We start from the raw sequence: 42,504 nt of genomic DNA on the forward strand, positions 1-42,504 counted from the left end.
TTACGGCTTACGGCTCCACGCGTAGCGTGGCCTTACATCCTGAACACTCCGTATCGGGTGTCTTCGGTTTCGGCGTTCATGGCGGCGGCGAGCGAGAGGCCGAGGACGTCGCGGGTCTGCGCCGGATCGATGACGCCGTCGTCCCAGATGCGGGCGCTGGCGTAGTAGGGGTGACCCTGGTGCTCGTACTGCTCGCGGGTCGGCTGCTTGAAGGCGGCTTCTTCCGCGTCGCTCCATTCGCGGCCTTCGCGCTCGAGCTGCTCGCGCTTGACCTGGGCGAGCACGCCGGCGGCCTGTTCGCCGCCCATCACCGAGATGCGCGCGTTGGGCCACATGAACAGCAGGTTGGGGTCATAGGCGCGGCCGCACATGCCGTAGTTGCCGGCGCCGAAGCTGCCGCCGATGAGCACGGTGAACTTGGGTACCCGGGCGCAGGCTACGGCGGTGACCAGCTTGGCGCCGTGCTTGGCGATGCCTTCGTGTTCGTATTTCGAGCCGACCATGAAGCCGGTGATGTTCTGCAGAAAGACCAGCGGGATGCCGCGCTGGGTGCACAGCTCGATGAAGTGGGCGCCCTTGACCGCGCTCTCAGAGAAGAGCACGCCGTTGTTGGCGAGAATGCCCACCGGATGGCCATGAATATGGGCGAAGCCGGTGACCAGGGTGTCGCCGTAGGTGCGCTTGAATTCATCGAAGGCCGAGTCATCGACGATGCGTCTGATCACTTCGCGCACCTCGAACGGCTTGCGCAGGTCGGTGCCGACGATGCCGTACAGTTCCTGCGGGTCGAGCCGTGGTGCCTTGGGCGCCTGCATGGCCAGCTGGCCGCGTTTCTGCCAGTTGAGGTGTGCCACGCAGCGCCGCGCCAGTTGCAGGGCATGGGCGTCGTTCTCGGCGTAATGATCGGCCACGCCACTCACCTTGGCGTGAACATCGGCGCCGCCCAGGTCCTCGGCACTGATCGACTCACCGGTGGCCGCCTTCACTAGCGGCGGCCCACCGAGAAAGATGGTGCCCTGTTCGCGCACGATGATCGATTCGTCGGCCATGGCCGGCACATAGGCGCCGCCGGCGGTGCACGAGCCCATGACCACGGCGATCTGCGGGATGCCCTCGGCGGAGAGGGTGGCCTGGTTGTAGAAGATGCGCCCGAAGTGGTCGCGGTCCGGGAAGACCTCGTCCTGGCAGGGCAGGTAGGCGCCCCCGGAATCCACCAGGTAGAGGCACGGCAGGCGATGCTTGCGGGCGATCTCCTGGGCGCGCAGGTGTTTCTTCACGGTCAGCGGGAAGTAGGTGCCGCCCTTGACCGTGGCATCGTTGGCAACGATCACACACTCCACCCCGGACACCCGGCCGATGCCGGTCACCACCCCGGCGCTGGGCACCGGATCGTCGTAGACCTCGTGCGCCGCCAGCGCGGAAAGCTCCAGAAAGGGTGATCCCTCGTCCAGCAGATGGTCGATACGGTCACGCACGAACAGCTTGCCCCGCGACTCATGACGCGCCCGCGCCTTCTCGCCGCCGCCCTGATGAACCGCCGCCGTCAACGACCGCAAGCGGTTCACCTCCGCCCGCATCGCCGCGTCGTTCGCCTGAAACCCCTCGCTGCGAGGGTTGATTTGGGTCTGCAAGATGGACATGTTTTGTTTCCTGAACTGGCTTGCGTGGTTTGGTACGCGAGCTTCCGGCGTCGGCAAAGTTGAAAGAGGGAAGGCGGCACTTCGTGCCTTGAAGAGGGAAGAAAACCCTTGAAGTCACACTCTCCTGTATTAGCTTTCCTTCTTCCTTCTTCCTTCTTCCTTCTTCCTTCTTCCTTCTGCGTTTACGCCGATTCGTTAAACACTTCCCGCCCGATCAGCATGCGGCGGATTTCGCTGGTGCCGGCGCCGATTTCGTAGAGTTTGGCGTCGCGGAGCAGGCGGCCGGTGGGGTATTCGTTGATGTAGCCGTTGCCGCCGAGCAGTTGGATGGCGTCGAGGGCGACCTGGGTGGCCTTTTCGGCGCAGTAGAGGATCACGCCGGCGGCGTCCTTGCGCGAGGTTCGACCGCGGTCGCAGGCGCCGGCGACGGCATAGAGGTAGGCCCGGCAGGCGTTCAGGGTGGTCAGCATGTCGGCGACCTTGCCCTGTACCAGCTGGAACTCGCCGATGGGCTGGCCGAACTGCTCGCGCTCGTGGAGGTAGGGCACCACCACGTCCATGGCGGCCTGCATGATGCCGATGGGGCCGGCGGCCAGCACGGTGCGCTCGAAGTCCAGGCCGCTCATCAGCACCCGCGCTCCCTTGTTGACCTCGCCGAGCACATTCTCCTCGGGCACCTGGCAGTCCGTGAAGACCAGCTCGCAGGTGTTGGAGCCGCGCATGCCGAGCTTGTCGAGCTTCTGGGCGGTGGAGAAGCCCGGCATGTCCTTCTCGATGATGAAGGCGGTAATCCCCTTCGATCCGGCGTCCGGATCGGTCTTGGTATAGACCACCAGCACATCGGCGTCGGGGCCGTTGGTGATCCACATCTTGTTGCCGTTGAGCACATAGTGCTCGCCGCGCTTTTCGGCCTTGAGCTTCATGGAGACCACATCGGAGCCGGCACCCGGCTCGGACATGGCCAGGGCGCCGACCTGGTCGCCGCGGATCAGGCCGGGCAGGAATCTGGCCTTCTGCTCGGCGTTGGCGTTGAGCTTGATCTGGTTGACGCAGAGGTTGGAGTGGGCGCCGTAGGAGAGCGCCACCGAGGCGCTGGCCCGCGAAATCTCTTCCATGGCGATGCAGTGGGCCAGATAGCCCATGCCGCTGCCGCCGTCTTCCTCGGCCACGGTAATGCCCAGCAACCCCATGTCGCCGAACTTTTTCCAGAGATCGGCCGGGAAGGCGTTTTGCGCATCGATCTCGGCGGCTCGGGGCGCGATTTCGTCACGCGCAAAGGCGTTGACGTGGTCGCGCAGCATGTTCAGCTCATCGGGGAGCCCGAAATCGAGAGGCTGATAGGGCGAATACATGGCGAACTCCACGGATCGTGTGTGGCGCCTGGGGCGCGACAAGGGTTCATCGGGGTAATACGCAAAGCCTAAGAAAGCTTTACGTTAACGTAAAGGTAATGCGCTCAGAGTTAGACCAAGGTAGATGGGGGGCAAGAGAGAAGAGGGAAGAGGTAAGAGAGAAGAGCTGGAAGCTGGAAGCTGGAAGCCGGAAGCTGGAAGTGGCGTGGTGCAGGAAGCGAGTCGCGAGCGACGAGAAACGAGCGGTTGGAAGCAAGCCGCGGGCGGGTAGCGAAAAGCTGAAGGCAGAGCGAAGATAAAAAGAGGAAAGAGGGATGAGAGAGTAGAGAGGCGAAAGGCGAAAGGCGAAAGGCGAAAGGCGAGGGGGACTGGGAGACAAGAGCCGCGGTGATGGGCGTTTGGGGCTGGGCAGGCCGTGGGGAACGGCCTGCCCGGAACGGTTCAGAGTCTTACCAGCATCTTGCCGCGGTTGGCGCCTTCGAAGAGTTTCAGGAAGGCGTCGGGGGTCTGTTCGAGGCCGTCGATGACGGTTTCGTCGTGCTCGAGGTCGCCGCGGGCTACCTGAGGGCCGATTTCCTCGAGGAAGGTCGGGTAGTGCGACCAGTGGTCGAAGACGATGAAGCCTTCCATGCGCGCCCGGCGGATCAGCACCATGGCCAGGTTGCTGGGGCCGGGGGCCGGTGCGGTGTCGTTGTAGCCGGCAATCAGGCCGCACACGGCGATACGCGCCCCGACGCGCAGGGTGTTCAGTGCCGCTTCGAGGCAGACGCCGCCGACGTTTTCGTAATAGACGTCGAAGCCCTCGGGGCAGGCGTCCAACAGGGCGGCGGTCAATTCGCCGGCGTCGCGGTCCTTGTAGCTGACTGCCTTGACGCCCAGGGATTCGAGCCAGTCGAGCTTGGCCTGGGAGCCGGCGATGCCGACCACGGTGCCACCCCTGGCCTTGGCCAGTTGCACCGCCAGCGAGCCCACGGCACCGGCCGCACCGCTGACCAGGACGTTGTCGCCCGACTGCATCTCGGCGATGCGGTTAAGCCCGGCCCAGGCGGTCATGCCCGGCATGCCCAGTACGCCCAGATAGGTCTGCTCGGGCACGTCATGACCGGGCAGGGGCTCGAGATGGCTGGCCGGCAGCTGAGCGATATCGCGCCAGCCCTGCATGTGGCGGACCTTGGTGCCTACCGGGAAGTCTGGTGCACGGGATTCGATGACGTCACCGATGGCCGCGCCCTCGAGCGGCGCGCCCAGCTCGAAGGGTTCGATATAGGTGGTGACACCGGTCATCCGGCCGCGCATATAGGGGTCGACGGACAACCAGGTGTTGCGCACCCGGACTTCGCCGTCGGCGAGCTCGTCGAGCTCGGCTTCGCGCAGCGCGAACAGCTCACGAGCCGGCGTGCCCTGGGGGTGATCGGTGAGGGTGAAAAAGCGGGACTGCATGCAAGTTCTCCTGTAAGAACCGGACTATCGGCTGGAGCAAAACGACCGGCCGCCCCTGGAGGCGGCCGGTGCCATGAAGCGACCTGTAAGGCTCGGCCGATCAGTCCTTGAGCGATGCCATGTCGATGACGAAGCGGTAGCGTACGTCACCCTTCTCCATGCGCTCGTAGGCGGTGTTGATGTCCTGGATGTTGATGGTCTCGATATCGCAGGTGATATTGTGCTCGGCGCAGAAGTCGAGCAGTTCCTGGGTCTCGGGAATGCCGCCGATCAGCGAGCCGGCCAGCACGCGCCGCTTGAAGACCAGGTTGGCGCCCTGAATCGCCGGCTCGATGGGCTCGACCAGGCCGACCATGATATGGATGCCGTCGTACTTGAGCGTGGCCAGGTAGGGGTTCAAGTCGTGCTGCACTGGCACGGTGTCGAGCATGAAGTCGTAGGTCTCGGCCACGGCTTCCATCTGGGTATCATCGCCGGAGACCACGACGTGATCCGCGCCCTGGCGACGGGCTTCCTCGACCTTGGCCTCGGTGCGCGTGAAGACGGTGACCTCGGCGCCCAGCGCCTTGGCCAGCTTGACGCCCATGTGGCCCAGGCCGCCCATGCCGATGACGCCGACCTTGTGGCCGGGCTTGACGCCATAGTGGACCAGCGGCGAATAGGTGGTGATGCCGGCGCACAGGATCGGCGCGGCGGCGGCCGGGTCGAGGCCCTCGGGCATGCGCAGCACGAAGTGCTCGCTGACCACCACGCTGTCGGAATAGCCGCCCTGGGTCATGGTGCCGTCCTGGCGATCCGGGCTGCCATAGGTCATGGTCATGCCTTCCAGGCAGTACTGCTCGACGCCATCGGCACAGGCCTGGCAGTGACGGCAGGAGTCGACCATGCAGCCCACGCCGACCATGTCGCCGACCTTGAACTGACTGACATCGTCACCCACGGAAGTGACCCGGCCGACGATCTCGTGGCCCGGCACCAGCGGGTACTGGCTGAAGCCCCAGTCGTTGCGGGCGAAGTGCAGATCGGAATGGCAGACGCCGCAGTAGAGGATCTCGATGGCAACGTCGTCCGGGCGGGGTTGGCGACGTTCGAAGTTGAAGGGGGTCAGGGGCTGGTCGCTTGCCTGAGCGGCATAGGCACGAGTGGCACTCATGTGGCTCTCCTGTTGGTTCCATCGGGTTGATGTACCCCCGCATTATGGGGCCGGTCAGCACCGGACAGGACCGAGGTTTCTCCGGAATTTTTGTCAATTCCTCCAGTCAGCGGCGACGCGGCGCTATTCAAGGGGCTAAAATTGTCCCATTCATTTGCCTGATGCCGTCAAGGAGCCGCATGACCGAGTCCGCCGCGCGACCCTGTCCACTGATCGAGCTGATCGCCCCGCTGGTCGAGCGTGATGGCTATATGCCGACATCCCTGCCATCCGTCACGCTGATGGCGTCGCGACGTCCGGTACCGCGCACGCCACTGATCTATGATCCCAGCCTGATCATTGTTGCCCAGGGGCACAAAGTCGGTCATCTGGGCGATCGGGAGATCCATTACGGCCCCGGTCAGTATCTGGTGCAGACCCTGCCGCTGCCCTTCGAGTGCGAGACGCACGCGTCCGAAGAGGCACCATTGCTCGGCGTCTCGGTGCGCTTCGACCCGGCACTGCTCGGCGAGCTGGTGACGGCCATGGGCGAGCCCGAGGTGGAGCAGTCGCCGACTCCCATGGATTCGGTGTCGATGACAGCCGGCATGCAAGCGGCTGTCGAACGCCTGCTGCGCACCCTGCATGACCCGGCCGAGACGACGGCCATGGGCGAGGCCCGGGTCCGCGATGTGGTGTTCGAAGCGCTCAAGGGCGAGCAGGGCGCCGCGATGCGTGCCCTGGTGCAGCATGATGGCCACTATTCGCGCATCGTTCAGGTACTGACCTGGCTGCACGAGCATTATGCGGCGGATGTCGCCATCGAGACGCTGGCACAACAGGCCAGCATGAGCCCTTCGACCTTTCACCAGCACTTCAAGCAGGTGACCCAGGCCTCGCCGTTGCAGTATCTGAAACGGTTGCGGCTGATCAAGGCCCAGCAGCTGCTGGTGCAGGAGGCCTGCAACGTCAATCAGGCCGCCGAGGCCGTTGGCTACCGCAGCGTCTCGCAGTTCAGTCGCGACTATAAACGCTGTTTCGGTGACTCTCCCCTCAAGCACCGTCAGCAGGAACGAGCATTGCAGGCTTCCTGAGACACTCGACCGGCCTGACCTTCAGGCGGCTTCCAGTGCCCGCGCGGGACCGAAGTGCTCGAAATGACGATGGCTTTCCGGCACGCCCAGCGCCGCCAGGTGCTGGTTGACGGCCACCATGAAGCCCTGGGGGCCGACAAAATAGCAGCGTGGGTTGCCGCTTGGCAGGTGCTCGGCCAACAGTGCGCGGGTCACGCGACCGGAAGGCGCCTTCGCCGGATACTCGTCGGCCTGCTCGTAGAGGGTCACGACCTCGAGTTGCTGCGGGTAGTCGCGGCGGCAGGCCTGCAATTCGTCGCCAAAGGCATGCTGGGCCTGATCCCGGGCGGCATGCAGGTAGGTGACACGGCGCCCCTGCTGCAGGGCCTGGCGAAGCAGCGACAGCATCGGTGTCTGGCCGACGCCACCGCTCAGCAGCATGATCGGGTCCTGGCCTTCCTCCGGCAGTGTCAGGTCACCGGCCGGTGGCAGCAGTTCGATGACATCGCCGACGTCCAGGTTGTCATGGAAGTGGCGACTGACCTGTCCCCGCGCTTCGCGCTTGATGGAAATCCGGTAGCTGCGCCCATTGGGCGATGCCGACAGGCTGTAGTGGCGATAGACGGGAGTGCCGTCGATCATCAGGCGCACGCCGATGAACTGACCCGGCTGAAAATCGGCGACGGGCTGGCCATCTTCCGGTTCGAGCACGAAGGAGCGGATGACCGCGCTCTCCTGACGAGTGCGGGCGATACGAAAGCGCCGCTCGCCTCGCCAGCCGCCGGGTGCCGCGGCGAAGGCGCGATATCGCTGGCCCTCGAGCTCGATCAGCAGGTCTGCCAGTTCCTGGTAGAGGGCGCCCCAGGCATCCGCGACCTCGGGCGTCACGGCGTCACCCAGCACATCGCCGATGGCCGCCATCAGGCACTCGCCGACGATCGGGTACTGGTCCGGTTGGATGTTGAGCGACACATGCTTGTTGACCACGCTTTCCAGCACGTGCCGCGCCCGGGCCGGGTCCTGGCGCAGCTGCACATAGGCCAGCACCGAACCGGCGAGTGCCCGCGGCTGGCCCCCATCGGCCTGATGAGCCTGATTGAAGAGCGGCTTGACCTCCGGGTAACGCTCGAACATCAGCGGATAAAAGTGCGCGGTGATGGCATTCAGATGCTCCGCGACGACCGGGGCGGTATCGGCGATGATGATTTCCTGGGCCTGGGTGAGCATGGTGTCTCCTGTCGGTGATCGAGTGACGCAGGACCTGCCGTGCAACGGCGGGCTTCATGCTGACAGGAGCAAGGGCCGTGCCATGGGTGTGTCATTGCGACATCCTGTCGCAGGGCCTTCGTAAAATACTGAATTATCTGGAGTCATGGAGCAGGAGAAAGGATTTGTCGATCAGGTTGAAGCCAGGCCAGCCGGGCAGGCAGGTACCATGATCAAAAGGACAATCGTCAAAATGACACCATGGTGTCATGATGACAGTGTTCCCCGTGGATATCCCCGCGACCGACACAAGGCGATAGCATGACGGCATTTCTTCAGGCATTGCGTGCCTTGCTGGCACAGCTTGCCGAGCATGAGGCCTCCGAAGCCCATTGGCGGCAGCTGCTGGAGGCCATGGTGGGCGACTTTCCGGCCGATGCCAGCACCCTGATGGTGGCGGATGGCGAGGCGCTGTGTCCGGTGGCCATGCTGGGGCTGAGTGATGAAGTGCGGGGACGACGCTTTGCCCTGCAGGAGCATCCCCGGCTGGCGGCGATTGCCAATCATCCCGGTGTGTGCCGGTTTGCCGAGCACAGTTCCCTGCCGGATCCCTTCGATGGTCTGCTGGATGATGATCTCAGCGATGTGCATGACTGCCTGGGGGTGGCCCTGCGCGACGAGCAGCGGCTGATCGGTGTGCTGACGCTGGATGCCCTCGAGCCGGGCAGCCTGGATGTGCTGGATGATGAGCAGCTGCTGAGCATTGCGCGTCTGCTGGGGACCTGCCTGCGTCTCGCCGAACGCTTGAGGGCGACGCGAACCCGGCTCAACGAGGCCCTGGCCCGGCCTCCTTCGGCCGAGATCGACCGGCGGTGGAAGAGTGCGGCCATGCAACGGCTCGATGAGGCCATCGAGATGGTGGCCCCCACCGACATGAGTGTTCTGCTGCACGGGGAAACCGGCGTCGGCAAGGAGCTGGTGGTCCAGGGTCTGCATCGTCGCTCGCGGCGTCATGAGGGGCCGCTGGTGCAGGTCAATTGCGCCACCCTGTCGGAAGGGCTGATCGAGAGCGAGCTGTTTGGCCACCGTCGCGGGGCCTTTTCGGGGGCGACCGAGCATCGGCGTGGTCATTTCGTGATGGCCGATGGTGGCACCCTGATGCTGGATGAAATCGGCGAACTGCCGCTGGCGCTGCAGCCCAAGCTGTTGCGCGCGCTGCAGGAGGGCGACATCCAGCCGCTGGGCGCCGAGTCGCCGCGCAAGGTCGATGTGCGGGTGATCGCCGTGACCAACCGCGATCTGGCCGCGGAGGTGGCGGCAGGCCGCTTTCGCGCCGACCTCTACCATCGGCTGAGCGTTTTTCCGTTGCGGGTTCCGCCGTTGCGCGAGCGGCTCGAGGATATGCCACTCCTGGCGGGCCATTTCCTGGAGACGAACCGCATTCGTCTCGGGCTCGGCAACCTGCGCCTGGAGGATGAGGCCCAGAACGCGCTGCTGGCCTGGCACTGGCCGGGTAATGTGCGTGAACTGGAGCACACCCTGGCCAGGGCGGCTCTGCGGGCGCTGGGCGAGGCATCCAGCGGGGCAGCGGGGGACGCGCGTCGTTCGACGCTGCTGATATCGCCGGCCCATCTCGACCTGCCGCATCGGTCATCGAGTAGTGGGGCGTCGGTGGACGAAGACCGGCCTCAGGCAACGCCCGGGGAAGAGGCCACCTTGCGGGAAGCGACCGCGGCCTTCCAGCGGCGTCTGATTCAGCAGCGCCTGGCCGAGCATGAGCACAACTGGGCGGCGACGGCCCGGGCGCTCGGCATGGACCCGGGGAATCTGCATCGCCTGGCTGGACGATTGGGGCTCAAGTCGTCGTGACGGTCTTCATTCGCCGGCCAGGCGACCCGGGCGCAGGCGTTCGACACTCCAGCCAACCAGGCTGAGCATGCCGAGGAGCCCGGCGAGTCCCAGCGAGAGCCAGCCGAGTGGCACGAGTAGTTGGGGCTCGTTCAAAGTGCTCTGACCGACGATGACGTGCTGGGCCACAAAATGGAGCCCACCGCAGAGCAGGGCGGTAGTGATGAAGATGCCGGCGAGATAGGCCGACGCTTTGCTGAAAAGCATCCTGCTTGTTACCTGTAACGTGCGCATTCATGGGAGGAGATGGCATCCCTTGCCATCAGGCCGCTCATGATACGCCATGCGGCGGCTGTGGTGCAGCGAAACAGTGTTTTTTTATTGTCAAGAATCGTGACCGTCAGCGTGACTGGCCGAGCAGCAGCTGCCCCTCGATGGGAATGAAACGTGACGCCGAACGTATCAGCGCCTCGGCGGTGAGGCTGGGGACGCCATAGACCTCCACCGCGACACCATGCTCCTGGCGCAGGGTGTCGGCGAGCAGGGCAAAGTCGCCATCGCCGGATGCCAGCACCACGACATCCACGGCGCCGGCGTGGCGGACGGCATCCAGGGTGATGCCGACATCCCAGTCGCCCTTGGCCGAGCCATCCGCGCGCTGGATGAAGGGCTTGAGGCGGACCTCGAAGCCGATGGCACGCAGGATATTCTGGAACTGGCGCTGCTTGGCATCGCCGCGGTCGATGGCATAGGCAATGGCGCGTGACACCTCGCGCCCGGCGGTGGCGCGGGCCCACAAGGCGTTGTAGTCGACATTGCGCTGATAGGCGTGACGGCTGGTGTAGTAGAGGTTCTGGACATCGAGCAGGATCAGGACGCGCGGCATGCGGCACTCTCGTTGAATACCGGGCGGACGGGTGTCCGCCCGGTCGACACAGGACGCTACCGAGCCGGGTGCCGGATCGGCCGGGGCTCAGCTGGCGTCGTCGTCGCTCGACTCGAGGATATGATAAAAGCTCCAGTCCTTCACCATGGGATCCTCGGGATTGACGATGATCGACGAGTCCGCGAGGACGTAGCTCTTGCCGGTGATGGTGTTGTCGACGACCTGATGCTCGCCGGCCTGGTGGGTGCCGGTGAACTCGCCGATGAAGCCGGTTTCGCGCAGCGAGACGGTCTCCAGCTTGTCGCCGGTTTGAATCCGGCCTTCATGATTCATCAGCGCCAGGCGCGCCGAGGTGCCGGTGCCGGTGGTGCTGCGACAGATCACGCCGGGATGCACGTAGGTCGCCGAGCGTGAGCGATAGAAGTCATCGGCGATCTGGTGCACCGGCCCCATGAAGTGCAGGAAGGGCAGGGGGCCGACATCGCCCAGGGTGTAGTGCGAAAAGCCGCGTTCGGCCTGAATGGCCTCGACGATGCGGTGGGCGCAATCGGCCAGCTGACGCTCTTCTTCCTTGACCAGCTTGAAGCCCAGCTCGGTGGCATCGACCAGGGCATAGAAGCCGCCGCTGTAGGCGACGCTGTAGGTGACATCGCCGATGTCCGGCACATGGATGCTGGCCCGATAGGTGTCGATGTAGCTGGGCAGGCCCTCGCAGGTGATGGCTTCCACCACGTCATCCTTGACCAGGGCATCGATCTGCACCAGGCCGGCCGGCGCCTCGAGAATGAAGCGTTGCCAACCTTCCCGCTTTTCCACCAGCCCGGCTTCCAGTACGGCGGTGGCGGTGCAGATGGTGTTCGAGCCGGAATAGATGGGATAGCCCATGACCTCCATGATGATGTAACCGGCCACGGCCTGGGGGGAGGTGGCCGGCACGATCAGGTCCACGGACATCTCGGGGATGCCATAGGGTTCCTCGAGCAGCAGTCGGCGCAGGCCGTCGGCATCGTCGCGCAGGTACTCCATCCGGGCGCGCACGGTATCGCCCGGGAGGTCGGCGATGCCGTCGAGGACGATGCGGCTCACGTCGCCGCCGGCGTGGGTGTCCAGCAGTCGCAGGCTCTTGGCCTGAGCATGGGGGCGGTAGCTCATGAGGTCTCCTCGAGCGCGTGGGGGGCACCATGCGATGCCCATTCGCTGTCCGGCACGATGACGATCTTGCCCAGGTAATGGCTGCCGCGATTGACGAAGTAGCGCTCCGCGGCGTGCAGTTCGGAGAGCTTGAAGGCGGCATGCAGCACCGGCTTGAGCTGGCCGCCGCGGATCCAGGCGATGAGTTGCTCGGCTTCCTCACGCGTACCGTGGGAGACGCCGAATATCTGCACCTGATAGAGGTAGATGCGCGTCCACATGATCTCGCTGATGTTGCCGCCGCTGGCGCCGGCGATGGACAGGCGCGGATAGCTGTCGCGGGCCTGCATGTCGAAGATCATGGTATCGATGAAGCGGTCGGTCATCTCGCCGCCCACCAGGTCCATGACGGCGTCGATGGGCGCGCCACCGGTCACGGCCTTGACCTGCTCGGTAAAGCCGCTCATATCGGAGCGGTCGAGCACGGCCTCGGCACCGAGGTCGAGCAGGGGGCCTGCCTTGTCCTGCTGGCTGAGGGCATAGGGCACGGCACCGATGGTGCGGCACAGCTGGATCAGGGCGGTGCCCACGCCGCCGCTGGCACCGGTGACCAGGACACGCTCGCCGGCCTTGATGCCTGCCGAGGTCATCATGTGATAGGCCGTCTGATAGGAGCACATGCCCATGGCGGCCAGCTCGCCGTCACTCAGTTCCGGATTGGCGACATGATGGAACTGGTCGGCCGGCACGGCGACGTACTCCGCGTAACCGCCATCCGCGCCATGGCCGTAGTAGTCGGGGGTCAGGTTGATGTTGCGGCGCTGGTCGGCATAGAGGTTGAAGTCGAGCAGGCCGCGTTCGCCCAGGCGTGCTGCGTCCACGCCGTCGCCCACGGCCACGACCCGGCCGACGATATCGGCGCCCTGGATGCGCGGAAAGGTCAGGGTCGGCGAGCCCCCCATGGCAAAGGAAGCCACTTCGCCCTTGTCCTTGGTCGGGTAGAGCCCTTCGCGGGCCTTGCGGTCGGTGTTGTTCTTGGCGGTGGCCGTCACCTTGACCAGCACTTCACCGGCTCGGGGCGTCGGCGTGCTCACATCCTGGCGATAGACCAGGGTGTCGATGTCGCCGTGGCCGGTGAGCAGCATGGCCGACATGGTGGTGGGGACCGTCTCGGGCAGGGGGCGTGAACCCATCGGCGTACTCCTCGCTTGGGGGATGGCTGAGATGTGTGGCGCGTCCGGTCCGGCGGGCCAGAGGCGCAAGCCGCCGACAATAGCAAACAATCGGCGGATGACCACTGGGGTTTTTTTCCGATTTCTCCCTGTCGACTGACGCATTTTTTCCGTGGCTGTCACAGCGTTGACATGGGGTTGTGGGGGGCTGCTTGAAGTGCCGTCGGGCCAGGCGCATGGTGAATTGGTTTTCACCACCATTGCCGGGGTCTGCGCGATGTCACTCCTTGATCTACGCGCCACCAATCTTGCCCGTGAACACGTGGCCCACTCGCATGGCCACCATCAACTGATTCTGGCAACCAGAGGCACCACCGAGCTGTCCATCGAAGGCAATGCCGAACGGGTCACCGGCAGTCGTGGCTGCCTGATTCCCTGTGCCCACCATCATGAATATCTCGGCGACGGCAACAACCGCACCTTCGTGCTGGACATCCCGGTGGCCAGCCTGCCGGACCTGCGCGATGCCAGCGAGATGGAGCGGCTCTTCGACAAGCCGCGCTTCTTCGGGGTGCCGCCGGAGCTGAATCGCCTGGCGGACAGCCTGATGCAGCAGCTCGAGCAATGTCCGGCGCTGCACAGCGAGATTGCCGCACTGCTGCTGCGCGCGCTGTACCTGCATCTCGAGTCACAGCCACTGTCTGCCCACGGAAGTGCCTATGCCGCCGGGCGGGATGGCCGGCTGGACATGGCGCGCCTGAACGACTGGATCGACCGGCACCTGGCCGAGGAAATCCGTGTCGACTGCCTGGCCGCCCAGTGTGCCCTGAGTGTCGGCCATTTCCATACCTGTTTCCGCGAGCGCCTGGGCATGACGCCCCTGGCCTATGTGCAGCAACGCCGCCTCGATCATGCCCGGACCCTGGTCAATCACAGTGGCCTGAGCCTTGGCCAGGTGGCGGCCCTGGTCGGGTTCCGCGATCAAGGCAGCTTCTCCCGGGCCTATCGGCGGGCCTTCGATGTCTCGCCTTCCCGTGAGCGGCGTCTGAGCGAGGCGCTTGCCCAGGGGTAGGGTGCGCGAGTCTGGGGCAAAAAGTTCTCATTTGCAGGCAAGCAGGATTTCGTCACGCTTTCTACATTGCTGGGTAGCGGTTCGCTTCGGGACTCTCCGGCGAACAACAACAACAGTGAAGACGCGAGGATATCATCATGCAAAAGACTTCCCTTGCTCGTTGGGCGGCGCTGGCTGCCTTGCCCCTGGCGATTGCCAGCACCCAGGCTCAGGCGCAGTCCTATCAGATGGCAATTGCCACACTGATTCCCGAAAACCTCAAGAGCAACAGCATCTACCCGGCGCTGGTGCACTTCAAGGAGCAGGTCGAGACCCGCACCGACGGTGATCTGGCGGTCAGCATCTTCGGTGGTGGTCAGATGGGGTCCGAGGTCGAGACCGGTTCCCAGGTCCAGGCCGGCGGTCGTGCCCTGCAGTCCACGGTGCTGACGTCGGGTGCCATGTCGTCCTTCTATGAAAACTACCAGATCGTCACGGCTCCCTTCCTGTTCGACAACTGGCGCCAGGCCTGGGCGTTCTTCGACAGCGAGTGGTTCGCCGACTTCATGTCCGGCACCATCGAGGCAGCCGACATGCGCTATCTGGGCACCTTCGATGATGGGGGTGGCTTCGTTGCCTTTACCAACAACCAGCGCCTGATCAAGACCGTCGAGGACCTCGAGGGCCTGAATATCCGCACCGAGGAAAACCCGGCCCATGTGGCAACCATGAAGGCGCTGGGTGCTTCCGCCACGCCGCTGCCCTGGGGCGAGCTGATTACCGCGTTGGAAACCGGTCTGGTCGACGGCCAGTTCAATGCGCCGGTGATCAACACCACCTACGGCCTGGATGAAGTCACTAATTACACGACCCTGACCGGCCACGTCTACAACAGCGCTTCCTGGATGGTCAGCGAGACCTGGTTCCAGGAACTGCCCGAGGAGTATCAGCGCATCGTCACCACTGCCGCCCGTGAGGCCGTCGAATTGAGCCACGGTGCGTCGGCGATGCTGGCCACGGCCAGCTGGCAGGAATCCTGCGAGCTGTTCGAGAAGTGCTACATCATGCCGACCGACGAGCGGCAGCGCATGGCCGAAATCGCGCGGCCGGCCTGGAAGGACTGGATCGTCAATGACTTTGGCGTCGACCAGAAACTGGTCGAGGACATGCTTGGCAAGGTCGAGGAGCTGCGCCAGTCGCTGCCGAAAGAGACCTTCCAGCGTTACGGCCAGTAAGCACGACACTGACAGTCCCCCCCATCGGGTGCGGTAGCGGCAGGCCTGTGCCTGGCCGCTGCCGCTTTTCCTAACGCACCTAGCTTCGGGTTTCGTCCATGGCTTTATTGACCCAGGCCCGTCGCCTCAGCGATGCCGTCAACCAGGTCGCGATCGTCATCTGCGTGGCTTGTATTCTCGGCATGCTGGCGATCTCCTTCACGGGCTTTCTGTATACGCTCTTCACCGGAGGCGCGCTCAGCTGGACCTATTCACTGGCCCGACTCTTCCTGCCGTGGATCGGTATGCTGTCCTCGACCATTGCACTGCATGCCGGCGAACACGTCGCCATGACGCTGTTGATGCGCATTCTGCCCGAGTCGCTGGTCAAGGTCGCGGCGGCCCTGACGCTGTTGATTATCGCCTTCTTCGCTCTGCTGGTGATCTGGTACGGCTGGGGCTTTTTCCAGAATGCCACGCAGACCTACATGGTGTCGGACGCCATCCAGATTTCGCGCCAATGGACGGCAGCAGCAGTACCGATTGCCGGCGTGATCTTCCTGTTGCATCTGGTCCACGGCTTCAGTCTGCTGGAACATTTCATTGATGAGTCCGTCGTCATCGAGGAAGCATTGCACAGTGACGATAACGAGGAGCCTGGCTCCACGGCTCAGGACAAGGAGTCGCGCTCATGACGCCTGCCATCATTGCTTTTGTTGTTGTGTTGTTGATCGGGGCGCCCGTGGCCGTGGTCATGGCTATATCGGGTGTTGCCGGTGTCTACTCGCTGGGCGGTGAGCCCCTGGTGGGTATCATTGCCAGCCGAATGTTCTCCGGTGTCTCCGGGTACATGCTGATCGCCGTGCCATACTTCATCTTTACTGCCGAACTGATGAATCAGGGCGGGCTGACCCAGAAATTGATCGCCTTCAATAATGCGCTCTTCGGACGCGTTCGCGGTTCGTTGTCCCACGTCAACGTCACGGTATCGCTATTTTTTGCCGGCCTGACGGGGGCCGCCATTACCGACACCGTGGCGATCGGCAAGATCATGATTCCGGAAATGAAGAAACAGGGCTATGACGCCGAGTATGCCGCGGCGATCACCGCCTGTTCCTCGATCATCGGGCCGATCATCCCGCCGAGTGTAGTGATGGTTGTGTATGCGACCCTGTTGCGCGATACCTCGGTGATTGACCTCTTTGCCGGCGGGATCATTCCCGGCGTCCTCATGACACTCGCGCTGCTGGCCACCAGCATCGTGCTGGCCTGGAAGCGAGGCTATCCCAAGCAGGCGGCCACGCCGCTGCGCATGGCCTTCATGGCCTTCCTCACGGCGCTCCCGGCGATGCTGGTGCCGTTGATCATTCTGGGCGGCATTCTGTCGGGCATGACCACCATTACCGAGGCTTCCGGGTTTGCGGCAGTGTATGCGATCTTCATTGGCGTGGTCTTCTACCGCAACCTGACCTTCAAGAAGATCTGGAAGGCGCTGGTCACCACGGTGAAGTTTTCCGGTGTGGTGTTCTTCCTGCTGGCTACCTCGGCGGTGCTCGGCTGGTTCGTGACGCGCTCGGGTATTGCGCGTGAGGCGGCCGAAATCATTACCACCTTCAGCGATGTACCTTTCATTCAGATCATGCTGGTGTGCCTGCTGCTGATCGTGCTGGGTACAGTCATGGACGTGCTGCCGGCACTGGTGGTGATCGGACCGGTGATCGTGCCGGCAATGGTGTCGCTGGGCTTTGATCCGCTGCACTTCGCCATCGTCATGATCGTCACCCTGAACATCGCCAATGTGACGCCACCAGTCGGCATGACATTGATGACGGCGGCACGAATCGCCGAGGTGCCTTATGAGAAAGCCATCCTGGCGTCGCTGCCGTTCTACTGTGCCTTCATTGCGGTGATCATGCTGCTGGCGGCCTTCCCGTTCTTCTCTACCTGGATTCCCTCCCTGCTGGGGTGAAGGCTGCTGAAAGGATATCGAGCATGAGGTTTTTCTATCATCCCGACCAGGAGCGCCATGCCCCGGAGAATTTTCTGCTGCGGGGCCGGCCGGCGCCTTCGCCGGAGGGGCCGGTGCGTGCCGAGCTTTTGGCGGAGGGCCTGGCCGAAGCCGGCCTGTCATTGACGGCACCTGGGTGCGTCGACAGCGCAGTGCTCCGGGAACGCCTGGCCTGCATTCACACGCCGCGCTACCTGACGTTTCTGGAAACCATCCATGAGCGCTGGCAGGCCCTGCCGGATGCGGCGGAGATCGTCGCGCCCAATGTGCACCCTTGCGGCGGGGGCTACCACTATCCGCGCCAACCGGTGGGGCAGGCCGGCTGGCATCTGCACGACATGGCCTGTCCGATCACCGCCGACAGCTTTGCCGGTATCCTGGCCAGCGCGGCGACCGCCCAGGTGGCCGCCGAGGCGGTGAGTGGTGGCGAACGTCAGGCCTATGCCCTGTGTCGTCCGCCGGGGCATCACGCCGGACCGGAGCGCGCCGGAGGCTTCTGCTTTCTCAACAATTCGGCCCTGGCGGCCACGGTGCTGCGGGAGAGCTTCACGCGCGTGGCCATCGTCGATGTGGACCTGCATCATGGCAATGGCACCCAGGATATCTTCTACGCGCGTGATGATGTCTGGACGGGGTCACTGCATGCCGACCCGGCGGACTTCTATCCCTTTTACTGGGGTGGCGCCGATGAAACCGGCAGTGGCCCGGGGCGCGGGACCAATGTCAATCTTCCACTGGCGCTGGGCAGCGACGGCCGGGCCTTCCTCGAGTCGCTCGACAGCCTGCTGGCGCGCATGACGGACTTCGCTCCCCAGGCCGTGGTCGTGGCGCTGGGGCTGGATGCTCACAAGGCTGATCCTCTGGCCGGGCTGGCGCTCGAGCGCGAGGACTTCGTCGAGGTGGGGCGGCGACTCGCCCGACTGGACCTGCCCACGGTGCTGGTCCAGGAGGGGGGTTACCCCACGCAATACCTGAGTCACAACCTTGCCGCCTTCATGGATGGCTTCACCGGTGCCTGAGGGCACCATTCGCGACACTTCGCTTACTTGAGACGAGAGAGACCCATGAGCCTGACCCTTCACGACAGCAACGCCCGCATGAGCCAGATCGCCATTCACAATGGCACCGTTTACCTGGCGGGCCAGGTGCCCAGCGATGCCAGTGCGGGCATGAAAGAACAGACCGAACAGGTACTGGCGCGCATCGACAGCCTGCTCGAGCAGGCCGGCACCTCGCGCGACCAGCTGATCTCGGCGCAGATCTGGGTCAACAGCATGGCGGAGTTCGCCGAAATGAACGCCGCCTGGGATGCCTGGGTGACGCCGGGACGTCCGCCGGTGCGCGCCGCGGTCGAGGCCCAGCTCGCCAAACCCGAGTGGAAAGTCGAAATCATGGTCGTGGCAGCGCTGCCGGAGGGCTGATATGCGTATCATCGATGCCGAACAAGTCGCGTCCAACCTGGCCTGGCCAGCTTTGGTCAACCGCTTGGCCGATACCTTTCGTCACGGCGTGGAGTCACCACCGCGGCATCACCACGCCATGCACCGTCATGATGGCGAAGCCACGATGCTGCTGATGCCGGCCTGGGAGCAGGATGGCTATATCGGCGTCAAGATGGTCAATGTCTTTCCCCAGAACGCTCAGCACGGCCTGCCGGCCATCTCGGGCGTCTATTTCCTCAGCGAGGGGCAGCACGGGCGCCCGCTGGCCTGCATCGACGGCAGCGAGCTCACCCGGCGTCGCACGGCCGCGGCCTCGGCGCTTGCCACTCGCGAGTTGGCGAGGGAAGACGCCGAGACCCTGCTGGTGGTCGGCACCGGCAAGCTGGCGCCGATGGTCATCGAGGCACACGCCTCGGTGCGGCCGATCAAGCGCGTCCTGATCTGGGGGCGTCAGCCGGAAAAGGCCGAGAAGATCGCGGCGGCCTATGCCGAGCGCTTCGAGACCCGGGCGGTGACGGATCTGCAAGCCGCCTGTGGTGAGGCCGACCTGATCAGCTGCGTGACGCTGTCCAGCGAGCCGCTGGTGCGCGGCGAGTGGCTGTCGCCCGGCACTCACCTGGATCTGATCGGCGCCTTCCGCCCCAGCATGCGCGAGACCGATGGCGAGTGCCTGCGGCGTGGCGAGGTGTTCGTCGATACCTATGCGGGGGCCCGTGGTGAAGCCGGTGATATCCATCAGGCCATCGACGAGGGGGCCTTCGCCTTCGAGGACATGCGGGCCGAGCTGGCCGAGCTGGTGTCCGGCACCCGACCGGGGCGCAGCGGACCCGAGGCCATCACGGTGTTCAAGTCGGTGGGGGCCTCGCTGGAGGACCTGGCGGCGGCCATCGAGGTCTGGGAAGCCCGGAGCGACGCCGAGTGAGTACGGGGTTTTTCTGGCACGAACGGTGTTTCTGGCATGACCCTGGTGCGATCGGGGTCTTTGCCTCGACCGGCGAATATCGCCAGCCCCAGCCGGCCTCGGAAAGTCCCGAGAGCAAGCGGCGGCTGAAGAACCTGCTGGAGGTCTCGGGCCTGATCGATGAGCTGCAGGTGATCAAGGCCCCGCCGGCCCAGGATGAGGCGCTGCGGCGGTTTCATACTGCGGACTATCTGGCGCGCCTGCAGGCGGGCGATGCCGCCCAGGGCGGGGATGCCGGTGACTGTGCGCCTTATCTGCCGGGCAGTCTGGCCGCGGCGCGGCAGTCGGCCGGCCTGGCCATTGGCGCCGTGACGGCGGTGGCGCGTGGCGAGCTGCGCAATGCCTATGCCCTGTGCCGGCCCCCCGGCCATCACGCCGAGGCGGACCAGGGGCGGGGCTTCTGCCTGCTGGGCAATATTCCGGTGGCGGTGCTCCAGGCGCGAGCCCAGAGCCTGGTGAAGCGCGTCGCCATTCTCGATTGGGATGTGCATCACGGCAATGGTCAGCAATCCGCGTTCTATGACGACCCGGAGGTGCTGACCATCTCGGTGCATCAGGACGGCAACTATCCATTGGAGACCGGGACTTTCGAGGAGTTCGGCAGTGGCGACGGGCAGGGCACCAACCTCAACCTCCCGCTGCCGCCGGGCTGCGGCCTCGGGGCTTATGACTATGCCATGCAGACGCTGATCGTGCCGGCCATCGAAGCATTCGCACCGGACATGGTGATCGTGGCCTGCGGTTTTGACGCCTGTGCCAAGGACCCGCTGGGCAAGATGATGCTCAACAGCCGCGCCTTCGGTGACATGACCAGGGCGCTGCGCGACCTGACTGCACGTCTCTGTGAGGGGCGGCTGGTATTCATCCACGAGGGCGGCTATTCGGAAGGTTATGTACCGTTCTGCGGCCATGCCGTGATTCAGGCCTTGAGCGGTAGCCGTATCGCCCTGCCGGACCCGCAGAACGAGGAAATCGCGGCTTGGGGGTATCAGGACCTGCAGGCGCATCAGCGTCAACTGATGGATGACTGGCAGCGTCGCTGGTTCGGATCATTCAAGAGCTCAGGAGAGACACATGACACCCCTGTACGATCGTGATGGCTGGATCTGGCTGGACGGTGAATGGCTGCCGTGGCGAGATGCCACGACCCACCTGCTGACGCACAGCCTGCATTATGGCATGGGGTGCTTTGAGGGAGTGCGGGCCTATTCGGGGGCTTCGGGTACCCATCTCTTCCGGGCCCAGGCTCATACGCGCCGGCTGGTGGAAAGCGCCCATATCCTCGATATTCCGTTGTCATTCGACAGTGAAGCGCTGATCGAGGCTCAGCGACAGTGCCTGGTGCGCAATGAGCTTGAGGATGCCTATCTGAAGCCGACCATCTTCCTGGGCGCCGAGGGCCTGGGGTTGCGAGCCAAGGGTCTGACCACTCACGTGATGGTGGCCGCCTGGGACCTCGGCGCCTACATCACGCCGCAAGCGGCGTTGGTGGGGCTGCGGGCCATCACCGCCTCCTGGTCGCGTCATCATGTCAATGTCACGGCCTGTCGATCCAAGACCAACGGCAATTACGTGAACTCCATGATGGCCCTGAACAGCGCCGTCAAGGCGGGCTTCGACGAGACCGTGATGCTGGATACCGAGGGCTATGTGGCGGAGGCCTCGGCCGCCAATATCTTCCTGCTGCGCGACGGCGTCCTGCATACCCCGCCGACCACCTCCTGCCTGCAGGGCATCACGCGCGACAGCGTCATTCAGCTGGCGCGGGACGTCCTGGGTACCGAGGTGGTGGAGCGCCGCATCACGCGCGACGAGCTGTATACCGCCGATGAGGCCTTCGTCACGGGCACGGCGGCCGAGATATTGCCGCTGCGCGAGCTTGACGGGCGCCATATCGGCGCCTTGAAGGGCGCGCCGGCACCTACTGAGCGAGTGGCCGCCGATTCCTTCACGGCGCGGATCCAGGCGCTCTACCAGCGTGTTACCCGTGGTGACCTGGGGGATGACCTGAAAGCTTATGCGAGCTGGCTGACGCCGGCCGGCTGATCACTGCTGGTGTGATGCCAGTCACAGTGGGTCACGCCGAGGGCCAGCACCACGAACAAAACACGCCACGGTGGTGAGCACCGTGGCGCATCGAGTCGTCCTCCCTGGGCACCATCCTGATGCCGATCTCCCTCAGGGGCTTCCTGCACCCTGGCATCCGTGTCGCGGAAGTGTCAGTGTCCCTTGCATCCCGACAACCCGGGACACGTCATGATGGCCGTGGAAGATGACACTGTCATGACGGTGAGGTTCAGTGGTCGTCGCCCTGCATACCCTTTTCGAGCGAACTCAGCAGGCCGCGCAGCAGGGAGATATCCCGTCGCGTGGGTTGAGCGCGATCGAAGAGGGCGCGTAGTTGTTCCTCGGTGCGCGCATGGGGCTGGGTGATGAAGCCGCTGGCGTGCATGACTTGCGACAGGTGGTCGTGGAAGTGATGCAGCTGCTGGCGCGTGGGCAGTGGCACCGAGTCATGTGCTGGCGCCTGGTAGTCACTGTCGGGTTGTCGGCGCCAGACGCTGAAGGTTTCGTAGGCCAGCACCTGAACCGCCTGGGACAGATTGAGGACACCATAATCCGGGTTGGCGGGAATGCTGACCTGGTGGCTGCAGTCGCGGATCTCTTCGTTGACCAGACCGAAGCGCTCGCGGCCGAAGACCAGAGCCACCGGCCCCTGGCGGGCATTGGCAACGAGATCGGCGGCCATCTCGGTGGGCTCGTCATAGTGGGGCAAGGGGTAGCTGCGCAGGCGCGCACTGGCCCCCACCACCTGGGTGCAGTCACTGACAGCCTCGGTCAGCGAGGTGAAGACGCGTGCCTGATCGACCACATCCTCGGCGCCCGCCGCAAGCCGTGATGCCTCGGGGTCCGGATAACAACGCGGATTGACCAGGGCCAGATCGGTCAGCCCCATGGTCTTCATCGCCCGCGCCGAGGAGCCGATGTTGCCGGGGTGATACGTCTGGACGAGAACGATGCGGATATTGGGTAACATGGGCCGGCTCTATGCGAGATGAACGCATAGTGTACCGATTGAACGGAAAGCTGTAAGCCGTAAGCTCTAAGCTCTAAGCCGTAAGCTCTAAGCTGTAAGAACCCCCAAGACCCAGGACCTGGTGCCCAGTACCCAGTACCCAATCCGCATGTCCCGGTAGGGTCCGATCACAGGATCGTCTTATAGCTTACGGCTTATGGCTTACAGCTAAAAAACCCCCACCGGTTTCCCGGCGGGGGTCAGTCTCAGGGTGAACCGAGAGGGACGGGGCGGCTTACATCATGCCGCCCATGCCTCCCATTCCGCCCATGCCACCCATGTCGCCTCCACCGGAGGAATCCTGGTCGTCCGGGTCGTCGGCGATCATGCACTCGGTGGTGATCATCAGGCCGGCGATGGAACCAGCGGACTGGATGGCGCTGCGGGCGACCTTGGCCGGATCCAGCACGCCCATTTCGAACATGTCGCCGAATTCACCGGTCTGGGCGTTGTAGCCGAAGTTGCCTTCACCGTCCTTGACGCGGTTCAGGATGACCGAGGGCTCCTGGCCGGCGTTGGCAACGATCTGACGCAGCGGGGCTTCCATGGCGCGCACGGCGATGGCGATGCCGTGGGTCTGGTCTTCGTTCTCGCCCTTGAGGCCGGCGATGCGTGTCAGCACGCGGACCAGGGCAGTACCGCCACCGGGCACCACGCCTTCCTCGACCGCGGCGCGAGTGGAGTGCAGGGCGTCCTCGACGCGAGCCTTCTTCTCCTTCATCTCGACTTCGGTCGCGGCACCCACGCGGATCACGGCAACGCCACCGGCCAGCTTGGCGACACGCTCCTGGAGCTTCTCGCGATCGTAATCGGAGGAGGTGTCCTCGATCTGGGCACGGATCTGGGTGACACGGGCTTCAATGTCATTGTCCTTGCCGGAACCATCGATGATGGTGGTGTTTTCCTTGGACATGGTCACGCGCTTGGCGGTGCCCAGATGGTCCAGGGTGACCTGCTCGAGGTCGAGGCCGACTTCTTCGGAGATGACGGTGCCACCGGTGAGGATGGCGATGTCCTGCAGCATGGCCTTGCGACGGTCGCCGAAGCCGGGCGCCTTGGCGGCCGCGACCTTGACGATGCCACGCATGTTGTTGACCACCAGGGTCGCCAGGGCTTCGCCCTCGATGTCTTCGGCGATGATGATCAGCGGCTTGCCAGCCTTGGCGACGGCTTCCAGTGTCGGCAGCAGTTCGCGGATGTTGGAGATCTTCTTGTCCACCAGCAGGATGAACGGATCTTCATGCTCGACGGACATCGATTCCTGATTGGTCACGAAGTACGGCGAGAGGTAGCCGCGATCGAACTGCATGCCTTCGACGACATCCAGCTCGTCTTCGAAGCCACGGCCTTCATCGACGGTGATGACGCCTTCCTTGCCGACCTTCTGCATGGCGTCGGCGATGATCTTGCCGATGCGCTTGTCGCCGTTGGCGGAGATGGTGCCGACCTGGGCGATGGCGTTGGAGTCGGTGCAGGGCACGGACAGCTCACCGATTTCCTTGACGGCAGCCTCGACGGCCTGGTCGATGCCGCGCTTGAGGTCCATCGGGTTCATGCCGGCGATGACACCCTTGAGGCCCTCGGTGACGATGGATTGTGCCAGGACGGTGGCGGTGGTAGTGCCGTCGCCGGCCACGTCAGAGGTCTTGGAAGCGACTTCCTTGACCATCTGGGCGCCCATGTTCTCGAACTTGTCCTTCAGTTCGATTTCCTTGGCGACGGAAACGCCGTCCTTGGTGACGGTGGGTGCACCGAAGGACTTCTCGAGCACGACGTTGCGGCCTTTCGGGCCCAGCGTTGCCTTGACGGCATTGGCCAGGGTGTCGACGCCTTTCGCCATGCGAGTGCGTGCATCACTGGAGAACTTGACTTGTTTTGCTGCCATTTTCGTATGCTTCCTGTGAGTTCGTGAACGTCAGAATTCGCGCGAGTCTGGTGTCGAGGCTCAGCCTTCGACGACGGCCAGAACGTCGGATTCGCTCATGATCAGCACTTCTTCGCCATCGACCTGCTGCTTCTCGACGCCGAAGCCATCCTTGAAAATCACGGTGTCGCCGACCTTGACGTCGAGCGGACGGGCTTCGCCGCTGTCCAGAATCCGGCCGTTACCGACGGCAAGTACTTCGCCCCGAGTCGGCTTTTCCTGGGCACTGCCCGGGAGCACGATGCCGCCTGCGGTTTTCTGCTCTTCTTCGACGCGACGGATGACGACGCGATCGTGCAAGGGACGGATGTTCATTGCTCACGTTCTCCTGATGGTTGCTGTGCCGGGCGTCGCTGCCACGGCGATTGACATCGATTTACCGCGGATCATCCGCGGAATGAAGGCAACGCCTTCTGTTGGCTGGACCCTGGATGATCAGGGTCGGATTCCGTTGCTGTCAGATAAGTGGGGCTGGCTGAGCACCTTTCAAGCCCCTGCCGATAAAAAATTTTCAATGACGGCGCTGCTCGTCGCGGCTGATGAAATCGCCCTCGAGAGGGCCGTCACCCTGCTGTTGCGAGGCGGCGCCCGATTCCCGGGTATCATGGGCGCGCTGACTGCTGTCGGCCTGGTGCCACTGGCCATCGGTGGTGGTGCCCGAACCAAAAACGCCGCCCTGGACATGGATGTTGCCCATGCGCATGCCGACGCGTCCCAGCAGCTTGCCCATCAGCCGGCGTGCATCGGGGATCAGGCACATGAAGCCCAGGGTGTCGGAGATGAAGCCCGGCGCCATCAGCAGGGCACCGCCGAATATCAGGGCGGCCCCGGTCAGCAGCTCGCTGGAGGGGACTTCGCCATGGCGCATGCGCTCCTGGGCGCGGGCGAAAGTGGCAACGCCTTCACGGCGGATGAGGTGCAGGCCCACGAAGCCGGTGCCCAGAACCAGCAGGAGTGTGGTCAGCAGCCCGATATGGCTGCCCACCGAAAACAGGACGACGAAGTCGAGTAACGCAAAGACGGTAAAGATGACGAGAAACGGCATGATGACTCCAATCTTGAGGATATTCAGGAAATGGGGACGCTGTCGGTAAAATCAAGTATTCGACCTGACAGGGGTGTTCTGGCGTGGCCGGCCACGTAGACTCGGGCGAATTGTATTATCGATCCTTCAAGGGGGACTTGCATGCAGCTGGACAACAGGATCATTGCCATCACCGGTGGCGCTCAGGGCCTGGGTTTGGCCATGGCACAGCGCCTGGGCCATCAGGGGGCGGTGCTCGCCCTGCTCGATCGGGACGCCGAGGGCCTGGACCGGGCCTGCCGGGCCCTGGCCGGGGCGGGCATTCGCGCCCGGGGGTTCGAGATGGACGTGGCCGACGAATCGTCGGTGCAGCAGGCCTTCATGGCCCTCGAAGATACATTGGGTGGGCTCGACGGACTGGTCAACAATGCGGGGATCGTTCGCGACGGCCTGCTGGTCAAGGCACGTGACGGCCAGATCGAGTCCATGATGTCGCTGGCCGACTGGCAGAGTGTCATGGATATCAATCTGACAGGGGTATTCCTCTGTGGGCGTGAGGCGGCATCACGCATGATCGCGTCAGGCCGTGAGGGGGTGATCGTCAATATCTCGAGCATTTCCCGGGCGGGCAATGTCGGGCAGAGCAACTACTCGGCGGCCAAGGCCGGGGTGGCGGCCCTGACGGTGACATGGTCCGGAGAACTGGCGCGCCATGGCATTCGGGTCGGCGGGGTGGCGCCGGGCTTCATCGAAACCGAAATGACCGCCTCCATGCGCGACGACATGCTGGAGCGCATCACATCCGGTGTGCCGCTCAAGCGGCTCGGGCAGCCCGAGGATATTGCCGCCAGCGTGGCCTTCATCTTCGAGAATGATTACTTCTCGGGGCGTTTGGTGGAGTGTGATGGCGGCTTGAGACTATAGACAGTGTCGATATCGGAGGGGGTGACAATAATGCCACCGATCAGGCCGGTGGCATTCCTTGCGGCACTTCCCGTATTGACCTTGCCTGTCGGGTTTCTCGATGGGGCGTGGTGCATGGCCCGGCGACAGGCCCGGAAGGGTTCAGAAAGTGACCTGATCCGCGAGCCCTTCCACTGTGGCATCGCCAATGCCCGAGACGCGCGTCAGGTCTGAGGCGTTGTCGAAAGGGCCGTTGGCTTCGCGGTTGTCGACGATCGATGCCGCCTTGACCTCGCCGATACCCGGCAGTTCGGTCAGCAGGGCCGCGTCGGCGGTATTGACGTCGATCGGAGCAACCTCGGCGCTGTCGCTGCTGGCCTGGGTCGCGTCAGTGCTGGATGATTCGCTTTCTTCCTGAGCATGGCTGGGCAGGGCGATGCCGAGTAGCAGGGCTAGCCCCAGGCTGGTGGTCAATCCCTTGAGTCGAGTCAGCATGCGGATGTCCTCATCGAGTGGTTGTGTCGCCAATGCCACGTTTGGCATGCGCTGGGTTACGGGCCTTGCCGGAAGGGTTTCGACACGGCTCCAGCAACGTCCGCTCCCGTGTTTCAAGCTAGTGATACGATGGTGACCATGGCGTAGGCGAAAGCGGAGGGCGAACGACGATATCGATGATGGAAAGCGCGAGATTTCGGCCAGGTAGGATGTGGCACTTGGCTGGTATAATGCGCCAACTCATTCCGTTGCCCAGGAGCCTGCCCGTGTCCGTTGCTTCTCCCCTGATCATTGCACTCGATTACACCTCCCAGGATGCTGCGCTGTGCATGGCGGATCGCCTGGATCCGTCACGCTGCCGGGTGAAGGTCGGCAAGGAACTGTTCACGCGCAGTGGCCCCGGCGTGCTGGAAGCGCTGCATGGACGGGGCTTCGAAGTATTCCTCGATCTCAAGTTCCATGATATTCCCAACACCGTGGCCGGCGCCGTGGAGGCGGCGGCTGATCAGGGCGTCTGGATGGTCAATCTGCACGCCAGCGGCGGACGCCGCATGATGGAGGCCGCGCGGGAGCGGCTGGACCAGCACCGGCTGGCCACGCATCTGATCGCGGTCACGGTGCTGACCAGCATGCAGGAGGAAGACCTGGCCGAGACCGGCGTCACGGGCGGAGCGGCGGAGCAGGTCCTGCGTCTGGCGACGCTGGCAGACGAGTGCGGACTGGACGGTGTGGTGTGTTCCTCGCATGAAGCGGCCCACTTGAGTGAGCGTATCGGCGCGGATTTCCTCAAGGTTACGCCCGGCATTCGCCCGGCTTCTGCGCTGGCGGATGATCAACGGCGTATCATGACGCCGTCGGCGGCGATGGCGGCGGGGAGTACCCATCTGGTAGTGGGGCGGCCGGTCACCCAGGCCAGCGATCCCATGCAGGCCCTGGCGAGCATCGAGCAGGAGCTGGCGGGTATCTGAGTCGAGCCCTGTCGGGCGGCGTCGCTATTCGCCCTCGATGCCGGTGATGGGCTGGGTGGTGCCCCAGCTGCGGCATCGGGGACATTGCCAGTGCAGCTGCTCGCCGCTGAATCCGCAGCGGCGACAGCGGTGACGCGGCCGCGCCTGGAGCAGGGCACTGGTATGCTGCTGAAGGCGTTCTATGCGCTCGTCGTGTGTCAGGTCGTCCTGCCGATACAGACGCATCAGGTAGTCGACGGCGCCCAGGCTGGGTGACTGATCGAGCTGGTCGGCGATCAGGTTCATGGCCGCCCGGGTATTGCCGTGATGCCGGCGCAGGCTGTCGGCGAGCATGACGATCACGCTGGTGAAGGGGGCCTGGTCGAGCAGGGCTTCGAGGTGGCGTATCAGGCCGGCGTCGTCATCCAGCAGCCGGTAGGCGCGGCCGAGCGGCGCCAGCATGGTGGGCACGAAGGCCTTGTCCTGGCCCGGTATGCGGTCGAGCAACTTGATCGCCTGGCGATACTGGCCGGTATCCAGCGCCATTTCCGCCAGCAGCAGGTTGGCACGCACACAGCGGGAATCCGTGGTGAGGGCCTGCTTCAGATGCCGCCTCGCCAGCACCGGACTGGCCGAGTGACGCTCCTTGTCCGCCAGCTCGCAGAGCCAGTGCGACGCCGCGCGGCGAATGTCGTCATGGTGCCGTGTCAGGGTCGGCAGGGCGACATCCAGGGCTGCCTGCCATTCGCCTTCACGCTCGAGCAGGTCGACGAGAAAGCGCTTGGCGGTATGGCGCAGCTCGTCATCATGCGCTTCCTTGATCAGGCCCTGCAGAAGACGTTCGGCACGGTCCAGCAGCCCCAGGTGCAGGAAGTCCCGCGACAGCTCGAGCTGCACGCGCTCGCCCTGATCCTGGGTCAGGGCGGGGCGAGCGAGTAGATTCTGGTGAACCTTGACGGCACGATCGGCCTCGCCGCGCTGACGGAAGAGGTTGCCCAGCGCGATATGGGTTTCAATGGTGTCGCTGTTGACTTCGAGGGCACCGATGAAGGTCTCGATGGCGCGGTCCTGCTGATCGTTGAGCAGATAATTGAGGCCCACGAAATAATCGCGGGCCAGGGGCGAGGAGGCTGGCGCCGCGCTGGAGGCTCGGCGCTCACGGCGGCCCAGCCACCATCCGATGGCGACCGCTGCCAACAACAGAGCTAGCAGCAGAATGTCGGGCATGTCAGGGGAGTTCCTTCATCTCCTGGATGCGCAGCCGGTCGAGTTCCTTGCGTTGCTGCTGATTGTGACGTTGTGCCCGGGTGAGCAGGGTGCGCAGGCGGAGGTAGACGCCACTCATCGCCAGCATGCCGAGCAGCACGCCGCAGGCCAGCGAGGCGAGCAACCAGAAGGATAGTGAAGCCGCCGGTAGTTCAACCCAGATCAGGTTGAGGGGCAGGGCCTGCTGGTTGTTGACGGCAAACAGGATGCCGACCAGCAACACCGCCAGCAGGATGATGGCCAGGATCAGGCCTTTGAGCCAACGCATGTGCTTGTTCCCGTATCGTGAGGTTTGAGGTGATCAACCGGGCCGTGGCCGGTATTCAATAGCCCAGGGCGCGACTGGCATCGACCTGCTCGCGCAGTTCCTTGCCGGGCTTGAAGTGTGGCACGAATTTACCACTCAGTGCGACCGGGTCGCCCGTCTTGGGATTGCGCCCGGTACGCGGTTCGCGATAGTGCAGCGAAAAGCTGCCGAAACCACGGATCTCCACGCGTCCCCCATCGGACAGAGTGTCGGTGATGTCATCCAGGATCATGCGCACGGCGGCTTCGACATCCTTGACCGACATCTCGGGTTGTCGCATGGCGATCTGTTCGATTAATTCTGATTTGGTCATCGGCTCTCTCCGTGATGCCCGGCGGGGGTCGTCCTGGCCGAGTGAATTGTTCGCTTCAGCATACTGCGCAATTGTCGAGAAAACAACGCACTACAAGCTTAGCCAGAAGTCGTGCCGATCTCCAGTTTGAAAGCCGGGTGCCCGGGGCGTAAAGGCGCCCCGGGGGTCGTGCTCGAAACGCCCGGTCTCGGGTATACTGAGCGGCACACTCAACGGATCTAACGAGGCCGATCGTGAACGATGATGCGTCCGCGGCAAGCGCTCTGCGCAAGCGCCTGTACTGGCACTCTCGACGGGGCATGTGGGAACTGGACCTGATGCTGGTTCCCTTCCTGGAACAACGCTACGACGCGCTCGACGAGCGCGATCAACTGGCCTTTCAGGCCTTGATCGGCGAGGAGGATCAGGATCTGTTTTTCTGGTTGATGCGTCGCGACTGGCCGCAGGAGCCCGAACGTCGCCGGATCGTCAAGATGATCGTCGAACATGCCGAAGGCACCGATAATACTGCCTATCAGGGCCTCTAGGCTGTCGATGGCCCTGCATGCCGGTACTGGAGGGCTGGTGGCGGCATGGCTGGCATGGTCGACGAGCGGCTGGCTGGCGGCCCTGGCGTTGGCCATCTCGGGCGGGTTGTTGTGGCGAATCCGGCGGGCCCCGGCGTACGCCGAGTTGCGCTATCGGCCCGGCGAAAGTGGTGTTCGGGCGTGGAGCTGGCGCGAGCACTCGCGGGCGGAGTGGCAGGAGCTGAGCCTGCAATGCGACTACCTGGGCCCCTGGTTGATCGGCCTGCGGGGCAACAAGCGGCGTTTGTGGTTATGGCCGGACTCGTCCGACCCCGAACGGCTGAGAGCCTTGCGTCGCGCCCTGGCTTCGCCGGGCGAGCAGAGGGGCTAGCGGCCGCACTCCTCCCTGGTGGCGGGGCAGGTTCGCGGTTACCGCCCCAGGGCGCTGGCCATGATGCGCGAGGGCGCCGGCGGAGTCTCGGCATGCAAGGGGCAGTCCCTGTTGTGGTGGAGACCGCGGGATTCGCGTCGTGCACGGGCGCTGACAACGGTCAGCCTGGCCAGGCGGAGGGCGTGCCGGAGGCTGCTGACATCGGCGTCGGGTAGGGTATTGCCCAGGTCGCGTACAAACTGCTGGTTCAGCTCGCTCAAGGCGCTTTCGGCTGCAGCCAGCCCCGGGTCGTCGCGCACGATGGCGACCTGCGCGCTCATGATGTCGCGCATGGCAGCGCGCAGCTCGCCGACCAGCGCCGCGTCGACGGGCCCCTCGCCGCTGGTGGGGGTGAGCAGGGGCGCCGTGCTGGGTGGCGTAGAGCGGGCCAGGTGATGGGCACAGCCACGCGCGAAGGCCAGGCACTCCAGCAAGGAGTTGCTGGCCATGCGGTTGGCGCCGTGCAGGCCGGTGCAGGCAACCTCGCCGATGGCGTGGAGGTGCGGCACCGTGGTGGCCCCGCGCAGGTCGGTGCCGATACCGCCACAACTGTAGTGGGCCGCCGGGACCACCGGGATCGGTGTCTGGCTGATATCCAGGCCGCGCGACGCACAGTGGGCATGAATGGTCGGGAAGTGGTGACGCAGCGCCGTCTCGCCGAGGTGGCGGACATCCAGCCACACATGATCCAGGCCGTTGTGCTGCATCTCGGCGTCGATGGCGCGGGCGACGATATCCCGGGGAGCGAGCTCGGCTCGTGAGTCGACGTCGAGCATGAAGCGTTCGCCATTGGCGCCGAGCAGGTGGCCTCCCTCGCCGCGTACTGCCTCGCTGATCAGGAAGGGAGATCCTTCCGGGTCATGCAGGCAGGTTGGGTGGAATTGCTGGAACTCCAGGTTCATGAGTTCCGCGCCCAGCTCGGCAGCCATCATCATGCCCTCGCCACTGGCGGGGCAAGGACTGGTGGTGTGCCGGTAGAGGCCGCTGGCACCGCCGGTGGCCAGGACGGTATCTCGGGCCAGGAGAGCATGTGGTCGGCCTGATTCGTTGATGCAGTACGCACCTCGGCAATGGCCGGCCGTATCGCCGATCAGCTCGAGGGCGCTCAGGTCATGGCGAATACGGATGTCGGGGTGGTGCTCGACATGCTGCTCGAGTGTCTCGATGACGGCGCGCCCGGTGGCGTCGTCGGCATGAATCACGCGGCGTGCGCTGTGGCCGCCTTCACGCGTCAGATGGTAGGGGTAGTCGGCTTCCGGGGTCGTGTCGGCCGTGAAGGGCACGCCCAGCGACAGCAGCCATTCGATGGCGGCTGGGCCCTGCTCCACGGTAAAGCGCACGGCTGCTTCATCGCAGAGTCCATCCCCCGCCACCAGGGTGTCGGCCACATGCGCCTCGGCATCGTCACTCGGCGACAGCACGGCGGCAATGCCGCCCTGGGCCCAGCGGCTGGCACCGCGCGCATCGGGCTGCGGCTGCAGGAGCGTGACCGAACGCTGTCCGGCGACCTCCAGTGCCATGGCCAGGCCGGCAGCACCGCCGCCGATGATCAGCACATCATGATGGCTTTCCGTCATTCGACTCTCCTGCTTGGGGCGCGTCCGCCTGGTCGCGATGCGGGGCCTGCAAGCCGTGGCGCAGGGCCCGCTTGCGCAAGCGCTGGCTCGGCAGGCGTTCGAGTTGGCCCAGGTGCTCGATCAGGTTGCCACTCAATCGGGCCAGCTCACGATTGAGCCACAGATAACCACTGGGACTGAAGAGCTTGCGGCCGTCCGCTGCCTGGGCATCCGCCGCCAGCGCAGCATGGCGTTGCAGGTCGAAGGCGGGAATCTCGACTTCGACCGGGTGGCCGGTGCGCACCTGATAGGCGAGTGCGGCCAGGTTGTGGGCCAGGGCATGCTGTTGTTCGCGCAGCCCCTGCATGGCCTCGATCTGCTCGTGTCCCGCCCGGGTATTCCAATGGGTTTCGAGCAAGAGCTCAATGGTCGATAACATGCGCCGCTGCAGGGAGATGAGGTCGTCGAGCTCGGCACGGTGCAGACGACGTTCGCGATGAATGGCATCGACCAGGTTACGCTGCTTGATCAGCAGGCCGGTGCAATGCTTGAGCAGCTCCCGTGTGTCCACGTCCGGGGCCGATGTGGCGGATGTATGGGCATGAAACAGCTGAGACATGCGGTCGACATTATCGGCCAGCATGAAGCGCAGCATGTCGGTCGCCTTGTGGGGCAGGACCAGGATGGTCACGGCGATGCCGATCAGAGTGCCGAGCAGGACATCGAAGCTGCGCCACAGCGCCAGGCCGAGGTCCCGTGTGCCGTCGCCCACCACCAGCAGCAGGGTGATGGCGAACATCAGCCCGCCGTAGCCATAACGCTTGCCGAATGTCAGCCAGGTGATAGCGGCGATCCCCAGCAGGCTGCCCAGGGGCAAGAGTGGCGGGATGCTCGCGGGCAGCATGATCAGCAACAGTCCCCAGAGGGCGCCCAGGATGGTGCCGAGCAGGCGCTGGCGCCCCTTGTCGAGGACGCCACCGATATGGGGCAGGTTGCCCATCACCATCACGGTGCTGACCAGGGCCCAGCCGCCATGGGGGATCGGAAACACTTGGATGACGCCGAAGGTGATGCAGAGTGCCAGGATGACTCGCATGACATGCAGGGTACGGCGGTGACGATGCGTGAAGTAGGGGTCGCGCAGCCGCGCCAGTATCATGCCGGAGTCAGCCTGTGATGGTTCTCGGAAACGGGATGATCCTGCCGCTTGGTGAACGCTGGTGCCCGGAGTCGGACTCGAACCGACACGGAGAGTCAACTCCGAGGGATTTTAAGTCCCTTGCGTCTACCAATTTCGCCATCCGGGCGGGGCGGGATCGAGCCGAATCATGCGGGGGAAATGGAGGCTGGAGTCGGAATCGAACCGGCGTCGACGGAGTTGCAGTCCGCTGCATAACCACTCTGCCATCCAGCCTCATCGAGTCATGCCATTCGTGGGGAATGGAGCGGGAAACGCGATTCGATCGGACCGGCGCACCGGATCGCGACCCTCGGGTCACACGCTAGACTCAGCTTGCTGCTTTTTCGAATCTGGAGCGGGAACGAGATTGATCGGACCGGCGCACCGGATCGCGACTCTCAAGCCACACTCTGATTCTGCACTGCTTTTCGAATCTGGAGCGGGAAACGAGATTCGAACTCGCGACCCTCGCCTTGGCAAGGCGATGCTCTACCACTGAGCTATTCCCGCTCGACTCGGGGAGGTATTATACGGATAAGTCGGTGACTGTCAAACGCTTTTTCTGGCTTACTTCACATCGAGCGGCTCAGGTGCGGCCAGGCCGAACGCAGGTAGAGGGTCATCGACCACAGGGTCAACAGCGCCGAAACATAGAGCGTGACCACGCCCAGCAACGCGATGGGGGTTCCCGGGGCGAAGGCCAGCAGGAGCAGCAGGGCGATCATCTGCAGAGTGGTCTTGAGCTTGCCGATCCAGGAGACTGCCACACTGCCGCGCTTGCCCATCTCGGCCATCCATTCGCGCAGCGCCGAAATGACGATTTCACGGCCGATGATGACCAGCGCCGGTAATGTCAGCCAGATGGCGTCATAGCGCTCGATGAGCAGCGCCAGGGCCACGGCGACCATGAGCTTGTCGGCGACCGGGTCAAGAAAGGCACCGAAGGGGGTCGATTGATCCCAGCGACGTGCCAGGAAACCATCCAGCCAGTCGGTCACGGAGGCCAGGGCAAACAGGCCGGCCGCCACCGGCAGGCTCCACGAGAAGGGTAGATAGAAAAAGACTACCAACAGCGGGATGAAGATGATTCTGGCCAACGTCAGGATATTGGGGATATTCATCGATGCTGCGGTCCTTGCGGTGAAGGGAATGCCGGGTGTGTGTCACCATTCTATCCGCCTTGCGGGTCATCATCCATGCAAGGCGCGGTAAATCGATTCGGCCAGTGAGGCGTTGATGCCGGGCACGCGCGCCAGCTCCTCGCGGTTGGCGTTCTTGACGCCCTGCAGGCCACCAAAAAAGCGTAACAGTTCGCGGCGGCGGCGTGGGCCGATGCCGGGGATTTCCTGCAGGGTCGAGGTGCGCCGGGTCTTGTCGCGCCGAGTGCGATGCCCGGTGATGGCGAAACGATGGGACTCATCGCGAATGTGCTGCAACAGGTGCAGGGCCGGTGAAGAGGTGTCGAGGTCCATGGTGCGATCCGGTGTTTCGATGAACAGGGTCTCGAGCCCGGCCTTGCGGGTCGTGCCCTTGGCCACGCCGATCAGGCCGACGTGCTGCACGCCGAGTTCGGCGAAGACTTCCCGGGCCATGTTGAGCTGCCCCTTGCCGCCATCCACGATCAACAGGTCGGGCGCTTCACCTTCACCTTCCTGGAGTCGCTTGAAGCGCCGGGTGAGGGCCTGGCGCATGGCGGCATAGTCATCGCCCGGCTCGATGTTCTTGATATTGAAACGTCGATAGTCGGACTTGCGCGGCCCATTGGCATCGAAGACCACGCAGGATGCCACGGTGGCTTCCCCCTGGCTGTGGCTGATGTCGAAACATTCGAGCCGAGCCGGTACCTCATCCAGATCGAGGGCATCGCGCAGGGATTCGAAGCGTCTGGCCAGCTGACTCTGGCTGGCCAGCTGAGAGTCCAACTGCTGCTCGGCATTGGTGCGTGCCAGTTCCAGCCACTGCGCGCGGTGACCACGCACGCGTGAAGTGAGCCGGACGCGTTTGCCGGCCCGCGTTTCCAGTGCCCCGGCGATCAGGTCGGTATCGGAGAGCTCGTGGCTGGTCAGGACCTCGGCCGGGATTTCCCGTGCCTGGCCGAGATAATACTGGCTGATGAAGTCGCCGAGCAGATTGTCGGGGGCCAGGTCGAGCCCATTGCGGGGAGTATGATGATTGGCGCCCAGCAGTCGGCCGCCACGCACCGAGAGCACGGAAATACACAGGGCACCGGGGCGGCTGGCCAGAGCGAAGGCATCGGCGTCACCATTGCCGGTGTCGACGAACTGACGCTGCTGCAGTTGTCGCAGCTGCTGAATCTGGTCGCGTAGACGCGCGGCTTCCTCGAAGTCCAGGGCCTGGCTGGCTGTCTCCATGTCGCGGGTCAGCTCCTGAGTGACCGCCTCGCTCTTGCCTTCGAGACACTGCACGGCGTGCTCCAGATCCCGGCGATAATCCGCTTCGCTGATGTAGCCGACACAGGGAGCGGAGCAGCGGCCGATCTGATACTGCAGGCAGGGGCGGCTGCGGTGTGCGAAGACGGTGTCCTCACAATTGCGGATGCGGAAGATCTTCTGCATCAAGGACAGGCTGTCGCGTACCGCATGACTGCTGGGATAGGGTCCCAGGTAACGTCCATCGTCATGGCGCGTGCGCACCCGCTTGTATTCCAGTGCCGGAAAGGGATGGCGGTCGGTGACGAACACGAAGGGATAGGACTTGTCGTCGCGCAGCAGGATGTTGTAGGGCGGACGCTTGTCCTTGATGAGCGTCTGCTCGAGCAGCAGCGCTTCGGTCTCGCTGTTGGTGACCGTGACCTGGATATCGGCAATGCGGGCCACCAGGGCCTGTGTCTTGGTGTTCAGCGCACCACGGAAATAGCTGGCCAGACGGGCCTTGAGGCGACGTGCCTTGCCCACGTACAGGGTCTCGCCCTGCTCGTCGAGCATGCGGTAGACACCCGGGGATTGGGTAACGCTGGAGAGGAACTGGCGTGAATCGAAGCTCATCGAAGTGCCGATAACGGATGCAACCCGGTCATCCTACCAGACCCGTCACCGGCTTGGGTCACTCGGCTTCGCTGAAACCGTCTACCAGGCCGAAGCGCAGCCCCATGTGAGTCAGTTCGACGTCGGAGTGAACGCCCAGCTTCTCGAAGATGCGGTAGCGATAGGTATTGACCGTCTTGGGACTGAGGAACATTTGATCGGCGATGTCGGCGACCTTCTGGCAGTTGACGATCATCATGGCCACCTGCAGCTCGCGCTGGGACAGATGGTCGAAGGGGTTGTCATTGTCGTCGATGCGAAACAGCACCAGCCGCTGGGCAATGTCCGGGCTGATGTAGCGCTTGCCATTGAAGATACTGCGTATGGCCTGGACCATTTCGTCATGCTGCGAGCCCTTGCTGATGAAGCCATGCGCACCGGCTTCCAGCAGGCGCTGGGCGAAGGCTTCCTCGACGAAGGCGGTCAGCACCAGAATGCGCACGTCCGTTGTCAGCCGAGTAATCTTGCGGGTGGCTTCCAGCCCACCGATGCCCGGCATGCGAATGTCCATCAGGATGACATCCGGCTTGAGCTGGCGAGTCTGCTGGATGGCCTGTTCGCCATCGGCGGCTTCACCGACCACACTGATGTCCGGCTCATCGTTCAGCAGGTGGGCAATGCTGGTGCGCACCAGGTGGTGGTCATCGGCGATCAGAACTCTTATCAAGGTGAAGCTCCTACTGCGAAGGGGGCAGGGTCGCGAAGCGCCGTCTGCGTCTTATGAGCCGACTTGTCACATGGTCAAACCATATTAGCATAACTTGTTATTGCAACAGTTTATCATTTTTGGGGTTGCGGGTTGACGTGGCGAGGCGACATCAATATTATATGCATCGTTCTCGCACGGCGAGACACGTGGGGCCTTAGCTCAGCTGGGAGAGCGCAACACTGGCAGTGTTGAGGTCAGCGGTTCGAGCCCGCTAGGCTCCACCAAGAGTTTTGAAAATTAAGCCGGCTGATGCAATGCATCAGCCGGCTTTTTTGTATCACTCTATATGAACAATGATGAGCTGGGGCCTGGTCCCGCGGCCACGGGCCGACCGCTTGACTCTAGCCAGGGCCCGGGGCGGCCGCCTTGGACGCACTCAAGCGCCGGGCGGGATGACCTGATCGCCCAGGGTGCTCTCGCCGGGCTCGATGCCCAGCGCCGAGGCCGTGCCCTCGAGCACGGCCTGCGCGGCCCGAAAGGCCTCTGCGGGGCGCCGGGCGCGGATGCACTCCATGACCTGGCGGTGCCGTTCGAGGCTATCTTCCGGATCGGTGGCACTGATGTTCGATTTCTCGATCAGCAAGTGGATCGACGGTCGCAGGATATGCGACAGCTGGGACCAGACGATGTTGTGCGTGGCCTTGAAGATGGCGACATGAAAGGCAACGTCGTGTTCGGTGTGCAGGCGGCGTTGCTCAGGGTCGACCCCCGCCCGCAGATGCTGTCCCATGCCTTCGAAGGCTTCCTCGATGGCCACCAGGTCTCTGGCCGTGGCACGCCTGGCGGCGGTCATGGCCACGTAGGGCTCCACATCCAGCCGGAAGGCCAGGATTTCGCGCTGAATGCTCGGGTTGGGCGCGGCGTAGCGCGTCATCCAGTCGGTGACCTGGGGGTCGAGGATATTCCAGCCTTCATAGTCGCGAACCTTGGAACCATGACCCGAGATACGCTCGATGATGCCGACATCCACCAGCATGCGCAGGTCGCTGCGCACGGCCGAGCGGTTGAGTTCGAAGCGGTCGGCCAGGTCGACCTCGCGGGGGACGAAGTCCCCCGGGCTATAGCGGCCGGAGAAAATCGCCTCGGCGAGATGCTCGGCAACGGAAGGGCGGGTGCGTGTAGGACGGGCGGGTGCTGGCACTGGCGGGCTCCGCGAAAAATGGCGCTGATGCTAGCCGATGTCGAAAAGGGGCGCAATCTGGCTGACACGCGTGCATGCGGCGGATGTCAGCCAGTTGCGCTGAATGGTTTCCGGTCTGGCGCGGCGTATCAGGTGCGCCGCTGCTGGTCGGCCAGCCAGCGGCGAATGCCGTAGGTCCATGGCGCCAGCCGATCGCTGCGGTCGACACGGTTGATCAGGGCCCCCAGGCGCGGCGTGGCGATGGTCACCGTATCGCCGCGATGATGCGTGAAACCCTGGCCCGGGCCGTCCCTGTCGTGAATCGGCGAAAACATGGTGCCCAGAAACAGCATGAAACCATCTGGATATTGATGATGGTCACCAATCGTCTGACTGACAAGCGACTCGGGAGATCGGCTGATCTCGCGCATGTCACTCGAGTCCTCGAGCATGAAGTCGTCGCTTTCGCCCTCGATGCGCAGGCTGACCATGGCATGGCGCACATCCTCCATGGAGAAGTGCGCGTCGAATAGCCGAATGAAGGGGCCGATGGCACAGGAGGCGTTGTTGTCCTTGGCCTTGCCCAGCAGCAGGGCACTGCGACCTTCGATGTCGCGCAGATTGACGTCATTGCCCAGGCTGGCGCCGACCGGCTGGCCGCGCGAGCTGACGGCCAGCACGATTTCGGGTTCCGGGTTGTTCCATTGCGAGGCCGGGTGCAGGCCGACCCAGGCGCCGAAGCCCATCGAGGACAACGGCTGGGCCTTGGTAAAGACCTCGGCATCCGGGCCGATACCGACCTCCATGTACTGGGACCAGGCGCCGCGCGCCTTGAGTTCGTCACGCAGGGCCAGGGCATCTTCGGATCCCGGGACGATACGCGACAGATCGCCACCGATGAGCTGCTGCAGCTCCGTGCGCAGCTCGCCGGCCCGCTGGGGGCTGCCGGCGGCCTGTTCCTCGATCACCCGTTCGAGCAGGCTGACCGCAAAGGTCACGCCACATGCCTTGATGGCCTGGACATCACAGGGCGCCAGCAAGTGCGGTGTTACCTGGGGCGATTGCGCGGAGTTGTCGAGCAGGGTGGTGACATCGCAGAGCACGGGCCCAGTGGCCTGCGCGACCAGCCGGGCAGCATCGTCGCGGTCCAGCAGGTCGGCCATGATATTGACGCTGGCTGAGATATCGATGACCTGGTCATCGCGCACCGTCACCAGGGTCGGGCCCCTGGCATCACCGCAACAGACTCTGCCGACCAGCAGGGCCTGTTGGTGATCCTCGGGGAGTCGATAATCGTGAGACATGGGCAGGGTTTCCTGTCGGGACCCTCCCAGAGGGTGACGCATCACCATGGGAGGGCGATGGGACACGGCGTGATCAGTGTTCGCGCTTGCCGTCGACCAGGCGACTGAGCGAGGCCGGGTTGTCGTCACGCAGGGCGTCGGGCAGCAGTGCCTGCGGCAGGTTCTGGTAGCACACCGGGCGCAGGAAGCGGTGGATGGCCGCGCTGCCCACCGAGGTGGTGCGCGAATCCGTGGTGGCCGGGTAGGGGCCGCCGTGAACCATGGCATCGCAGACCTCGACACCGGTAGGCCAGCCATTGGCCATTACCCGGCCGGCACGCCGCTCGAGTGTCGGCAACAGCTGGCGTGCGGTCTCGGTATCGGCGTCATCCATGTGCAGGGTGGCGGTCAGCTGACCTTCCAGATGCTCTGCCACCCGCTTGACCTCGGCCTGGTCGGTGCAGGCGATGACCAGCGAGGTCGCGCCGAAGACTTCCTGCTGCAGCGTCTCGTCGGCCAGGAAATCCTGTCCCTTGGCCACGAACAGGCCGGACCGGCACTGATTGGGCGCTTCGCTGGACTGGCCGCGTGCCACCTCGGTGGCCTTGCCGCTTGACGTCAGCGCGGCGACGGCCTGGTCGTAGGCCTGCTGGATGCCCGGTGTCAGCATGGTCTGGGTGCCACTGGCCTTGACGGCCTCGGCCGCTGCCGAGAGGAAAGTGTCCAGCCCCTGGCCCTCGACCGCGATCACCAGGCCGGGGTTGGTGCAGAACTGACCGGCCCCCATGTTGAGCGAGCCAATGAAGGCTTCGCCCAGCTCGGCGGCACGATGGTTCAGCGCTTCCGGCAGCAGGAAGACCGGGTTGATGCTGCTCATCTCGGCATACACCGGAATGGGTTCCGGGCGATCCTGGGCCAGCCTGGCCAGGGCAGTGCCGCCGCCCCTCGAGCCCGTGAAGCCCACGGCCTTGATGTCGGTATCGGTGACCAGCGCCTGGCCCAGCTCGTTGCCGGTGCCCTGCAGCAGGGAAAATACGCCTTCGGGCAGCCGGCATTCGGCGACGGCACTCTGAATGGCGCGGCCGACCAGTTCGGAAGTTCCCGGATGCGCCGGATGGCCCTTGACCACGACCGGGCAACCGGCGGCCAGCGCCGATGCGGTATCGCCACCCGCGACCGAGAAGGCCAGCGGGAAGTTGCTGGCGCCGAACACGGCGACGGGGCCGAGTGCCACGTGGCGCTGGCGCAGGTCGACGCGCGGCATGGGCTGGCGGTCCGGCAGGGCCGGGTCAACACGCACATCCAGCCATTCGCCGGCACGCACCACCCTGGCGAACATGCGCAGCTGGCCACAGGTACGGCCGCGCTCACCTTCCAGGCGTGCGCGGGGCAGGCCGGACTCGGCCATGCCACGTTCGATCAGCTCGTCACCGATGCCCTCGATCTTGTCGGCGATGGTCTCGAGAAAGCCGGCACGCGCTTCGAGACCGGTTTCGCGGTAGTGGTCGAATGCCGCCCGGGCGAGCTCGGTGGCACGGCTGACCTCTGCCTGGCCGGCGGTGGTGAAGGTCGGCTCGAGGCTGTCTCCCGTGGCGGGGTCAACGGCCTGAAAGGAATTGCCCTGCGCGGTGAGGGTTTCGCTACCGATGAGTTGCTTGCCTTCTAGGGTCATGGTCGCTCCTGTCATGGTGCGTGAAACTCGGTCGGAATGTTCAAGAACACTGTCATCACAGCGGGTCTAGAGTGGAATGACTTCCACTTCATCGTCCTCTGCCCGGTGGGTCAGCGGGTTGCGCAGCGGCCGGCCGAAGGCGGGGACCTCGATCTCGAAACGGTCGCCTTCCTGCGCCTGGATGGCGTCGGCAAAGCTCAGTGTGGCCGTGCCGAAGAAATGCACATGCACATCGCCGGGGCGGCGAAAACCTGGATACTTGAAATGATGGTATTCAAGGTTGGCCAGGCTGTGGGCCATGTTGCGCTCGCCGGTGAGAAAGGGCTTTTCCCACAGGATTTCATGGCGGCGGGTGATGCGGCTGAGGCCTTCCAGGTGGTCGGGCAGCTCATCCAGCAGCAGTTCCGGGCCAAAGCTGCAGACGCGTAGCTTGGAATGGGCCAGCCACAGATAATTGAAACGTTCCGTGACGTGATCGGAGAACTCGTTGCCGACGGCGAAGCCCAGGCGACGCGGGCGGCCGTTGTCATCGATCAGGTAGAGACCTGCTAGCTCGGGCTCCTCGCCGCCATCCTGGGCAAATGAAGGGGATGGCAGTGGCGCTTCCGGGGGCACGACGCAATCGCCGTCGCCCTTGTAGAACCACTCCGGCTGAGCTCCGACCTTGCCGGCGGCTGGCTTGCCGTTCTCGACCCCCAGCTTGAACATGCGCATGGAGTCGGTCAGGTCCTCATCGCTGGCCTGTGCCTTGGCGTGCATGGCCGAGCGGGCGTCGGCGCTGCCCAGATGGGTCAGGCCGGTGCCGGTCACCAGGCAATGGGCCGGATCCGGGTGGGTCAGGGGCGGCATCAGGCGCCGGGTTTCGACCAACTGGGCGTAGTCGAGTCGCGTCTCGGTCAAGCGAGACTCGACCACCTCGGTCATGGAACGGCCCGAGCTCATGGCGTCGCAGGCCAGGTGATAGGTATCGGTGTCGGCGAGCCGCACCCTGTCCTCGTTCTCCACCAGGGCGGCGTACAGCCGGTTTTCGTGCAGGCACTGAATCAGGCGCATGGGGTTGTCCTCCTCGGCGTTTCGCCGCTGGTGCATGCCGGTCACAATGGCATGTTAGATAAATAAATCCAAATGTTGCACATAATCAAGCGTCGCGCATGCTGGCCGCCTTAGCCCACCAGCCACATGGACAGATTCGG

At 64.2% G+C, this 42,504-nt stretch carries 41 protein-coding genes and 4 tRNA genes; 16 read left to right on the top strand and 29 right to left on the bottom strand.

What is annotated here, in order from left to right:
• Positions 1-32: 32 nt before the first annotated feature.
• The 4 genes from HHA01_RS04875 to HHA01_RS04890 form a co-directional block, all read right to left on the bottom strand.
• A complete protein-coding gene (locus HHA01_RS04875; RefSeq protein WP_141318318.1) occupies positions 33-1,640 on the bottom strand; it encodes a carboxyl transferase domain-containing protein in 1,608 nt (535 codons plus the stop codon).
• Positions 1,641-1,822: 182 nt separating this feature from the next.
• On the bottom strand, positions 1,823-2,992 hold the full coding sequence (locus tag HHA01_RS04880) for an isovaleryl-CoA dehydrogenase (RefSeq protein ID WP_141318320.1): 1,170 nt from the start codon (positions 2,990-2,992) through the stop codon (positions 1,823-1,825).
• Between the two features lie 441 nt (positions 2,993-3,433).
• A complete protein-coding gene (locus HHA01_RS04885) occupies positions 3,434-4,432 on the bottom strand; it encodes an NADP-dependent oxidoreductase (protein ID WP_141318322.1) in 999 nt (332 codons plus the stop codon).
• Positions 4,433-4,532: 100 nt separating this feature from the next.
• A complete protein-coding gene (locus HHA01_RS04890; protein WP_141318324.1) occupies positions 4,533-5,585 on the bottom strand; it encodes an NAD(P)-dependent alcohol dehydrogenase in 1,053 nt (350 codons plus the stop codon).
• Positions 5,586-5,764: 179 nt separating this feature from the next.
• Between HHA01_RS04890 and HHA01_RS04895 the strand changes: the two genes are divergently transcribed.
• A complete protein-coding gene (locus tag HHA01_RS04895) occupies positions 5,765-6,658 on the top strand; it encodes an AraC family transcriptional regulator (protein WP_141318326.1) in 894 nt (297 codons plus the stop codon).
• Between the two features lie 21 nt (positions 6,659-6,679).
• Here HHA01_RS04895 and hmpA read toward each other — a convergent pair whose 3' ends face one another.
• A complete protein-coding gene (gene hmpA, locus HHA01_RS04900; RefSeq protein ID WP_141318328.1) occupies positions 6,680-7,864 on the bottom strand; it encodes an NO-inducible flavohemoprotein in 1,185 nt (394 codons plus the stop codon).
• 300 nt (positions 7,865-8,164) lie between these two features.
• On the opposite strand from hmpA, the gene norR reads away from it, so the two are divergent.
• Positions 8,165-9,712: a nitric oxide reductase transcriptional regulator NorR gene (gene norR / locus HHA01_RS04905; protein WP_141318330.1), complete on the top strand. Its 1,548-nt coding sequence runs from the start codon at positions 8,165-8,167 to the stop codon at positions 9,710-9,712.
• A 6-nt stretch (positions 9,713-9,718) separates the two neighbouring features.
• On the opposite strand, the gene HHA01_RS04910 is transcribed toward norR, so the two are convergent.
• The 4 genes from HHA01_RS04910 to HHA01_RS04925 all read right to left on the bottom strand — a co-directional run bounded on the left by HHA01_RS04910 (position 9,719) and on the right by HHA01_RS04925 (position 12,901).
• The gene (locus HHA01_RS04910) at positions 9,719-9,958 is read right to left on the bottom strand and encodes a hypothetical protein (protein ID WP_141318332.1); all 240 of its coding nucleotides are present in this window, start codon (positions 9,956-9,958) and stop codon (positions 9,719-9,721) included.
• 133 nt (positions 9,959-10,091) lie between these two features.
• Positions 10,092-10,577: a LabA-like NYN domain-containing protein gene (locus HHA01_RS04915; RefSeq protein ID WP_141318334.1), complete on the bottom strand. Its 486-nt coding sequence runs from the start codon at positions 10,575-10,577 to the stop codon at positions 10,092-10,094.
• 87 nt (positions 10,578-10,664) lie between these two features.
• A complete protein-coding gene (locus HHA01_RS04920; RefSeq protein ID WP_141318336.1) occupies positions 10,665-11,729 on the bottom strand; it encodes a proline racemase family protein in 1,065 nt (354 codons plus the stop codon).
• Complete coding sequence (locus tag HHA01_RS04925; protein ID WP_141318338.1) at positions 11,726-12,901, bottom strand: alcohol dehydrogenase catalytic domain-containing protein; 1,176 nt, start codon at positions 12,899-12,901, stop codon at positions 11,726-11,728. The genes HHA01_RS04920 and HHA01_RS04925 overlap by 4 nt, the downstream gene beginning before the upstream one ends.
• A gap of 256 nt (positions 12,902-13,157) precedes the next feature.
• On the opposite strand from HHA01_RS04925, the gene HHA01_RS04930 reads away from it, so the two are divergent.
• The 9 genes from HHA01_RS04930 (at position 13,158) to HHA01_RS04970 (ending at position 21,602) form a co-directional block, all read left to right on the top strand.
• Positions 13,158-13,952, top strand: coding sequence for an AraC family transcriptional regulator (locus HHA01_RS04930; protein ID WP_141318341.1), 795 nt, complete (start codon positions 13,158-13,160; stop codon positions 13,950-13,952).
• A 137-nt stretch (positions 13,953-14,089) separates the two neighbouring features.
• Entirely contained in the window at positions 14,090-15,166 is a 1,077-nt protein-coding gene (locus HHA01_RS04935; RefSeq protein ID WP_141318343.1) for a TRAP transporter substrate-binding protein, read from the top strand.
• A gap of 98 nt (positions 15,167-15,264) precedes the next feature.
• Positions 15,265-15,840 carry a TRAP transporter small permease gene (locus HHA01_RS04940; protein WP_141318345.1) on the top strand — a complete coding sequence of 192 codons (576 nt, stop codon included), beginning with the start codon at positions 15,265-15,267 and terminating at the stop codon, positions 15,838-15,840.
• On the top strand, positions 15,837-17,114 hold the full coding sequence (locus HHA01_RS04945) for a TRAP transporter large permease (protein ID WP_141318347.1): 1,278 nt from the start codon (positions 15,837-15,839) through the stop codon (positions 17,112-17,114). Before HHA01_RS04940 ends, HHA01_RS04945 begins: the two co-directional genes overlap by 4 nt.
• A 23-nt stretch (positions 17,115-17,137) precedes the next feature.
• Positions 17,138-18,172, top strand: coding sequence for a histone deacetylase family protein (locus HHA01_RS04950; protein ID WP_141318349.1), 1,035 nt, complete (start codon positions 17,138-17,140; stop codon positions 18,170-18,172).
• Between the two features lie 45 nt (positions 18,173-18,217).
• The gene (locus tag HHA01_RS04955) at positions 18,218-18,574 is read left to right on the top strand and encodes a RidA family protein (RefSeq protein ID WP_141318351.1); all 357 of its coding nucleotides are present in this window, start codon (positions 18,218-18,220) and stop codon (positions 18,572-18,574) included.
• A gap of 1 nt (position 18,575) precedes the next feature.
• The gene (lhpI, locus tag HHA01_RS04960; protein WP_141318353.1) at positions 18,576-19,517 is read left to right on the top strand and encodes a bifunctional Delta(1)-pyrroline-2-carboxylate/Delta(1)-piperideine-2-carboxylate reductase; all 942 of its coding nucleotides are present in this window, start codon (positions 18,576-18,578) and stop codon (positions 19,515-19,517) included.
• Positions 19,514-20,653, top strand: coding sequence for a class II histone deacetylase (locus HHA01_RS04965; RefSeq protein ID WP_218023783.1), 1,140 nt, complete (start codon positions 19,514-19,516; stop codon positions 20,651-20,653). The genes lhpI and HHA01_RS04965 overlap by 4 nt, the downstream gene beginning before the upstream one ends.
• Positions 20,631-21,602, top strand: a complete 972-nt coding sequence (locus HHA01_RS04970) for a branched-chain amino acid transaminase (protein ID WP_141318357.1) — start codon at positions 20,631-20,633, stop codon at positions 21,600-21,602. The genes HHA01_RS04965 and HHA01_RS04970 overlap by 23 nt, the downstream gene beginning before the upstream one ends.
• A 250-nt stretch (positions 21,603-21,852) precedes the next feature.
• Here the strand turns inward: HHA01_RS04970 and HHA01_RS04975 are convergent, their stop codons facing one another.
• The 4 genes from HHA01_RS04975 to HHA01_RS04990 form a co-directional block, all read right to left on the bottom strand.
• A complete protein-coding gene (locus HHA01_RS04975; RefSeq protein WP_141318359.1) occupies positions 21,853-22,593 on the bottom strand; it encodes an RNA methyltransferase in 741 nt (246 codons plus the stop codon).
• A gap of 274 nt (positions 22,594-22,867) precedes the next feature.
• Complete coding sequence (groL, locus tag HHA01_RS04980; protein ID WP_141318361.1) at positions 22,868-24,517, bottom strand: chaperonin GroEL; 1,650 nt, start codon at positions 24,515-24,517, stop codon at positions 22,868-22,870.
• 60 nt (positions 24,518-24,577) lie between these two features.
• On the bottom strand, positions 24,578-24,871 hold the full coding sequence (locus HHA01_RS04985; RefSeq protein WP_141318363.1) for a co-chaperone GroES: 294 nt from the start codon (positions 24,869-24,871) through the stop codon (positions 24,578-24,580).
• A 196-nt stretch (positions 24,872-25,067) separates the two neighbouring features.
• A complete protein-coding gene (locus tag HHA01_RS04990; protein ID WP_141318364.1) occupies positions 25,068-25,601 on the bottom strand; it encodes an FxsA family protein in 534 nt (177 codons plus the stop codon).
• A gap of 141 nt (positions 25,602-25,742) precedes the next feature.
• On the opposite strand from HHA01_RS04990, the gene HHA01_RS04995 reads away from it, so the two are divergent.
• Positions 25,743-26,504, top strand: a complete 762-nt coding sequence (locus tag HHA01_RS04995; protein WP_141318366.1) for an SDR family oxidoreductase — start codon at positions 25,743-25,745, stop codon at positions 26,502-26,504.
• Positions 26,505-26,645: 141 nt separating this feature from the next.
• Here the strand turns inward: HHA01_RS04995 and HHA01_RS05000 are convergent, their stop codons facing one another.
• Positions 26,646-26,978, bottom strand: coding sequence for a ComEA family DNA-binding protein (locus HHA01_RS05000; RefSeq protein WP_141318368.1), 333 nt, complete (start codon positions 26,976-26,978; stop codon positions 26,646-26,648).
• Between the two features lie 266 nt (positions 26,979-27,244).
• On the opposite strand from HHA01_RS05000, the gene pyrF reads away from it, so the two are divergent.
• Positions 27,245-27,946, top strand: coding sequence for an orotidine-5'-phosphate decarboxylase (gene pyrF / locus HHA01_RS05005; protein WP_141318370.1), 702 nt, complete (start codon positions 27,245-27,247; stop codon positions 27,944-27,946).
• Positions 27,947-27,970: 24 nt separating this feature from the next.
• On the opposite strand, the gene lapB is transcribed toward pyrF, so the two are convergent.
• The 3 genes from lapB to HHA01_RS05020 are packed head-to-tail and all read right to left on the bottom strand — an operon-like array spanning position 27,971 to position 29,883.
• A complete protein-coding gene (gene lapB / locus HHA01_RS05010; RefSeq protein ID WP_141318372.1) occupies positions 27,971-29,152 on the bottom strand; it encodes a lipopolysaccharide assembly protein LapB in 1,182 nt (393 codons plus the stop codon).
• Position 29,153: 1 nt separating this feature from the next.
• Entirely contained in the window at positions 29,154-29,459 is a 306-nt protein-coding gene (locus HHA01_RS05015) for a lipopolysaccharide assembly protein LapA domain-containing protein (RefSeq protein ID WP_141318374.1), read from the bottom strand.
• 55 nt (positions 29,460-29,514) lie between these two features.
• Positions 29,515-29,883 carry an integration host factor subunit beta gene (locus HHA01_RS05020; RefSeq protein ID WP_281285667.1) on the bottom strand — a complete coding sequence of 123 codons (369 nt, stop codon included), beginning with the start codon at positions 29,881-29,883 and terminating at the stop codon, positions 29,515-29,517.
• A gap of 161 nt (positions 29,884-30,044) precedes the next feature.
• Between HHA01_RS05020 and HHA01_RS05025 the strand changes: the two genes are divergently transcribed.
• Positions 30,045-30,338, top strand: a complete 294-nt coding sequence (locus HHA01_RS05025; protein ID WP_141318378.1) for an FAD assembly factor SdhE — start codon at positions 30,045-30,047, stop codon at positions 30,336-30,338.
• A gap of 7 nt (positions 30,339-30,345) precedes the next feature.
• The gene (locus tag HHA01_RS05030) at positions 30,346-30,708 is read left to right on the top strand and encodes a hypothetical protein (protein ID WP_174787717.1); all 363 of its coding nucleotides are present in this window, start codon (positions 30,346-30,348) and stop codon (positions 30,706-30,708) included.
• A gap of 38 nt (positions 30,709-30,746) precedes the next feature.
• Here HHA01_RS05030 and nadB read toward each other — a convergent pair whose 3' ends face one another.
• From nadB to uvrY, 8 genes are all read right to left on the bottom strand, one after another.
• Positions 30,747-32,324 (bottom strand): L-aspartate oxidase, encoded by a 1,578-nt coding sequence (gene nadB, locus HHA01_RS05035; protein WP_141318380.1) that lies wholly within the window; start codon positions 32,322-32,324, stop codon positions 30,747-30,749.
• The gene (locus HHA01_RS05040; protein ID WP_141318382.1) at positions 32,305-33,462 is read right to left on the bottom strand and encodes an FUSC family protein; all 1,158 of its coding nucleotides are present in this window, start codon (positions 33,460-33,462) and stop codon (positions 32,305-32,307) included. The genes nadB and HHA01_RS05040 overlap by 20 nt, the downstream gene beginning before the upstream one ends.
• 59 nt (positions 33,463-33,521) lie before the next feature.
• Positions 33,522-33,610, bottom strand: a tRNA-Leu gene (locus HHA01_RS05045).
• A gap of 33 nt (positions 33,611-33,643) precedes the next feature.
• A tRNA-Cys gene (locus HHA01_RS05050) sits at positions 33,644-33,717 on the bottom strand.
• A gap of 201 nt (positions 33,718-33,918) precedes the next feature.
• Positions 33,919-33,993: transfer RNA gene (locus HHA01_RS05055), tRNA-Gly, on the bottom strand.
• A 62-nt stretch (positions 33,994-34,055) separates the two neighbouring features.
• A complete protein-coding gene (gene pgsA / locus HHA01_RS05060) occupies positions 34,056-34,604 on the bottom strand; it encodes a CDP-diacylglycerol--glycerol-3-phosphate 3-phosphatidyltransferase (RefSeq protein WP_141318384.1) in 549 nt (182 codons plus the stop codon).
• 69 nt (positions 34,605-34,673) lie between these two features.
• The gene (gene uvrC / locus HHA01_RS05065; protein ID WP_141318386.1) at positions 34,674-36,488 is read right to left on the bottom strand and encodes an excinuclease ABC subunit UvrC; all 1,815 of its coding nucleotides are present in this window, start codon (positions 36,486-36,488) and stop codon (positions 34,674-34,676) included.
• Positions 36,489-36,546: 58 nt separating this feature from the next.
• The gene (gene uvrY / locus HHA01_RS05070; RefSeq protein WP_141318388.1) at positions 36,547-37,194 is read right to left on the bottom strand and encodes a UvrY/SirA/GacA family response regulator transcription factor; all 648 of its coding nucleotides are present in this window, start codon (positions 37,192-37,194) and stop codon (positions 36,547-36,549) included.
• 190 nt (positions 37,195-37,384) lie between these two features.
• Here uvrY and HHA01_RS05075 point away from each other — a divergent pair.
• A tRNA-Ala gene (locus HHA01_RS05075) sits at positions 37,385-37,460 on the top strand.
• A gap of 152 nt (positions 37,461-37,612) precedes the next feature.
• Here HHA01_RS05075 and HHA01_RS05080 read toward each other — a convergent pair.
• From HHA01_RS05080 to araD1, 4 genes are all read right to left on the bottom strand, one after another.
• Positions 37,613-38,377, bottom strand: coding sequence for a FadR/GntR family transcriptional regulator (locus HHA01_RS05080; RefSeq protein WP_141318390.1), 765 nt, complete (start codon positions 38,375-38,377; stop codon positions 37,613-37,615).
• A 128-nt stretch (positions 38,378-38,505) separates the two neighbouring features.
• Positions 38,506-39,660, bottom strand: coding sequence for a fumarylacetoacetate hydrolase family protein (locus HHA01_RS05085; RefSeq protein ID WP_141318392.1), 1,155 nt, complete (start codon positions 39,658-39,660; stop codon positions 38,506-38,508).
• A gap of 73 nt (positions 39,661-39,733) precedes the next feature.
• On the bottom strand, positions 39,734-41,311 hold the full coding sequence (locus HHA01_RS05090; protein WP_141318394.1) for an aldehyde dehydrogenase (NADP(+)): 1,578 nt from the start codon (positions 41,309-41,311) through the stop codon (positions 39,734-39,736).
• Positions 41,312-41,377: 66 nt separating this feature from the next.
• Positions 41,378-42,364 carry an AraD1 family protein gene (gene araD1 / locus HHA01_RS05095; RefSeq protein ID WP_141318396.1) on the bottom strand — a complete coding sequence of 329 codons (987 nt, stop codon included), beginning with the start codon at positions 42,362-42,364 and terminating at the stop codon, positions 41,378-41,380.
• Positions 42,365-42,504 lie beyond the last annotated feature (140 nt).

The organism is Halomonas halmophila, from assembly GCF_006540005.1.
GTDB classification, from domain to species: Bacteria; Pseudomonadota; Gammaproteobacteria; order Pseudomonadales; family Halomonadaceae; genus Halomonas; species Halomonas halmophila.

What these genes read in the sequence shown, in the direction of transcription:
- HHA01_RS04875 (WP_141318318.1), bottom strand. Translation starts at nt 1,640, where the DNA reads ATGTCCATCTTGCAGACCCAAATCAACCCTCGCAGCGAGGGGTTTCAG.
- HHA01_RS04880 (WP_141318320.1), bottom strand. Translation starts at nt 2,992, where the DNA reads ATGTATTCGCCCTATCAGCCTCTCGATTTCGGGCTCCCCGATGAGCTG.
- HHA01_RS04885 (WP_141318322.1), bottom strand. Translation starts at nt 4,432, where the DNA reads ATGCAGTCCCGCTTTTTCACCCTCACCGATCACCCCCAGGGCACGCCG.
- HHA01_RS04890 (WP_141318324.1), bottom strand. Translation starts at nt 5,585, where the DNA reads ATGAGTGCCACTCGTGCCTATGCCGCTCAGGCAAGCGACCAGCCCCTG.
- HHA01_RS04895 (WP_141318326.1), top strand. Translation starts at nt 5,765, where the DNA reads ATGACCGAGTCCGCCGCGCGACCCTGTCCACTGATCGAGCTGATCGCC.
- hmpA (WP_141318328.1), bottom strand. Translation starts at nt 7,864, where the DNA reads ATGCTCACCCAGGCCCAGGAAATCATCATCGCCGATACCGCCCCGGTC.
- norR (WP_141318330.1), top strand. Translation starts at nt 8,165, where the DNA reads ATGACGGCATTTCTTCAGGCATTGCGTGCCTTGCTGGCACAGCTTGCC.
- HHA01_RS04910 (WP_141318332.1), bottom strand. Translation starts at nt 9,958, where the DNA reads ATGCTTTTCAGCAAAGCGTCGGCCTATCTCGCCGGCATCTTCATCACT.
- HHA01_RS04915 (WP_141318334.1), bottom strand. Translation starts at nt 10,577, where the DNA reads ATGCCGCGCGTCCTGATCCTGCTCGATGTCCAGAACCTCTACTACACC.
- HHA01_RS04920 (WP_141318336.1), bottom strand. Translation starts at nt 11,729, where the DNA reads ATGAGCTACCGCCCCCATGCTCAGGCCAAGAGCCTGCGACTGCTGGAC.
- HHA01_RS04925 (WP_141318338.1), bottom strand. Translation starts at nt 12,901, where the DNA reads ATGGGTTCACGCCCCCTGCCCGAGACGGTCCCCACCACCATGTCGGCC.
- HHA01_RS04930 (WP_141318341.1), top strand. Translation starts at nt 13,158, where the DNA reads ATGTCACTCCTTGATCTACGCGCCACCAATCTTGCCCGTGAACACGTG.
- HHA01_RS04935 (WP_141318343.1), top strand. Translation starts at nt 14,090, where the DNA reads ATGCAAAAGACTTCCCTTGCTCGTTGGGCGGCGCTGGCTGCCTTGCCC.
- HHA01_RS04940 (WP_141318345.1), top strand. Translation starts at nt 15,265, where the DNA reads ATGGCTTTATTGACCCAGGCCCGTCGCCTCAGCGATGCCGTCAACCAG.
- HHA01_RS04945 (WP_141318347.1), top strand. Translation starts at nt 15,837, where the DNA reads ATGACGCCTGCCATCATTGCTTTTGTTGTTGTGTTGTTGATCGGGGCG.
- HHA01_RS04950 (WP_141318349.1), top strand. Translation starts at nt 17,138, where the DNA reads ATGAGGTTTTTCTATCATCCCGACCAGGAGCGCCATGCCCCGGAGAAT.
- HHA01_RS04955 (WP_141318351.1), top strand. Translation starts at nt 18,218, where the DNA reads ATGAGCCTGACCCTTCACGACAGCAACGCCCGCATGAGCCAGATCGCC.
- lhpI (WP_141318353.1), top strand. Translation starts at nt 18,576, where the DNA reads ATGCGTATCATCGATGCCGAACAAGTCGCGTCCAACCTGGCCTGGCCA.
- HHA01_RS04970 (WP_141318357.1), top strand. Translation starts at nt 20,631, where the DNA reads ATGACACCCCTGTACGATCGTGATGGCTGGATCTGGCTGGACGGTGAA.
- HHA01_RS04975 (WP_141318359.1), bottom strand. Translation starts at nt 22,593, where the DNA reads ATGTTACCCAATATCCGCATCGTTCTCGTCCAGACGTATCACCCCGGC.
- groL (WP_141318361.1), bottom strand. Translation starts at nt 24,517, where the DNA reads ATGGCAGCAAAACAAGTCAAGTTCTCCAGTGATGCACGCACTCGCATG.
- HHA01_RS04985 (WP_141318363.1), bottom strand. Translation starts at nt 24,871, where the DNA reads ATGAACATCCGTCCCTTGCACGATCGCGTCGTCATCCGTCGCGTCGAA.
- HHA01_RS04990 (WP_141318364.1), bottom strand. Translation starts at nt 25,601, where the DNA reads ATGCCGTTTCTCGTCATCTTTACCGTCTTTGCGTTACTCGACTTCGTC.
- HHA01_RS04995 (WP_141318366.1), top strand. Translation starts at nt 25,743, where the DNA reads ATGCAGCTGGACAACAGGATCATTGCCATCACCGGTGGCGCTCAGGGC.
- HHA01_RS05000 (WP_141318368.1), bottom strand. Translation starts at nt 26,978, where the DNA reads ATGCTGACTCGACTCAAGGGATTGACCACCAGCCTGGGGCTAGCCCTG.
- lapB (WP_141318372.1), bottom strand. Translation starts at nt 29,152, where the DNA reads ATGCCCGACATTCTGCTGCTAGCTCTGTTGTTGGCAGCGGTCGCCATC.
- HHA01_RS05015 (WP_141318374.1), bottom strand. Translation starts at nt 29,459, where the DNA reads ATGCGTTGGCTCAAAGGCCTGATCCTGGCCATCATCCTGCTGGCGGTG.
- HHA01_RS05030 (WP_174787717.1), top strand. Translation starts at nt 30,346, where the DNA reads ATGGCCCTGCATGCCGGTACTGGAGGGCTGGTGGCGGCATGGCTGGCA.
- nadB (WP_141318380.1), bottom strand. Translation starts at nt 32,324, where the DNA reads ATGACGGAAAGCCATCATGATGTGCTGATCATCGGCGGCGGTGCTGCC.
- HHA01_RS05040 (WP_141318382.1), bottom strand. Translation starts at nt 33,462, where the DNA reads ATGATACTGGCGCGGCTGCGCGACCCCTACTTCACGCATCGTCACCGC.
- pgsA (WP_141318384.1), bottom strand. Translation starts at nt 34,604, where the DNA reads ATGAATATCCCCAATATCCTGACGTTGGCCAGAATCATCTTCATCCCG.
- uvrC (WP_141318386.1), bottom strand. Translation starts at nt 36,488, where the DNA reads ATGAGCTTCGATTCACGCCAGTTCCTCTCCAGCGTTACCCAATCCCCG.
- HHA01_RS05085 (WP_141318392.1), bottom strand. Translation starts at nt 39,660, where the DNA reads ATGTCTCACGATTATCGACTCCCCGAGGATCACCAACAGGCCCTGCTG.
- HHA01_RS05090 (WP_141318394.1), bottom strand. Translation starts at nt 41,311, where the DNA reads ATGACCCTAGAAGGCAAGCAACTCATCGGTAGCGAAACCCTCACCGCG.
- araD1 (WP_141318396.1), bottom strand. Translation starts at nt 42,364, where the DNA reads ATGCGCCTGATTCAGTGCCTGCACGAAAACCGGCTGTACGCCGCCCTG.